General features: G+C 40.0%; 68 protein-coding genes and 1 pseudogene (1 of these 69 cut by a window edge). 49 read left to right on the top strand and 20 right to left on the bottom strand.

Annotated elements, in window-relative coordinates; genetic code table 11:
* The 3 genes in view from H7T99_RS05825 to H7T99_RS05815 are tightly spaced (at most 20 nt apart) and all read left to right on the top strand, a layout consistent with a single transcriptional unit that may run on beyond the window.
* Nucleotides 1-347, top strand: partial view of an ABC transporter ATP-binding protein gene (locus H7T99_RS05825; protein ID WP_037603945.1) — the end only. The gene continues 409 nt to the left of window position 1, outside the view; the window shows 347 of its 756 coding nt (coding positions 410-756); its start codon lies beyond the left edge, outside the window; it ends in the stop codon at nt 345-347.
* Between the two features lie 20 nt (nt 348-367).
* Nucleotides 368-1,384, top strand: coding sequence for an ABC transporter substrate-binding protein (locus H7T99_RS05820; protein WP_037603944.1), 1,017 nt, complete (start codon nt 368-370; stop codon nt 1,382-1,384).
* On the top strand, nt 1,365-2,054 hold the full coding sequence (locus H7T99_RS05815; protein ID WP_037603943.1) for an alpha/beta hydrolase-fold protein: 690 nt from the start codon (nt 1,365-1,367) through the stop codon (nt 2,052-2,054). Before H7T99_RS05820 ends, H7T99_RS05815 begins: the two co-directional genes overlap by 20 nt.
* A 291-nt stretch (nt 2,055-2,345) precedes the next feature.
* Here the strand turns inward: H7T99_RS05815 and H7T99_RS05810 are convergent, their stop codons facing one another.
* The 3 genes from H7T99_RS05810 to H7T99_RS05800 all read right to left on the bottom strand — a co-directional run bounded on the left by H7T99_RS05810 (nt 2,346) and on the right by H7T99_RS05800 (nt 4,771).
* A complete protein-coding gene (locus H7T99_RS05810) occupies nt 2,346-3,227 on the bottom strand; it encodes a diacylglycerol/lipid kinase family protein (RefSeq protein ID WP_037603942.1) in 882 nt (293 codons plus the stop codon).
* A 103-nt stretch (nt 3,228-3,330) separates the two neighbouring features.
* Complete coding sequence (locus H7T99_RS05805; RefSeq protein ID WP_037603941.1) at nt 3,331-4,356, bottom strand: DUF389 domain-containing protein; 1,026 nt, start codon at nt 4,354-4,356, stop codon at nt 3,331-3,333.
* A gap of 43 nt (nt 4,357-4,399) precedes the next feature.
* The gene (locus H7T99_RS05800) at nt 4,400-4,771 is read right to left on the bottom strand and encodes a hypothetical protein (protein WP_037604021.1); all 372 of its coding nucleotides are present in this window, start codon (nt 4,769-4,771) and stop codon (nt 4,400-4,402) included.
* A gap of 699 nt (nt 4,772-5,470) precedes the next feature.
* Between H7T99_RS05800 and H7T99_RS05795 the strand changes: the two genes are divergently transcribed.
* The 10 genes from H7T99_RS05795 to H7T99_RS05750 all read left to right on the top strand — a co-directional run bounded on the left by H7T99_RS05795 (nt 5,471) and on the right by H7T99_RS05750 (nt 13,179).
* On the top strand, nt 5,471-5,710 hold the full coding sequence (locus tag H7T99_RS05795) for a GlsB/YeaQ/YmgE family stress response membrane protein (RefSeq protein ID WP_037603940.1): 240 nt from the start codon (nt 5,471-5,473) through the stop codon (nt 5,708-5,710).
* 60 nt (nt 5,711-5,770) lie between these two features.
* Nucleotides 5,771-6,337: an alkaline shock response membrane anchor protein AmaP gene (gene amaP, locus H7T99_RS05790; RefSeq protein WP_004182832.1), complete on the top strand. Its 567-nt coding sequence runs from the start codon at nt 5,771-5,773 to the stop codon at nt 6,335-6,337.
* Between the two features lie 11 nt (nt 6,338-6,348).
* Nucleotides 6,349-6,519, top strand: a complete 171-nt coding sequence (locus tag H7T99_RS05785) for a DUF2273 domain-containing protein (protein WP_004182830.1) — start codon at nt 6,349-6,351, stop codon at nt 6,517-6,519.
* A gap of 14 nt (nt 6,520-6,533) precedes the next feature.
* Nucleotides 6,534-7,094 (top strand): Asp23/Gls24 family envelope stress response protein, encoded by a 561-nt coding sequence (locus H7T99_RS05780; RefSeq protein WP_004182828.1) that lies wholly within the window; start codon nt 6,534-6,536, stop codon nt 7,092-7,094.
* A 72-nt stretch (nt 7,095-7,166) separates the two neighbouring features.
* Complete coding sequence (locus tag H7T99_RS05775; RefSeq protein ID WP_004182827.1) at nt 7,167-7,370, top strand: CsbD family protein; 204 nt, start codon at nt 7,167-7,169, stop codon at nt 7,368-7,370.
* Between the two features lie 233 nt (nt 7,371-7,603).
* Nucleotides 7,604-7,807 carry a CsbD family protein gene (locus H7T99_RS05770; protein WP_004182825.1) on the top strand — a complete coding sequence of 68 codons (204 nt, stop codon included), beginning with the start codon at nt 7,604-7,606 and terminating at the stop codon, nt 7,805-7,807.
* Between the two features lie 565 nt (nt 7,808-8,372).
* Complete coding sequence (lpdA, locus tag H7T99_RS05765) at nt 8,373-9,713, top strand: dihydrolipoyl dehydrogenase (RefSeq protein WP_037603937.1); 1,341 nt, start codon at nt 8,373-8,375, stop codon at nt 9,711-9,713.
* 104 nt (nt 9,714-9,817) lie between these two features.
* Nucleotides 9,818-10,891 carry a thiamine pyrophosphate-dependent dehydrogenase E1 component subunit alpha gene (locus H7T99_RS05760; protein WP_014634179.1) on the top strand — a complete coding sequence of 358 codons (1,074 nt, stop codon included), beginning with the start codon at nt 9,818-9,820 and terminating at the stop codon, nt 10,889-10,891.
* Nucleotides 10,892-10,907: 16 nt separating this feature from the next.
* Nucleotides 10,908-11,939 carry an alpha-ketoacid dehydrogenase subunit beta gene (locus H7T99_RS05755; RefSeq protein ID WP_002890539.1) on the top strand — a complete coding sequence of 344 codons (1,032 nt, stop codon included), beginning with the start codon at nt 10,908-10,910 and terminating at the stop codon, nt 11,937-11,939.
* Between the two features lie 10 nt (nt 11,940-11,949).
* Nucleotides 11,950-13,179, top strand: coding sequence for a dihydrolipoamide acetyltransferase family protein (locus tag H7T99_RS05750; protein WP_037603935.1), 1,230 nt, complete (start codon nt 11,950-11,952; stop codon nt 13,177-13,179).
* A gap of 179 nt (nt 13,180-13,358) precedes the next feature.
* Here the strand turns inward: H7T99_RS05750 and H7T99_RS05745 are convergent, their stop codons facing one another.
* Nucleotides 13,359-13,952: a class I SAM-dependent methyltransferase gene (locus H7T99_RS05745; protein ID WP_037603933.1), complete on the bottom strand. Its 594-nt coding sequence runs from the start codon at nt 13,950-13,952 to the stop codon at nt 13,359-13,361.
* 155 nt (nt 13,953-14,107) lie between these two features.
* Between H7T99_RS05745 and H7T99_RS05740 the strand changes: the two genes are divergently transcribed.
* From H7T99_RS05740 to H7T99_RS05730, 3 genes are all read left to right on the top strand, one after another.
* Entirely contained in the window at nt 14,108-14,689 is a 582-nt protein-coding gene (locus tag H7T99_RS05740; RefSeq protein ID WP_037603931.1) for a TetR/AcrR family transcriptional regulator, read from the top strand.
* 107 nt (nt 14,690-14,796) lie between these two features.
* Nucleotides 14,797-15,108, top strand: coding sequence for a hypothetical protein (locus H7T99_RS05735; protein WP_037603930.1), 312 nt, complete (start codon nt 14,797-14,799; stop codon nt 15,106-15,108).
* 91 nt (nt 15,109-15,199) lie between these two features.
* Nucleotides 15,200-15,949 (top strand): type II CAAX prenyl endopeptidase Rce1 family protein, encoded by a 750-nt coding sequence (locus H7T99_RS05730; RefSeq protein ID WP_037603929.1) that lies wholly within the window; start codon nt 15,200-15,202, stop codon nt 15,947-15,949.
* A gap of 246 nt (nt 15,950-16,195) precedes the next feature.
* Here H7T99_RS05730 and H7T99_RS05725 read toward each other — a convergent pair whose 3' ends face one another.
* On the bottom strand, nt 16,196-16,393 hold the full coding sequence (locus tag H7T99_RS05725) for a hypothetical protein (protein WP_002886034.1): 198 nt from the start codon (nt 16,391-16,393) through the stop codon (nt 16,196-16,198).
* 99 nt (nt 16,394-16,492) lie between these two features.
* Nucleotides 16,493-16,912, bottom strand: coding sequence for an SP_0198 family lipoprotein (locus tag H7T99_RS05720; RefSeq protein WP_037603928.1), 420 nt, complete (start codon nt 16,910-16,912; stop codon nt 16,493-16,495).
* Between the two features lie 176 nt (nt 16,913-17,088).
* On the opposite strand from H7T99_RS05720, the gene H7T99_RS05715 reads away from it, so the two are divergent.
* The 8 genes from H7T99_RS05715 (at nt 17,089) to H7T99_RS05680 (ending at nt 22,599) form a co-directional block, all read left to right on the top strand.
* The gene (locus H7T99_RS05715; RefSeq protein WP_037603927.1) at nt 17,089-17,481 is read left to right on the top strand and encodes a YbgA family protein; all 393 of its coding nucleotides are present in this window, start codon (nt 17,089-17,091) and stop codon (nt 17,479-17,481) included.
* Nucleotides 17,478-17,840, top strand: a complete 363-nt coding sequence (locus H7T99_RS05710) for a TIGR02328 family protein (RefSeq protein ID WP_037603926.1) — start codon at nt 17,478-17,480, stop codon at nt 17,838-17,840. The genes H7T99_RS05715 and H7T99_RS05710 overlap by 4 nt, the downstream gene beginning before the upstream one ends.
* Nucleotides 17,841-17,852: 12 nt before the next feature.
* A complete protein-coding gene (locus tag H7T99_RS05705) occupies nt 17,853-18,230 on the top strand; it encodes a hypothetical protein (protein WP_002885898.1) in 378 nt (125 codons plus the stop codon).
* Nucleotides 18,231-18,234: 4 nt separating this feature from the next.
* Nucleotides 18,235-18,597 (top strand): hypothetical protein, encoded by a 363-nt coding sequence (locus tag H7T99_RS05700; protein WP_037603925.1) that lies wholly within the window; start codon nt 18,235-18,237, stop codon nt 18,595-18,597.
* Nucleotides 18,598-18,700: 103 nt separating this feature from the next.
* Nucleotides 18,701-19,312, top strand: a complete 612-nt coding sequence (locus H7T99_RS05695) for a CPBP family intramembrane glutamic endopeptidase (protein ID WP_037603924.1) — start codon at nt 18,701-18,703, stop codon at nt 19,310-19,312.
* Nucleotides 19,313-19,338: 26 nt separating this feature from the next.
* The gene (locus H7T99_RS05690) at nt 19,339-19,980 is read left to right on the top strand and encodes a GDSL-type esterase/lipase family protein (RefSeq protein WP_037603923.1); all 642 of its coding nucleotides are present in this window, start codon (nt 19,339-19,341) and stop codon (nt 19,978-19,980) included.
* 95 nt (nt 19,981-20,075) lie between these two features.
* Nucleotides 20,076-20,690 (top strand): hypothetical protein, encoded by a 615-nt coding sequence (locus tag H7T99_RS05685; protein ID WP_037603920.1) that lies wholly within the window; start codon nt 20,076-20,078, stop codon nt 20,688-20,690.
* 247 nt (nt 20,691-20,937) lie between these two features.
* On the top strand, nt 20,938-22,599 hold the full coding sequence (locus H7T99_RS05680) for a SulP family inorganic anion transporter (RefSeq protein ID WP_037603918.1): 1,662 nt from the start codon (nt 20,938-20,940) through the stop codon (nt 22,597-22,599).
* Between the two features lie 52 nt (nt 22,600-22,651).
* Here the strand turns inward: H7T99_RS05680 and H7T99_RS05675 are convergent, their stop codons facing one another.
* Genes H7T99_RS05675 through H7T99_RS10590 form a run of 3 tightly spaced genes read right to left on the bottom strand, consistent with a single transcriptional unit; the run spans nt 22,652 to nt 24,506 of the window.
* Nucleotides 22,652-23,467: a TIGR03943 family putative permease subunit gene (locus H7T99_RS05675; protein ID WP_003093491.1), complete on the bottom strand. Its 816-nt coding sequence runs from the start codon at nt 23,465-23,467 to the stop codon at nt 22,652-22,654.
* On the bottom strand, nt 23,467-24,369 hold the full coding sequence (locus tag H7T99_RS05670; protein ID WP_013990843.1) for a permease: 903 nt from the start codon (nt 24,367-24,369) through the stop codon (nt 23,467-23,469). Before H7T99_RS05670 ends, H7T99_RS05675 begins: the two co-directional genes overlap by 1 nt.
* Nucleotides 24,370-24,374: 5 nt before the next feature.
* Nucleotides 24,375-24,506, bottom strand: a complete 132-nt coding sequence (locus tag H7T99_RS10590; RefSeq protein ID WP_002885949.1) for an SPJ_0845 family protein — start codon at nt 24,504-24,506, stop codon at nt 24,375-24,377.
* 338 nt (nt 24,507-24,844) lie between these two features.
* Here H7T99_RS10590 and H7T99_RS05665 point away from each other — a divergent pair, with 338 nt between their 5' ends.
* The 7 genes from H7T99_RS05665 to H7T99_RS05635 all read left to right on the top strand — a co-directional run bounded on the left by H7T99_RS05665 (nt 24,845) and on the right by H7T99_RS05635 (nt 30,557).
* Nucleotides 24,845-26,977 carry a Tex family protein gene (locus H7T99_RS05665; RefSeq protein ID WP_037603916.1) on the top strand — a complete coding sequence of 711 codons (2,133 nt, stop codon included), beginning with the start codon at nt 24,845-24,847 and terminating at the stop codon, nt 26,975-26,977.
* On the top strand, nt 26,964-27,404 hold the full coding sequence (locus H7T99_RS05660) for a SprT family protein (RefSeq protein ID WP_037603914.1): 441 nt from the start codon (nt 26,964-26,966) through the stop codon (nt 27,402-27,404). The genes H7T99_RS05665 and H7T99_RS05660 overlap by 14 nt, the downstream gene beginning before the upstream one ends.
* Nucleotides 27,405-27,469: 65 nt before the next feature.
* On the top strand, nt 27,470-27,733 hold the full coding sequence (locus tag H7T99_RS05655; protein WP_201035960.1) for a PspC domain-containing protein: 264 nt from the start codon (nt 27,470-27,472) through the stop codon (nt 27,731-27,733).
* A 127-nt stretch (nt 27,734-27,860) separates the two neighbouring features.
* Nucleotides 27,861-28,790, top strand: a complete 930-nt coding sequence (gene hprK / locus H7T99_RS05650) for an HPr(Ser) kinase/phosphatase (RefSeq protein WP_037603912.1) — start codon at nt 27,861-27,863, stop codon at nt 28,788-28,790.
* The gene (gene lgt, locus H7T99_RS05645; RefSeq protein WP_037603910.1) at nt 28,790-29,581 is read left to right on the top strand and encodes a prolipoprotein diacylglyceryl transferase; all 792 of its coding nucleotides are present in this window, start codon (nt 28,790-28,792) and stop codon (nt 29,579-29,581) included. Before hprK ends, lgt begins: the two co-directional genes overlap by 1 nt.
* Nucleotides 29,582-29,705: 124 nt before the next feature.
* Nucleotides 29,706-30,104, top strand: a complete 399-nt coding sequence (locus H7T99_RS05640; RefSeq protein WP_002885965.1) for a DUF948 domain-containing protein — start codon at nt 29,706-29,708, stop codon at nt 30,102-30,104.
* A 12-nt stretch (nt 30,105-30,116) separates the two neighbouring features.
* The gene (locus H7T99_RS05635; protein WP_037603908.1) at nt 30,117-30,557 is read left to right on the top strand and encodes a YtxH domain-containing protein; all 441 of its coding nucleotides are present in this window, start codon (nt 30,117-30,119) and stop codon (nt 30,555-30,557) included.
* 52 nt (nt 30,558-30,609) lie between these two features.
* Here the strand turns inward: H7T99_RS05635 and H7T99_RS05630 are convergent, their stop codons facing one another.
* Nucleotides 30,610-30,906, bottom strand: coding sequence for a DUF3270 domain-containing protein (locus tag H7T99_RS05630; RefSeq protein ID WP_037603906.1), 297 nt, complete (start codon nt 30,904-30,906; stop codon nt 30,610-30,612).
* Nucleotides 30,907-31,144: 238 nt separating this feature from the next.
* Between H7T99_RS05630 and H7T99_RS05625 the strand changes: the two genes are divergently transcribed.
* The 3 genes from H7T99_RS05625 to H7T99_RS05615 all read left to right on the top strand — a co-directional run bounded on the left by H7T99_RS05625 (nt 31,145) and on the right by H7T99_RS05615 (nt 33,773).
* A complete protein-coding gene (locus tag H7T99_RS05625; protein WP_037603903.1) occupies nt 31,145-32,074 on the top strand; it encodes a peptidase U32 family protein in 930 nt (309 codons plus the stop codon).
* Between the two features lie 95 nt (nt 32,075-32,169).
* Nucleotides 32,170-33,456, top strand: coding sequence for a peptidase U32 family protein (locus H7T99_RS05620; protein WP_002885971.1), 1,287 nt, complete (start codon nt 32,170-32,172; stop codon nt 33,454-33,456).
* Nucleotides 33,456-33,773, top strand: coding sequence for a CHY zinc finger protein (locus H7T99_RS05615; RefSeq protein WP_014634209.1), 318 nt, complete (start codon nt 33,456-33,458; stop codon nt 33,771-33,773). The genes H7T99_RS05620 and H7T99_RS05615 overlap by 1 nt, the downstream gene beginning before the upstream one ends.
* 45 nt (nt 33,774-33,818) lie before the next feature.
* Here the strand turns inward: H7T99_RS05615 and H7T99_RS05610 are convergent, their stop codons facing one another.
* Nucleotides 33,819-34,358: a biotin transporter BioY gene (locus H7T99_RS05610; protein WP_014634210.1), complete on the bottom strand. Its 540-nt coding sequence runs from the start codon at nt 34,356-34,358 to the stop codon at nt 33,819-33,821.
* 95 nt (nt 34,359-34,453) lie between these two features.
* On the bottom strand, nt 34,454-34,738 hold the full coding sequence (locus tag H7T99_RS05605; protein ID WP_037603900.1) for a hypothetical protein: 285 nt from the start codon (nt 34,736-34,738) through the stop codon (nt 34,454-34,456).
* 124 nt (nt 34,739-34,862) lie between these two features.
* Between H7T99_RS05605 and H7T99_RS05600 the strand changes: the two genes are divergently transcribed.
* The gene (locus H7T99_RS05600) at nt 34,863-35,075 is read left to right on the top strand and encodes a YdbC family protein (protein ID WP_002886106.1); all 213 of its coding nucleotides are present in this window, start codon (nt 34,863-34,865) and stop codon (nt 35,073-35,075) included.
* A 36-nt stretch (nt 35,076-35,111) separates the two neighbouring features.
* Here H7T99_RS05600 and H7T99_RS05595 read toward each other — a convergent pair whose 3' ends face one another.
* Nucleotides 35,112-36,446: an Nramp family divalent metal transporter gene (locus H7T99_RS05595; RefSeq protein WP_037603898.1), complete on the bottom strand. Its 1,335-nt coding sequence runs from the start codon at nt 36,444-36,446 to the stop codon at nt 35,112-35,114.
* Nucleotides 36,447-36,643: 197 nt separating this feature from the next.
* On the opposite strand from H7T99_RS05595, the gene H7T99_RS05590 reads away from it, so the two are divergent.
* A complete protein-coding gene (locus H7T99_RS05590; protein ID WP_037603896.1) occupies nt 36,644-36,952 on the top strand; it encodes a hypothetical protein in 309 nt (102 codons plus the stop codon).
* 39 nt (nt 36,953-36,991) lie between these two features.
* Here H7T99_RS05590 and H7T99_RS05585 read toward each other — a convergent pair whose 3' ends face one another.
* Both H7T99_RS05585 and lysS read right to left on the bottom strand, forming a co-directional pair.
* Nucleotides 36,992-37,537: a hypothetical protein gene (locus H7T99_RS05585; protein ID WP_037603894.1), complete on the bottom strand. Its 546-nt coding sequence runs from the start codon at nt 37,535-37,537 to the stop codon at nt 36,992-36,994.
* Nucleotides 37,538-37,589: 52 nt separating this feature from the next.
* On the bottom strand, nt 37,590-39,080 hold the full coding sequence (gene lysS, locus H7T99_RS05580) for a lysine--tRNA ligase (RefSeq protein ID WP_037603892.1): 1,491 nt from the start codon (nt 39,078-39,080) through the stop codon (nt 37,590-37,592).
* Nucleotides 39,081-39,307: 227 nt separating this feature from the next.
* Here lysS and H7T99_RS05575 point away from each other — a divergent pair, with 227 nt between their 5' ends.
* The 4 genes from H7T99_RS05575 to H7T99_RS05560 all read left to right on the top strand — a co-directional run bounded on the left by H7T99_RS05575 (nt 39,308) and on the right by H7T99_RS05560 (nt 42,807).
* Complete coding sequence (locus H7T99_RS05575; RefSeq protein ID WP_037603890.1) at nt 39,308-40,615, top strand: LysM peptidoglycan-binding domain-containing protein; 1,308 nt, start codon at nt 39,308-39,310, stop codon at nt 40,613-40,615.
* Nucleotides 40,616-40,628: 13 nt separating this feature from the next.
* The gene (locus H7T99_RS05570) at nt 40,629-41,108 is read left to right on the top strand and encodes a hypothetical protein (RefSeq protein WP_002885961.1); all 480 of its coding nucleotides are present in this window, start codon (nt 40,629-40,631) and stop codon (nt 41,106-41,108) included.
* 319 nt (nt 41,109-41,427) lie between these two features.
* Nucleotides 41,428-42,330: an HAD family hydrolase gene (locus H7T99_RS05565; RefSeq protein WP_037600396.1), complete on the top strand. Its 903-nt coding sequence runs from the start codon at nt 41,428-41,430 to the stop codon at nt 42,328-42,330.
* 57 nt (nt 42,331-42,387) lie between these two features.
* Nucleotides 42,388-42,807: a hypothetical protein gene (locus tag H7T99_RS05560; RefSeq protein WP_037603869.1), complete on the top strand. Its 420-nt coding sequence runs from the start codon at nt 42,388-42,390 to the stop codon at nt 42,805-42,807.
* Nucleotides 42,808-42,906: 99 nt separating this feature from the next.
* Here H7T99_RS05560 and H7T99_RS05555 read toward each other — a convergent pair whose 3' ends face one another.
* The 4 genes from H7T99_RS05555 to H7T99_RS05540 form a co-directional block, all read right to left on the bottom strand.
* On the bottom strand, nt 42,907-43,545 hold the full coding sequence (locus tag H7T99_RS05555) for a histidine phosphatase family protein (protein ID WP_014634220.1): 639 nt from the start codon (nt 43,543-43,545) through the stop codon (nt 42,907-42,909).
* Between the two features lie 2 nt (nt 43,546-43,547).
* Nucleotides 43,548-44,021 carry an aminoacyl-tRNA deacylase gene (locus tag H7T99_RS05550; protein ID WP_014634221.1) on the bottom strand — a complete coding sequence of 158 codons (474 nt, stop codon included), beginning with the start codon at nt 44,019-44,021 and terminating at the stop codon, nt 43,548-43,550.
* Between the two features lie 112 nt (nt 44,022-44,133).
* Entirely contained in the window at nt 44,134-45,036 is a 903-nt protein-coding gene (locus H7T99_RS05545; protein ID WP_037600402.1) for a glycoside hydrolase family 25 protein, read from the bottom strand.
* A 190-nt stretch (nt 45,037-45,226) separates the two neighbouring features.
* On the bottom strand, nt 45,227-45,616 hold the full coding sequence (locus H7T99_RS05540) for a hypothetical protein (RefSeq protein WP_021144402.1): 390 nt from the start codon (nt 45,614-45,616) through the stop codon (nt 45,227-45,229).
* A 151-nt stretch (nt 45,617-45,767) separates the two neighbouring features.
* Here H7T99_RS05540 and H7T99_RS05535 point away from each other — a divergent pair, with 151 nt between their 5' ends.
* Entirely contained in the window at nt 45,768-46,610 is an 843-nt protein-coding gene (locus tag H7T99_RS05535) for a Cof-type HAD-IIB family hydrolase (RefSeq protein WP_037603860.1), read from the top strand.
* Nucleotides 46,611-46,647: 37 nt separating this feature from the next.
* Here the strand turns inward: H7T99_RS05535 and H7T99_RS05530 are convergent, their stop codons facing one another.
* Nucleotides 46,648-47,274 (bottom strand): Pr6Pr family membrane protein, encoded by a 627-nt coding sequence (locus H7T99_RS05530; RefSeq protein WP_002890606.1) that lies wholly within the window; start codon nt 47,272-47,274, stop codon nt 46,648-46,650.
* Between the two features lie 110 nt (nt 47,275-47,384).
* Here H7T99_RS05530 and H7T99_RS05525 point away from each other — a divergent pair, with 110 nt between their 5' ends.
* From H7T99_RS05525 to H7T99_RS05495, 8 genes and pseudogenes are all read left to right on the top strand, one after another.
* Nucleotides 47,385-48,542 carry an Mbeg1-like protein gene (locus H7T99_RS05525; protein ID WP_037603858.1) on the top strand — a complete coding sequence of 386 codons (1,158 nt, stop codon included), beginning with the start codon at nt 47,385-47,387 and terminating at the stop codon, nt 48,540-48,542.
* Nucleotides 48,543-48,573: 31 nt separating this feature from the next.
* Nucleotides 48,574-49,338: an SDR family NAD(P)-dependent oxidoreductase gene (locus H7T99_RS05520; protein WP_037603855.1), complete on the top strand. Its 765-nt coding sequence runs from the start codon at nt 48,574-48,576 to the stop codon at nt 49,336-49,338.
* 12 nt (nt 49,339-49,350) lie between these two features.
* Entirely contained in the window at nt 49,351-49,473 is a 123-nt protein-coding gene (locus H7T99_RS10585) for a hypothetical protein (protein WP_260313827.1), read from the top strand.
* Between the two features lie 126 nt (nt 49,474-49,599).
* Complete coding sequence (locus H7T99_RS05515; protein WP_037603853.1) at nt 49,600-52,590, top strand: type I restriction endonuclease subunit R; 2,991 nt, start codon at nt 49,600-49,602, stop codon at nt 52,588-52,590.
* A gap of 14 nt (nt 52,591-52,604) precedes the next feature.
* Nucleotides 52,605-52,787: a hypothetical protein gene (locus H7T99_RS05510; protein ID WP_037603851.1), complete on the top strand. Its 183-nt coding sequence runs from the start codon at nt 52,605-52,607 to the stop codon at nt 52,785-52,787.
* A gap of 17 nt (nt 52,788-52,804) precedes the next feature.
* Nucleotides 52,805-53,362, top strand: a complete 558-nt coding sequence (locus H7T99_RS05505; protein ID WP_037603849.1) for a hypothetical protein — start codon at nt 52,805-52,807, stop codon at nt 53,360-53,362.
* A complete protein-coding gene (locus H7T99_RS05500; RefSeq protein WP_037603848.1) occupies nt 53,359-53,595 on the top strand; it encodes an ABC-three component system middle component 6 in 237 nt (78 codons plus the stop codon). The genes H7T99_RS05505 and H7T99_RS05500 overlap by 4 nt, the downstream gene beginning before the upstream one ends.
* Nucleotides 53,585-54,616 (top strand): annotated as a pseudogene (locus H7T99_RS05495) (hypothetical protein); the annotation flags it as partial. The gene H7T99_RS05500 and the pseudogene H7T99_RS05495, both read left to right, overlap by 11 nt.

Genomic DNA, 54,616 nt, shown 5'->3' with positions numbered 1-54,616 from the left:
CGTCCTTATCAGGTGGCGAAAAACAAAGAGTTATCCTAGCGCGTGCTTTGGCTCAGGAACCCAAACTCCTTTTATTGGATGAGCCTACCAACCATTTGGATATTAAGTATCAGTTGGAGATGTTGGCCTTGGTCAAGGAACTCGGCATTAATGTTCTCGCAGTTCTCCACGATATTCAATTGGCCTGTCGTTTTTCAGATTATATTTACTTAATGAAAGGGGGTGAGATTGTTGCCCAAGGTGTCCCAAGGGATGCCGTAACCCCACAATCCTTGCAGGCGGTTTATGATGTTCAGAGTCGTATTACCTGGACGGATGACCAGCAGGCAATGATTCAGTATTTATAAGCCTAGGAAAGGAAGGCCTTATGAACAAGAAAACTTTTGGTATCGCATTAATCGCTGCAGCAGTCCTCACATTGACAGCATGCAGTTCTACATATAAAAACAGCACATCATCGTCATCAGCAGCAAAAGAAACGGTGAAAAAGACTAACTCAGAAACCCAGTATCCTTTGACCGTTAAAACTTATGACGATCAAGGAACTGAGCTAGATCAAGTTTTCAAAAAGGTACCAGAAAAGGTTATCACAAACAACCTTTCATCAACGGAAATCTTGATTGAGCTTGGTTTAAAAGACAAGATTGTCGGTATGCTTAACCCTGACAATGAAGTAACCGATAAATATAAGGAAGACATTGCCTCAATCCCACATGTCGGTGATAAGAAGACCATCTCTCAAGAAGTCATCTTGGCTTACGGACCTGATGCCCTTATTGGTCGTAACATGATGTTCTCAGACAAATCAATGGGAACCATCAGCACGTGGAACAACAACGACATTCCCGTCTATACGCAAAAAGCTTCTGTTTCAACAACCAAACAAGATTTGAATAATATCATCGAAGATGTTAAAAATATTGGTGACATTTTCAACGTTCAAGACAAGGCAGACAAGTATGCAGGACAACTCCAAAAGCGTATCGACGCCGTTAAAAAGAAAAACAAGTCTTCTGACAAAGACTTGAAGAAGGCTCTGATCATGTGTGCCTACAACGATGAGACCTTTGGAACTTACAAATCTGCCCTTCAAGAAAGTATGCTTAATCAGCTTGGCTATACCAATGTTGCGACAGGAACATCAGATTTGACTCTGGAAAATCTCGTGTCTATGGAACCAGAATTGATTATCTATGTAACTAGTGACCGTAATAAGGCCATGGACAAGGATGCTACAGACAAGATGGAAAAGAACGCTGTTCTTGAAAATGTACCAGCCGTTAAAAACAAGAAAATCATGACTATTTCTTATGATGAGCTTATGGATTACGGTCCATCTGTGATTGATTCTCTTGAGAAGGTTAATGACTTTGTTAATAAATAAAGACTTTGTCTGCCATGGCATTCGAGTGACGATTGCCCTTCCTGAGTCTTATGATGCTACTAAGACTTATCCAGCTGTTTTTCTGAACGATGGACAACTGGATTATCTGGGAAAACTAGCGGATTCTGTTATCCTGATAGGCCTTGAGCCCAAGAATCGCTTGGATGATTTTACACCTTGGTATGCTCAGGCTTTGAGACCTGGAAGTCCTGATTTTGGTGGCAAGCTAGCCAGCTATCATGACCATCTATTTGGCCATATTTTAAATAGCATCCAAGAGGAGTTTAGACTGGATGACAGTCGTATGGCTTACGGAGGCTACTCGCTGGGTGGACTGGCTGCTATTTCCAGTCTTTATAGCAGTGATAAGATGCCTTTTATCTTTTCCATTTGTGGATCCTTCTGGTATCCAGATTTTGTAGATTACTGCCAATCCCATCAGCTTCTTAATAAGTCTTGCTCGGTCTATTTACGTAACGGTTTGACCGAAGGGGCTAATCATAAGAATAGACTGGCCAAGGCTCCTAGCTTTGCCAAAGAAGTACATGAATGCATCAAAAAACAGTGCTTGTCCACTTATTCAGCATTTGACCCCTACGGTCATCATGATAATCTCCAAGAAAGATATGATGCTTTTTCGGACTGGTTGATTGAAGAGTGGAAACTCTGAAATGCTGCTATTGGTGATTGAGTAGGAAAGAGAGAAGAAAAGTAGTGAAGAAGATTCCGACGATGGAATCTCTTCACTACTTTTTGTTATGCTCGAAAACTACCATCACAGTTGATGCTTCCGAAAAGTTTTTAGACATGAATCAAAAAACGCCTTAACTCCGTATATTAAAAGTAATTTACTTACCTTTGACTTATATCCTAACTTCAAAAAGGACAAGACTATTATTGTTGCTGATGCAGTAACTTATATCATTTAAAACTTTTTGTTGGAGAAGTAGAAGGAAAAAAACTATACTTTGGTGCCTGAGAATACTTCGATATGGTTCCCTAGTATTTTTATATCTACTGGAAGATTATCCGATTTGTCTCCATCAACATCTGACTCTAACTCAACCTCTGAAGAAATCCTAATATTACGCGCTTTGATATATTCGATATTATCGTTACCTACTAGATCCCCTTTTAACAAATCTGGGATAGTCGATAATTTAGAAATGATGGATGCATCTTTTAAAATCAAGATATTTCCATATCCATCTGTATTTTCATCAAATAATTTTTTGTCTGCATAGTAATTAGATAGAAGAACTAAGACCTGACTAGCTTCACCTTCATAATTGCCATTTTCACTTTCAATACGAACATTAAATACATCGTCTTCTACAACGGACTTCATCGTATTGATTGCATATGCAAAGATACCGTACTTTGTTTTATCTTCAATATCAACGTTATGAATAGCTTCTGGTAAAGATCCAACACTAAAAATATAGCCAAAATAATTTTGATTAGCTTTTCCAACATCAATGGTTTTAGTAAAATTGAAGTCAAGTTCTTCAATCGCTTGATCAATACTTTGGTTGATTTCTAATAGCTTAGTGATTAAATTACCAGTTCCACCAGGAATAATCCCAAGTTTTGGGATGTGATTTTTTTCAGCAATCCCTGAAATAACCTCATTTACAGTACCGTCTCCACCAAAAACAATTACTGCATCATATTTTTCTTTAGAGGCTTTTTCAGCAAATTGAGTTGCATCTTTGGCTTTTTGCGTAATCTTAGTTTCAACATAATCAAAATACTCTTTAGCCTTATTCTCCAAGCTCTCTTTATAATCTAATGCTGTTTCTCCTCCAGAAGTTGGATTAATAATTATCATTACTTTTTTCATTGCTATTTTCTCCTATGGACTACTAGTGACAATACTTTTCAACGGTTTCTTATGCTTATCAAATTAATATCTCACATTACTTGTTGTTATTTGGGGATTCTTTTTACTTATCCTTTTCTATTTGTTGAAGATCATCATCGTTTTTATATTGAATGATGTAGTCGACTAATTCTTTTTCAGTTAATCTATCATTTGTTAATTGTGAAACCTGAATCGAGATATTTTTCAAACCATATTCATTTTGTTTGTTAATGATACCTTGTAACTCAGCTTCTGAAAGATATTTACCTGAAATGGTTAGCTTTAGTGTATTATTTTCTTTACTATATTTCTTTTTCAAAATAGTATGGTTTTCAAATTGATCAGATAGATAATTATTGATAGACTCATTGATTAGCGTATCTCTAACTAAGGTAGTTGCAGAAGCTAAACTTGGAATAATAAGAACAAGCGAGACTAGAATTAATATTTTTCGCATTTTAGAGGCTTTACGATTATGTTTAACATAAGGATTATTAACCATCATCACATTAGTGCCAATATATGTAGCAATCATAATAAAACTGCAGTTAATGGAGAACAAATATGACGCCCCTATCATATACTCAAGATTTCCTGTGGCAATAGAATACCCCACGGTACAAACAGGTGGCATAAGAGCAGTTGCAATGGCGACACCAGGAACAATGTTATTAGCTTCTTTCTTTCGTGCTCCAATAATGCCGGCTAATCCACCGACGAATGCTATTACAACGTCCCAAATTGTGGGCGAAGTTCTAGCAATAATTTCCGTACTTGCATAAGAAATGGGCGAAATTAAAAAATAAAGTGTAGAGGCTAAGAGGCTTACTGCAACTTGAATAAAAAGAACTTTAAACGATTTTTTGAGAAGTTTTGTATCTAATATTGCTAACGCAAAACCTACTCCAAGGATAGGTGTCATCAATGGAGAAATCAACATTGCCCCTATGATTGTTGGAATAGAATTCATATTCAAACCAATAGATGCAATCAATATCGCACACAATAAAGTGGTTAAGTCACTTTTTGATAAATCTAAATCCTCATAGATTTTGTCCCTAAATTCTATTAGAGAATAAAGTTTACCATCCTTCAAAACTTTTTCCATAACAGTACTCCCTCTTTGTTACTATAGTCAACTTTTGAAGAAGTTAATCGGTATCGTTTGATCTCTTTTGTAAGGAAAGGATTTCCTGAAGAAATAACTTTTTAGCTTCGTCCTCTGATGATGTTTCTAAATCGTCAATCATTATTTTTGCAACTTCTTTACGAGAGCTTGTTCCATATTCTTCTTTCAATTCATAATCAATTCTCTCCTCAAAATTGGTATAAGGATATTGACCAAGTAGTACATTTATACGTTGATCAAATTCATAATCAATCCACCACTTCTCAAACAATTCTTTGAAAGCTTGCAAATCTATTTCAGAATCCAATAGGGTTAATGCATCCATAAAACCTGTTTTATATCCATTAATTTCTGAGCATAAACCAACGACCTCATCCTTATTAATTTTGGCCAATTCCTGACGCATTTCAAGCAAATCCTTGTCTGCAAAGAGTCGTTCAAAGCCCTCAAGTTGTTTACTAAATTCGTCTAATTTAGTGTAATCCTGACGATTCAATGTTTCTCTAATATCCATAATTATCTCCTTTTTGAATTTTAAACTCCTACTGAAAATAACACAGTATCCTGTGTATGATTTAGGTTTTTTATTGGATGATACTTCATAAAGAAAAAGTGTGTAAGGGTTTACATATTTCAATTATACATTTTATTTCCACTTTCGTCACTCTCACTTCTTAGGGAGTTTTTTTAACGTTTTAATTGGCTAAAAATCTTATGGTCATACCAACATAATCAAATGTTTTATTGATGAATCATTCAATTATCAGAATGGTCTGATAGTAATAACCATGTATGTAGAGTATTTACAAAACTGTTCAAAAAACTACAAGAATCATAACATAAACATACTTGCAAATCTATGCAATCGTTTGCAAAACAATTGACAATTTTCATTCTATTTTTTTGTAAGCGCAAACATTTTTATTGACTTATCAATTTGATTAACTTATACTGTTATTAACAGGTATATACTAACATTAATCTTATGATTGTTAAGATTAATATAAAAAATGTTTTAGCTAAAATGTAACTCTTTAGATTGTTTGATTTCCAAACAACCTAACTTTCCTCAATTTAGAAAGGGGGAGACATTATGCTTTGGGCTATTATCGTAGGAGGCTTTATCGGTCTTATTGCAGGTGTAATCACTAAAAAGGGAGGCTCCATGGGAATAATCGCTAATATCTTTGCAGGTTTAGTCGGTTCATCTGTTGGACAATCACTTTTCGGTGCATGGGGACCTAGTCTAGCTGGAATGGCATTAGTTCCATCAATCTTAGGAGCAGTCATTGTTGTTGCAGTAGTATCATTTTTCCTAGGGAAAAAAGAATGAACTTGAATCTTTTGACAGGAATATATTAAAGTTCAAATTCTGTTGATGAAAGGATTCAATATGTCAAAAACCAAAAAAATACTTTACCTTATTTTATGTATTTTAATCTTGACAATTTTGATTCCTATTTTGCTAGATTATCATAAAGTCAGTGGCTTAGGACTTCATTTAGTTGATTGGAAACAAATTTCCTTTTTAGACTTTTATCTTTCAAGATATATTTTCTGGGGTGCTCTAGTACTTTCAGCTGTAGTGTTGTTTCTAATGCTTGTTATACTCTTTTATCCTAAACAATATTTAGAGATTCAATTACCTGATGTCGATGGTGAACTAAAATTAAAAAATTCAGCTATTGAAGGATTTGTTCGTTGTGTGGTTGCTAATCACAATTTTATAAAGGATCCTACTATTAAGGTAAACAGTCGTAAGAATAAATGTTTAGTTCACGTAGAAGGACAAATGCTTCCATCAGACAACATTATTAAACGAACTCAAATAATTAAAGATGAGATTGCTGATGGATTGACACAGTTTTTTGGAATGAATCATCGTGTAAAACTGTATATTTCTGTAAAAGAATACAAGCCAAAACCACCACGTAAAAAAACTGTTAGTCGTGTAAAGTAAGGAAGTAAAAAATGGAATGGTTTAAAAAATACCAATATCCATTTCTTTCCGGATTAGCGGGTGCTATCTTAGCTTGCTTCATCCTATCCTATGGTTTTTTTAAGACTTTGTTTGTCTTGATTTGCGCCATTCTAGGAGTTGGAATTGGATATTATATTCAACAAAAACAATTATTTAAATAGTAAAGGAGATTCATATGTCAAAAGTAGAAAAAAAAGTAGAAGAAGTAAAAGGCGAATTGACCTACGAAGATAAAGTCATTCAAAAAATTATTGGTCTTTCTTTAGAAAATATTCCAGGTTTGCTGGCTATTGATGGAGGCTTTTTCTCAAACCTAGCTGAAAAACTTGTCAATACTGATAACGTTGCAAGCGGAGTCAATGTTGAAGTTGGTAAAGAGCAAGTTGCTGTTGATTTGAACGTAATTGTCGAATATCAAAAGAATGTTCCTGAACTATACAAGAAAATCAAAGAGGTTGTTGTTTCAGAAATTTCTAAGATGACTGATTTGGAAGTGGTTGAAGTTAATGTAGATGTTGTTGATATCAAGACTAAAGAGCAACATGAAGCAGACTCAGTAAGCCTACAAGATCGAGTAACTGGAGTTGTTGAATCAACAAGTGAATTTACTTCCGATAAGTTTGAAAGCGCAAAACAGGGATTGAGTGATGGCTTCTCGGCTGCAAAGGAAAAAGTTAGTGAAGGCGTTGAAGCTGTCTCAGAAGCGACTGCTAAATCAGAACCAAGAGTTCACTAAATTCTTTTATGCCTAAAAAAGTTTAAAAACGTTCATTTTCAATAATCTAATTTTCCAATGGAGGGTAACACTATGTCAGTAGAAGAAAAACTTAACCAAGCTAAAGGCGCTATTAAAGAAGGTGTCGGAAAAGTAACTGGTGATGAAAAAACTGAAAAAGAAGGAGCTGCTGAAAAAGTAGTTTCAAAAGTTAAAGAAGTTGCCGAAGATGCCAAAGATGCTGTTGAAGGAGCAATCGAAGGCGTTAAAAATATGGTTAAAAAGGACGATAAATAGTTCTAAGATTAATTGATTTTTCACACAAAGTCTTAAAAACTACTGTATGAAAAAGATAGGGATGTCATATCCTACTCCTAATAACTCATTTATACTGATTACATTCAATTTATCTACAAATCAATATCTTTAAAAGATTACTCAAGTGGAAAATCAATCCTCTTTTGAACAATCTAAGTTCTTTACATATTCCTTTCAATATTTAAAACAATTCATTAATGTAGGTTGACACTATGTCAGTAGAAGAAAAACTTAACCAAGCTAAAGGCGCTATTAAAGAAGGTTTCGGAAAAGTAACTGGTGATAAAAAAACAGAAAAAGAGGGTGCTGCTGAAAAAGCAGTCTCAAAAGTGAAAGAAGTTGCCGAAGATGCCAAAGATGCTGTTGAAGGAGCTATCGAAGGTGTGAAAAATATGATTAAAAAGGACGATAAATAGTTCTAAAATCGATTGATTTTTCACTTAAAACATGGAAATTGCTCTACAAGAAATTTAAGGTTGTTTTACTCCTAACTACTCACTTTTAAAACAACACCAAAAACTATGACAAATCCTTAACATTACGATATTACTCAGGTGAAAAATCAGTTTTCTTTAGATTAATTAAAATTCCTTTTTAATTCTATATACATATTCTTTCTCATACATAGTAAAAGCACTCTAATTTCTATAGTTTTATCCAAGCTATAGACGCTAGAGTGTTTTTTATAACATTTTGAAGAATTATTTAATGATTGGGGAGATTTGTATTTATCTAGTGTATATAAAAATCAGCAAAGTATAAGTGCTGACGTCATCCCGAATAGGGAATGGCAAACGTTTGCATTACTTGTGAATATTTTCACTACAAAAACATCACATTTTCAGTGAATTACTTGATTTTCATAAGTATTAGTTTTATAAATAAAGTATAGAAAACGCTTTCAAAAACATCTCCGAGTTTTTGTCCTACTTGAAGTGGTTCGGCTAACAGCCGACTTCCATTCTAGAAAGGAGTATTGTTTTGAGTCAATGTGATATTCTCATTATAGGGGCAGGTCCTGGTGGTTATGTTGCTGCTGAAGAAGCTGCTCGTTTAGGTAAAAAGGTAACTGTCATTGAGAAAAACTCCATAGGTGGCACTTGTTTGAACGTTGGCTGTATCCCATCCAAAGCCTATCTTGAACATGCTCATTGGCTATTAGCTGCTAAAGAAGCCTCTCAGTATGGAGTAACAGTTTTAAATGATAATCTTGATTTTCAAAAACTTGTTGCTCGCAAAGATCAAGTCGTAGCAACACTACAGTCTGGTATTCAATCAAGTTTTAAACAATTAGGGATCACCTATATTGAAGGTGAGGCAGCTTATATTTCTGATAAAACCTTCCAAGTTAATGGTGAAAGAGTCTCAGGTAAGTCTGTTATTTTGGCGACAGGGAGTCATCCATTTATTCCTCCTATTCCTGGTATTAACGATGTTGACTACTTGACAACAGATAACTTTTTCAACTTAAAGGAACTTCCTCAACGTTTGGTTATCATTGGTGGAGGTATTATTTCCGTTGAGTTAGCTTTTGCCATGGCTCCACTTGGTGTGGATGTGACAGTGATAGAGGTTGCACCAACAATTTTAGCAACTGAAGATGACGAAGCACGTTCCATTATTAGAGAAAAGATGGAACAACTTGGAATTACCATTCTGGAGGGAGTTAGCATAGATAGGGTTAGAGAAAATGCTGTAATTTTAGCAGATGGTAAGTCCTACTCTTATGATAACTTACTTGTAGCAACAGGGCGTAAGCCAAATATTGAGTTAGCCCAAATGATGGGCTTGGAGCTGACCGAAAAAGGCTTTATTAAGGTAGATAGTTATTACGAGTCATCTCAATCAGGTGTTTATGCGATTGGGGATTTGATTCCTGGATATATGTTAGCTCATGTTGCTAGTAGCGAGGGAATCAAAGCTGTTCGAGCCATTTGTCGTCAGGCTGAGGAACCGGTTGATAATTCAAGTGTTCCACGGTCGCTCTTTACAACGCCAGAGATTGCTTCCTTTGGCTTGTCAGAAGAGGAGGCGGTACAACAAGGATATGATATATCAGTTGGTCAACTTCCTTATGTTTATAATGGTCGAGCCATTGCGTCTAATTCAGCAAAGGGTTTTGTTAAAATTGTCTCCGAAAAACGCTATCACCTACTATTAGGTGCCGTTATCGTTGGTCCACATGCAACTGATATTCTACAATCCTTGATTGTCTTGAAAGATGCTGAAGGAACACTTGATCAGCTTGATAAGACAATTTTTGCACATCCAACAATTTCTGAGTTGGTTCAGGAAGTTGCAAGACTGATTTTAAGGTCCTAAGGTCGATGGATAGGTTTAGCACAGCCATTCTCATTTTTTCAAATCTATATATCTGTCAATAATATTTGTTTTTTATAAAGCTCTCTATAGAAGGAGGAAACAATATGACACATTATCAAGAATTGCCACAAGCCCTAATGAAAGAAAAACATCAGGGACAAACCTTAACCAAGGAAGAAGTTAAGGTTCAAACTGCCCATGATCTTGGTGTGGAAAATGTTTCAAAAGAAGAGGCTAAATCCATGTATAAGACTATGTGGGATATTCGAAATTTTGAAGAAAATGCACGACATTTCTTTTCAATCGGTCAAATTCCAGGATTTGTTCACCTTTACTCAGGTGAGGAAGCTATTGCGACTGGGGTATGTGCTAACTTGACTGATAAAGACTACATTACTAGCACACATCGAGGACATGGACACTGTGTGGCTAAAGGTGGAGACCTTAAAAAAATGATGGCTGAAATCTTTGGTAAGTCTACTGGGCTTGGTAAAGGTAAAGGTGGCTCTATGCATATCGCTGACTTGGATAAAGGAATCCTTGGTGCTAATGGTATGGTAGGCGGAGGCTTTGGTCTTGCGACTGGGGCTGCTATGCGCAACAAATATCTAAAGACTGATGATGTTGCTGTATGTTTCTTTGGTGATGGTGCTGCCAATGAAGGTAATTTTCATGAGTGCTTAAACATGGCCTCTATTTGGAATCTACCTGTAGTATTTGTAAATGAAAACAACCTTTTTGCAGAATCAACACCACAATGGTATTCATCAGGTTCTCCAACAATTGCTGAACGTGCACAAGCTTACAATATGCCTGGAGTTCGTGTTAATGGTAAGGACTTATTTGCTGTTTATCAAGTGGCTAAAGAGGCCATTGAACGTGCGCGTCGTGGAGATGGTCCAACGTTAATTGAAGCTATTACTTATCGTAACCATGGCCATTTCGAAGGAGATGAGCAAAAATACAAAGCACCAGATGGAATCGAAAAAGAATGGGCAGATGTGGATGCCTTGGAAGTATTTCGTGACCTGGTAACTGAAAAGGGTATCCTTAGCCAAGATGAATTGGATGAGATTGTTGCCCAATCACAAAAAGATGTTGAAGATGCAATCCACTTTGCTCAAGAGAGCCCAATTCCAAAAGAAGAAGCTCTCTATGAAGACGTATTTGCAGACTGATTGAGGAGGATTCATAATGACTAGAGAAACATTATTTATGAAAGCCATCAATGAAGGGCTCGATCAAGCCATGGAAAGAGACGAGCGAGTTGTTCTCCTAGGAGAGGATATCTCAGGTGGTGTTAATGTTGAACACTTAGAAAATAATAACGAGGATGCCTGGGGCGGTGTCATGGGTATCACACGAGGATTGATGCCGAAATATGGCAGGGAACGTGTTATTGATACTCCGATTTCTGAGCACGGCTATTTATCAGCTTCGGTTGGGATGGCGCTTACGGGACTAAGGCCTGTACCAGAGTTGATGTTTAATGATTTTATTGGATTCTGTTTTGATGCCCTATTAGGACAGGCTTCTAAGATGCGTTACATGTTTGGAGGAAAAGCTAAAGTTCCCATGGTTGTGCGTACTATGCACGGGGCAGGTGCTTCAGCTGCTGCGCAACACTCTGGATCCTATTACGGTTTATTTGGATCGATCCCTGGTATTAAGGTGGTCGTTCCTGCTACTCCTTATGATGCCAAAGGATTACTCCTAGCATCAATAGAGGATGATAATGTAGTTATCTTTTCTGAAGACAAGACTTTATATGGATTAAAAGGGGAAGTGCCAGAAGAATACTATACTGTACCAATTGGTAAGGCTGCCGTTCGTAGAGAAGGTAAGGATTTAACAATTGTGACAATTGGTAAGATGTTGTATGTAGCCTATGAGGTCGCCGACCGCTTGGCAAAAGACAACATTTCTGTAGAAGTGATTGATCTTCGTACAGTTGCTCCATGGGATGAAGAAACAGTGTTAAATTCCGTGAAGAAAACTGGTCGTTTAATTATTGTGGATGAGGCCAACCCACATAACAATACTGCAACTGATATTGCATCTGTAGTTTCAGATAAAGCATTTGATTATCTTGATGGACCAGTGAAATGTGTTTGTGCACCAAATACTCCTGTTCCATTTGCGACAAACTTAGAACAAGCCTATATCCCGGATGCGGATAAGGTTTTGAAAGTAGCTGATGAATTGATTCAGGACTTGAAAGGATAGGAGGGCGCTTATGGCAACAGAAATTTTAATGCCCAAGCTCGGCCTAACCATGACTGAAGGACTCATTCAAAAGTGGTTGGTCCAAGTTGGTGATACAGTAACAAGTGGTCAGCCTTTATTGGAAATTAGTTCTGAAAAATTGACTAGTGAAGTCGAATCCCCTGCTTCTGGGGTTGTTCTAGACATTGTGCATGATGAAGGTGCTACAGTTAAATGTAAGGAAGTCGTTGGATGGGTTGGTCAGGAAGGAGAGGATGTAGGAACCCAAGAGGCTCCTGCACAAGAGGAAGCTCCAACTGAAGTCGCTAAAGATTCAACACCGTCTAGTCCTAAATCTACTACAGCACCTATAGCTCGTACTGGTGGGGAACGAATTTTCATTACACCGGTGGCTCGTAAGATGGCTGCTGAGAAAGGCTATGATATCTCCCTTATTAAAGGGACAGGTGGAAATGGTCGTATTACAAGACGTGATGTAGAAGCTTACCAACCAAGTCTTGTTGTTGATAAGGTCGTTGAACCTCTAACACAAGCTATGGCCACAGGACAATACGGTGAGGGACTCGAAGGCATGCGTAAGATTATTGCCGAACGTATGATGAACAGTCTTCATTCTTCTGCTCAAGTGACACTCCATCGTAAGGCTGATTTAACTGAGCTTTTGAAATTCCGTAAAGAACTTAAGGCCAAGGTACATACTCCACTTGAAAATGGTGAACTAGGTATCACAACTCTATTAACTAAAGCAGTAACCAAAGCTTTGAGAGATTTTCCAGCTTTGAATGCTTGGTATGGTGGCGGAATTCATAAGATTCACGAACGCATTCATATTGGTATGGCAACAGCTTTGGATGATGGTTTGGTTGTTCCTGTGATTCAAGACGCAGATCGTATGACTTTAGCAGATCTTGGTCAAAGCATTAAGACTTTGGCTAATCAAGCTCGAAAAGGTACACTTGCATCTGACCTATATAGTGGTTCTACTTTCTCAATTACGAACCTAGGGGGGCCAGGTGTAGAATACTTCACACCAATCCTTAATTCCCCAGAGGTGGCAATCCTTGGTGTAGGAGCAACTCAACAAGCTTTAGCATTTAATGAGGAGGGAGAGGTTGTTCAAAAAGACTATCTTCCATTGAGTCTGAGCTTCGACCATCAAGTCATCGATGGCCTTCCAGCTGCTGAATTTTTAGCAAGAGTTGTTTCTTATCTTGAAGATCCTTATCTCCTTATCTTCTAACAGAAGTATCCATTTGTAAGATGCAATTGTGGACGAATAGGACTTACTAGAGGTATAAAAGTAAAGTAATTGTTGATGTTCCGCAACCTAGTATGAAGAGAAGACTAAATTAGTCTTCTCTTTGTGTTTTGCTAGGGTTGAGACATTAGATTTGATTAAGGAGTTTTTTATTAAATTTCCTAATCACTCTTAGTGACAACATACACAACCCATTTGTAATTTTGCTTTTCTTCAATCTTTGAAAAGCCAATGCTTGTTAACAACTGCATCAATTCATGGCTTGTCCCATAATCTGTCATATGATATTTTATTTTTTCTTTTTCGGAAGCAATAATCAAAGTGGAAGGATTGGACATGACTCTATAGATTTCCTGAAAACTCTGTTTTAAATCCTCCCAGAAAATATGTGTCTGGATGGCAAATACCAAATCAAAATCATTATTTTGGTAGGGAAGGTTTGCTACATTACCAATCCTCAGCTTAACACTTCCGTTTTCTATAGCATCTGAATGAATTCGTCTAGCAGTTTGATAAGACTCCTTAGATATATCAATACCATGAATGTCAAGATTTTTATCTAACTCAAGAAGGTTCTTAATAGTGCTGCCTCCGCCATAGCCGATTTCTAAAATCCGACTATTGTTGGGGATAGTGGTTTGTTTGATTGCCCAAAGGCTGAGTTCCTTGAAATAGGACGACCAGATGTTGGTAATCAATCGACCGACAAGACCACTCGGTTCTCTAGATTGCTTTATAAGATATTGAATGAGCATGTTCCCTCCCATTTTTGAAAATAAAATTTGAAATATACATGATTAAAATTCAAACTTTATTATAGAGAAAGCTAGTAAGAATAGCAAGAAAAAATGAAATATATGCTCATTAATTTCAAACTTATGCTACAATTGGTAGTAACAGAGGTGTTCACATGAATCAATATCAAAAGACGACTGAGAAAAAGAAGCAAGCGATTATTCAAGCAGCCTTACAATTATTTAAAGAAAAAGGTTTTAAGGAAACGAGTATAAAATCTATTGCAGAGGTAGCAGAAGTATCACCAGTTTCTATCTACAATTATTTCGGGGGCAAAGATAATTTGGTAGCTCTCTGTGTTAATGACTTGTTTGAAGAAGTCACACAGCAAGCTGAGGACATTTTAAATAGTAATCTAGATTTTAAAACAAAATTAAACCAGGCTTTTTCCCTATGTCAGGAGAAAATGAGTCGGCAAATCTCGGACTATTTTCAAGATAAAATGGTGAAAGAACCTACTTTTTCAACTCTCTTAGCGAAAGCGATCACTGCAAAAAAACGTGATATCTATCGTGCTTATATTGAGCTAGGAAAAGAAGAGGGGGCTATTGCTGAAGACCTATCGACAGAGCTTATCTTAAATGTCATGGATGCTCTTAATAGTATGGGAAATCAGTTAGACAACAGTGACAATTTAGAGACAGAGGTTGAGCAAATTCATCAGATTTTTTTGTATGGTATTTTTGGAAAAAATTGAGCCTATCTTTTATGGTATTTTATGACTTGCCTCATTCATCTTAATCAGTTGTATATTCTCATACAAGGGTGTAAAATCTACTATACAAAGATAAAGAGGAGCAAGGTATGGAATTAAAAGATTTTACAGAACAAGAACAAAAGCAAATCGAAAAAGGTTTGAGTACAGCTGAGATTTCTGACAAGGAAGCGGCTAAGAAGTTGCTCGCTCTCGTACCTCAAGAATGGATTAAACGCATTCCTTTTTTTGTCAGAGGCCATGCGACGACCAAGACGGTGGAGCGTGTGGCTAAGCAATATCCTGCACTCTACGCAGTAGCCAAACGCCAAGGGGACCTTCCTGAAAAAGAAGGCCAAGAGTTGCGAAAAATCATGACAGGCATCTTTGAAGAAAAAATGAATAAACACAAGATTAAGTAAGATTTATAAAGATCGTGAACAATACCATCTTTGAGTCGATGCGGATTAAGGTGCGATCTATCTGATTTATTATCCTGTTTACGGAGGAAAAATGAGCAAATTTATTTCAAAACAATCAGTCGCTATCTGGTATGCACTGACTGCCCTCCTTGCTACCTTTCTAGTTGGGCAAGTTATCCTTTGGTTTTTCCCAGATAGGAGTAGTATGGGGGCTTCACTGCTGTTTATCCTAATGAACTGTATTCCCCTGATTATGGCGGCTGTCTTTTCTCTTGTGTTGAGGGAAGTTAAATCCTTGGGGGAATTTTTCAAAAAGGTCTTTCTTCAAAAAGAAAGTCCCCTGTCCTGGATCCTAGCTATCTTCATTCCAGTCATCTATTATGGGATTTCAATCCTGCTCATGAATGTTCGCTTTACTGGGAACTCCCTCTTGGCCTTCTTCCTATATTTCCCCTGGACCTTTTTATATGGCGGTCTGGAAGAAGTCGGTTGGCGTTGGTTTTTACAAGAACATCTTTACTTTAGTAAGCACTTTATAACTAAAATGATGGTTCTTTCCATTGTTTGGTTCCTCTGGCATATCCCTATCTATCAACTCCCTTGGATTACAGCAGGCTCGTCCAACTATCTCATCTTTTACCTGATGATTTTAGGTAATAGCTTTCTTTTGGGAGCTCTTAAAGAGTACTCGAAAGGAGCTGTTCCTTGTATCCTTGCCCATATGCTAATTGATAGTCTGGCTGTTCTCATGCTGGTTCAGAGTTCACTCACTCAGATTGTCCTTCTTGTTATTTTCGAAATTCTAGTAGCCTTTTGGCTGGTGGCCATGAGAAAATCATAGAAATAGACTTCAAGCTCTCACCTGATTTAGGTGAGAGCTTTTCTTTCCTATCTGTTGACATAATGATATAGTGTCATTTTTAGGAGGTGACTCGTTTGGCTTCATCATCTAAAGACTAAAAAAGAAGGCCAAGAGTTGCGTGAAATCATGACAGCCATCTTTGAAGAAAAAATGAACAAACACAAGATTAAGTAATGTTGTATGAAAAGAGGTATAAGTCCGCAAACTTACACCTCTTTCTTATCTTTACTTCTTATTTGATTTGGATAGGCTGATGGCAACCATTGTCGCACACAGGAAAAATGCAGCTAGTAACCCTTTTGTAGTAGTCGTCATGAAAGGTTTATCAAAGACATAATAGTTATAGACAGCAAATCCCAGTCCAATAAGAGTTACAATAATCGACACAACAAATAGCGTCACCCATAATCTTCTTTGAGTCATCGTCAACCTCCTCTTTGTATCCGTTTTCTTTCTGCCTATAGTATAACATAAAAAACCTTAGCTAAATTCCATAGAGCGGTTCGGCTAAGGTTTTTCATTTTATTTCGTCAAGATAACCGTATCATTTGGATCGTGGTCATCATCTTCAATAGTCAGTTGATTACCATCGAGTTTATAGTGTTTGGTGTCGTCACCGATTGTTAGACTTTGATTGTCAGAGTTAACTGTCACAGGCTTGCTTTCCTTCTCGCCATCTGCCTCGTCCTCTTCCCAAGTTCCAGTATTTCCAGAGATGGTAAGAGTAATGTGATCATTTTCGTCAGTCCCTTTATAGGTGCCATCTAGCCCTTCAGTTTGTTTAGAGGCTTCAGAGCTTTGTGAAGATGAAACCTTACTTGAACTTTGTTGGGTGCTAGAAGAGCTTTCAGGTGTTTGAGCTTTCTGGTTTGAGCAGGCTGCTAAAAGACCAAGAACTGCCATAGAGGCAAGAGAAAGTGTGAGTTTTTTGGACAATGTCATAGGCTTGTCTCCTTTCTTTGACACCTTAAGTATAGCAAACGCTTACAGGCAAACCAAGCAAAAAACTTTTTTTGAAAATGCTTGAAAATCACTCTTTCGGATTCTTAAAAGCATAATCTATTATCCCTATTTAAACTATGCTATACTGATAAAAAAGCAATCAAGGAAGGTTCCTAATGACAACTACCAATCCACGTCGCCAGTGCGAGCGACTTTGGGCAGCCAATAAGTATCTGGTGCTCAGCCATTCAAACAAGATTTACTTGGAAATCCGTAACTATCTCAAGAATGAAGAGGTTAGTTTGGATCAGGTTCAAGCCTATATTGATCAAGCACTTGACCTTCCTGAAAATCCTGGTCAGGTCGTCAATGCCTTCCAACATATCTGGGGATATTTTAAGAAAAAGGCGACTGCCAGCGAAAAGGAAATGTTTATGGCCCAACTAGATAGCTATGCAGCAGGTCAAATTCCTCAGCATGGTTTGGTGGAATCCGTCAAAGAGCTCCTCAGCAAGTATCCTAATCGTTATCTGGAGGAGTCAACCTTAATTAATGGGGGGTCAAAATGAGACTGTGGCATCAAGACTTGATTGCAAAACTACCCCGTCAGCAATTATTAGGACAACACCGAGAATGTTGTGCCCTTCGTGGCAAGGGATGGCAACGCAAACACGCTACGGTTAACTATGTTTTTGACTATTCTCCATATCGCCTGTTTAAATACCATGAACTTATTATGCAAGAAATGACGAAACGTGGCTATCGTGTCAGCCCTGAGTGGTTAGACAAGGAGTATCGAGGTAAGCAGATGCCAGCCTACGACAAGCTTGAAGCGGAGACATTACCAGCCATCATTTATCCTGAGCATGATACCGCCTATTTACAGGAATGTCTGGACAATCTCAAGCAAAAAGGAATCATCATCTAAAGGAGGAAAACGATGCATTTATTTAAGTGGCTAGCACCTAAAAAGAAAGTAGAAGAAGGCCTTGTCATGCGTATATCGACAGCGGATCAGGTGGACTATGCGACGATTACAGCCCCAAGTGACAGTGATATCTGGGATGCCTTGGTGCAACTCCCAGCATCCTACGATAGTCTCTATCTTACCTATGGCGATAAAAAGTCAACGAGCTTTATCTTCGTTGAGTACGAGGATGACCAGTATCGTTTGGAACACGACACACCTGAGCTAGGGTTAGAATTGACCAATGTCGCGCGTGTATCCCAACAAGTTGCCAGAGATATCCTTATTCGCTTTTCAAAAGAGCACACAGTGATTTTGGACGACCATTGGAAACAAGAGAAAGTCAGGTAGTCCTATGGCACACCTTACCCCAGAAACCAGACGAAAATGGCGAAAAGCTTTGTGCTTAATTATCGAAATCATTTGTCTGGCTCATTTCGCTATCATTGTCCCTCGTGACCGATTCTTTACGCCTGAAAAATGGGCCCAAACACCAGCTCCCATGAGACACAAACTCATGTGGAGTTTTCACCGTCAGTATCAGCTTGAGGGCATGACGAGAGAAGAAGTGGAGAAGCTCTTGGGCAAGGGTGACGACCTTAAAGGAAGTGTTGAGTACAAGCTGAAGGACGATTGGATTGGTGGCTGGCGAGTTTACCATATTGACTATAATCAGGACCGTGTGATTCGTGCCAAAGAAACCTGGCAAGATTGGTGAGAATGAGCTTTCTCTTCCCCTAAAAGTAGTATAATGAAAATATAGAGGTATACGCTTTCAAAAGGTAAAAACTGTCTTTTGACTAGAAGAGGAGGATAAACTCATGACCCTATTTATATCTAAACTGATGAACGGTATTATGGAACTGCTCATAGTCTCTATCATTCCTTTTATCACTTGGTTAATTTGGAGCAGGAAAAAGGTCGGTTTCTTTGACTGGATTGGGTTGAAGAAAGTTGAAAGTCAGCAGAAGAGGCGATTACTACTGACCATTTTAGGTATTAGTCTACTTTTTCTTCTTTTTTCAATTGTCGTCCTCAGTTGGTTCGACTCTAGCCAAACGGCCACAGCAGCTTTTTCTGGAAAGGGAATGGGAGCCCTTCCTGCTATCATGGCCTATGCTATCTTAGGGACTGCCTTGCCAGAAGAAATCTTCTTTAGAGGTTTTCTTTTGAAAAGGATGCAAGGAAAACTAGGATTCCTAGGGGCCAATCTGGTTCAGTCTCTCTTATTTGGCCTCATCCATGCACTTATATTTATCCAATTAACTGGTTACCTAAAAGCTATGGCTATCATGGTCTTTATCAGTCTCATCGCTTACGTTTTTGGTGCTATCAATGAGAAAAAAGCAAGTGGCTCTATCCTTCCAAGTGTCTTTATCCATGCCTTGGCCAATACGGTTGTAGGGCTTCTCTTTGCCTTCTCCTTCATTTAGATAAAATTATATAGAAGAAAGTTATCATGGATGAATTAAAAGAAATCAAACTTAAAAATTATCAGTATTTAAATGAGGTTGCCATCAAGGGGGAGACGCTCTTCACGGGATCATCTCTCATGGAGCTTTTTCCCATTTGTGAAATCGCTAGGAGTAGAGGTGTCGACGACATCATCTACAATCGAGGCATCAGCGGCCTGAATACGGATGAGTTTCTTCAGCATATCCATCCCCTACTTTTGGATCTGCAACCGAGCAAGGTGTTTATCAATATCGGTACCAATGACATGACCGAGGAGCCTTATGGAGACCAATGGTTCCAACATCTGACAGCAAATATCAGACAGATTTTGGAGCAAACACAAGCTGTCTTGCCTCATACAAAGATTTACCTCATGGCTTTCTACCCAGCCAATCTTCATCTGCCTTGGCAGACCAAGGCTTCAATCCAGTGGATGAAACTGCGGACACCTGAAAATCTTGACCTTTGCAATCAGGCACTCGAGGAAATCGCCCAAGCCTATGGCTGCCACTTTATTAATTGTAATGCTGGGCTGGTCAATGATAGGAAAGAGCAGAAGGCTGAGCACACCTATGACGGTGTCCACCTTTATGCCAATGCTTACTTAAAAGTCTATGAGGCTCTTGAACCCTACCTCTTGAATTAAGAAAATATGAGAGAATTTCCAGTTCTTACTCGCTTTTTTCCCTTGATTACAGTACAATAGACGTCAAAAGTGAAAAATTGAAATGAGGTATCCCTATGTGGAAATGGTTTAAACGACTCATTGTCCTCGTCATTGTGGTCTTTTTTGCAGTGGCGGCTCTGCTCATTCCGGACAAGATCGACAGTCAGGACCAATTAAAAAATGTATCAACACAAACATCCCTTGCCGATTTAGCCCAGGCGGGTATTGGTGGGGCGTCCCTTTCATCAGGTGGAGTTTCAACCGAGATTAATCTTGATAGCAACCAGTTTCGTCAAATCCTAAAAGCAAGCATGGCTGATTCTAATGACGAGACCTTGCAAAACAGTACTGTAGAGTTGAATGATTCTTATCTGACAGCTAAGGTACCGGTGTCTCTTGGACCTATCGAATCAACATTCAGCCTTGATTTCACGGTCAGCACTAACAAGGAAGTCATTCTACTAGACTTGGCAGGTGCCCACCTGGGTCGCCTCCCTGTACCTAAATCACTGGTTCTGCCTTATCTCAAGAAGAGTATTGCCCAGTCAAGCAGTGGTGTTCGCATGGTTAACAACCAAATTCAGCTCAAGCTTCCTGAAATCGGCTACGAAATTGAGCAAGCCACTGTGACCAATAGCAAGATGAAGGTCAAGCTTAACATTCCGATTTCCTTGCCAACCAGTTGGTAATGTAAGAGAAATCTATCAATCCATGATAAGTTAAAACAAGTCCATAGTCTGGACTTGTTTTTTGATGCCTTCACTTCTAAACTAAGAAAGTTAAAAAATTCTTGAAATAATACGTTTACATCTCCCAATCCCCTAGAAAATGGGGGTTTCCTGTGCTATCATAAGACTGTAAAAATGACAAGCGTCTGACACTCATTGAAAAAAGAGTTAAGTCAAAGAGTTTTAGGATAATAGTTAGGAGGAAAAAATGGACGCTTTAAAATATATCACACCCAAATTTTTCACCACCATCAAGGATTATTCCAAGGGACAGTTCATCAAGGACCTGATTGCAGGAGTTATCGTGGCTATCATTGCCCTGCCCTTGTCGATTGCCCTAGCGATTGCCTCTGGTGTTAATCCCGAACAAGGTCTTTACACAGCAGTGGTTGCAGGCTTTTTTATTTCCTTTTTAGGAGGTAGCCGAGTTCAGATCGGTGGACCTACCGCAGCCTTCGTTGTCATCATCTATGGCATCATCGCCCAGTATGGCATGGCGGGTCTGACTGTTGCCACGCTCATGGCGGGACTCATGCTTATTATCATGGGGCTCCTGCGTTTTGGCGACCTGATTAAATTCATTCCCAAAACCATCACACTGGGCTTTACCTTGGGGATTGCCGTTGGGATTGTGTCTGGACAGATTAAGGATTTTCTAGGCCTTGAGATGAAGTCCGTGCCAGCTGAGTTTCTGGAAAAGATGATTGCCTATGGAGAGTATCTTTCGAGTATTAGTTGGGCGACCCTAGCTATCGGTATTTTGGCCCTGCTCATTCAAATCTTTTGGCCACGCCTTTCTCAGAAAATTCCGGGTTCTCTGGTTGCTATCTTTGTGACCACAGCTATCGTTGCTTTTGGTCATCTCCCCGTCAAAACCATTGGTGACCTTTACACCATCAAGGCGGGACTTCCAAGTTTCACGGTTCCTGACCTATCATTTTCTTTGATTCGTCAAATGATTTCGCCAGCCTTCACCATTGCCATACTAGCAGCTATCGAATCGCTCCTTTCTTGTGTGGTTTCAGATGGCATGATTGGTGGTAATCACCGTTCTAATGCAGAATTGGTCGGCCAAGGTGTTGGGAATATCATGTCAGCCTTCTTTGGTGGGATTCCGGCAACGGGAGCTATTGCCCGTACCGCAGCCAACGTCAAAAATGGTGGCCGAACACCAGTAGCAGGTATGGTTCATGCCTTCACCTTGCTTCTGATTTTACTCTTCCTCATGCCTTACGCCTCATTGATTCCCATGACCTGTCTAGCCTCAATCCTTATGATTGTCGGGTATAACATGAGCGGTTGGCGTACAGTTGGTCGTATGATCAAACGTGCCCCTAAGAGTGATGTGGCGGTTCTGCTAGTGACCTTTGTCTTAACCGTTTTCTTTGACCTAGTAGTTGCCATCGAATTTGGTATGGTCCTAGCAGCCTTCCTTTTTCTCAAACGCATGTCTGACGTGGCTCAAATCCGTCAGTGGGTGGACAAGGAGAATCTGGATGATCCAGTTTTGTCCGAAGATAGCGACTTGAAACAAGTTCCAAAAAATACTGTCGTCTATGAAGTTTTTGGTGCCCTCTTCTTTGGTGCAGCCAATAACTTCTTGAATGTGATTAATGATGAAACTAAGAATGTTCTCATCCTACGCATGCGAAACGTTCCAGCCATGGATATCTCAGGCCTAGATGCCCTTGAGGAAACTCTGGCCATTTGTCAAAAACGTGGCATGACCTTGCTTCTTTCTCACGTCAATCCACAACCCTACCGAGTGCTTGAAAAATCAGGCTTTATCCTAACTATTGGACCAGACCATATCTGCGAGTCGACCGATCAAGCCCTTGAAAAAGCAGCAGCACTAGCACAAGAAACCTAGACAAATGTTTTTAATACAAGAAGAAAAAGCCAGTTCAACTGAACTTGGCTTTTTAAAATACACGATATACATAAGGATTGTCAGGCTGTCCGACCTCTTTGACCTCAGTCAAATTAAGGATAGGCAGGCTCTGTTTGAGATTTTGATAATAATCCACAGTGATGGTACCAGTGACTTTCACCCAAGTATTGTCCTTGAAGGTTTGGTCACTTCCTGTCGTTGCCAGTCCGTAAACACCTGAATCGGCGATACAGTGGATAATTCCGAAACGGAAGATGAACTGATAACCCTTGGTTTGTGGGTCATTGTAGACAAAACCGGTATAGGTGACCTTCTTGCCCACAAAATCGTTAGGATAGAGGTAGATGAGCTCCATGACTTCCATGTAATTTTCCGTGGTAATCTGGATGGTCTCACGTCCCTTGTACTTGGCGAGCTCTCTGGTCATTTCCTTCTCATAAGCTGAGGAGGTGAAGTAGGAGCTGGTGTCCGGCTTCAAGTACTGAATAGTCGTTCCCTCTTGGTCGGCCTGATTAGGATCGCTCCCTGCCGCCAGTGGGAAATGATAGCCCTTAGCTGATACGGTATTGGCATCCAAGGTTACTGTTGGAACCAAGAGCCCCGTGAGGACTGGAAAGGCCAAGAGAACGATGCTGGCTACCTTGGCTACTCGACCTGACAAATGCGAGTGAACCTTCATCTGCTTCATCCAAACGATGAGTTGAACCACAGCAAGGATAAAGGAAAGCACCATGGAAATGTAGGCCAAGTAGGAGTAGTGGATGTTAATGTACTGGTTGAGCTTGCCAGAAACTTGCAAGTACATGACGAGCTCAAAGTACCCAGATAAGATGAGAAAACGTAACATTAAATCACCCCCAATAACAGACAGTAAATGATTGTCACCAGACTTGCGGTTCCTACGAAGAGACCAACAAAGCGTGTTTTAAATTGGTGTTTCATCATAATCAAGTTCTTGATATCAACCATAGGACCAATGATGAGAAAGGCAACCGTTGGTGCCACTCCGAAACTAGAGAGCAGCGAAGCCCCGATAAAGGCATCGGCCTCTGAACAAAGGGAGAGGATGAAGGCCAGGAGCATCATGATCAGGATGGCTGTCACTGAATTATGACCGATGGTCGTGAGGATACGGGTCGGTAGGTAGGTCTGCATACTTGCTGCCACCAAGCTTCCGAAAATCAAGTAACGCCCAGTGTCAAAGAACTCGTCAACCGCATGAACCAGGGCTTGAAAGACTTTCTTACCAGCTGACAAACCACTATAGTCGTGAACATGACTAGCCTTACGATTGTCCTTGAGAATCTGGTCATCCACCACAAAGCCCAGCAAGATTCCCAAAATCATGGCAATCAAGAAAGCCCCGACGAAACGTAAAAGCACGTAGTACCAAGAGTTCCCAAAGGCCGTGTATGTCGCAAAGAGAACAACTGGATTAATGATAGGGGCAGTTGCCATGAAAGGAATAGCCGTGTAGCTAGGCACTTTTTTCTCTAAAAAGCGCGTGATAATAGGAACAATCCCACACTCACAAGAAGGGAAAATAAAACCAATCAGGGTTCCAAAGAGGATAGCCAGGACCTTGTTTTTAGGAAGGAAGTTTTGGACCTTTTCAGGAGTCACAAAGACCTCGATAAAGCCAGATAGGATACTTCCCAGTAAAACAAAGGGCAGGGCTTCGATAATAATCGATAGAAAAACTGCCAGAAGCTGCAAAACGCTATCTGGTAGTTGATGAAAAATAGCCATAAAAATTATTTCTTCTTATCTTCTTGAAGACGTTTGTCCTTCTTAGGATCAGTTCCCGCCTTTTCAAAATCAGGGATAGCCGCAAAAGATGCCATCATGCTTTCAAGTTCATTTGTTTTTTTCTGAATAACTGCCATAAAAAGCCTCCGAGTTAATTAAGATACTAAGGGCGTTATTTCTGACAGAAAATTAGGGCATCAGACGAAGAAGCTCTACTTCTAGGAAGATGCATCTATTTTCCGAAAGAAATAGCCCGAGTTCAGTTACAAAAGATACTAAGGGCGTTATTTCTGACAGAAAAGAGGGCATCAGACGAAGAAGCTCTGCTTCTAGGAGGATGCATCTATTTTCCGAAAGAAATAGCCCCTAACAATAGGTTTACTTTTCTATTATACTACCTCTTGCTTAAAAATTCTCGCTTCAGCTACAAGGTTTTCTGACCAAGCAAATCTCCTCTCGTGGTATAATAGAACTTATGGAAAATCGTAATTTAGAGACATTGGCTCAGGAATTGGGCCTAAAAAAACAACAAGTTGAAACTGTTTTGGAATTGACTGCAGAAGGCAATACCATCCCCTTTATCGCCCGTTACCGTAAGGAAAAAACAGGCAATCTGGATGAAACGCAAATCAAGGCCATCATTGATATGGACAAGTCCTTGACTGCTCTTCAAGACCGTAAGGAAACAGTTCTTGCCAAGATTGAGGCTCAGGGCAAATTGACTGATCAACTCAAGGCAGCCATTGAAGCAGCTGAAAAGTTGGCAGACGTGGAAGAACTCTACCTTCCCTATAAGGAAAAACGCCGCACCAAGGCGACGGTTGCCCGTGAAGCAGGTCTTTTCCCCTTGGCTCGTCTTATCTTGCAAAATAGTCCTAACCTCAAGGCTGAAGCTGAAAAGCTGACATCTGAAGCCTTTCCAACAGCTGACAAGGCTCTTGCGGGTGCTGTGGATATTTTGGTTGAGGCCTTTTCTGAGGACAATAGCTTGCGCTCTTGGACCTACAACGAAATCTGGAACAATAGTGACATCACTTCAACCCTTAAGGATCAATCACTGGATGAAAAAGAAACTTTCAAAATCTACTATGATTTTGAGGATAAGGTTTCTAAACTTCAAGGTTACCGTACCTTAGCCCTTAACCGTGGGGAAAAACTAGGCGTTATTAAAGTAGCCTTTAAACACAATCTTGAGAAAATGCACCGTTTCTACAGTGCCCGTTTCAAACAAAAAAATGACTATATTGAGGAAGTCATCAACCAATCTCTCAAGAAGAAAATCATTCCAGCTATGGAGCGACGTATCCGTAGCGAGTTGACTGAAGCGGCAGAAGATGGTGCAATTCAACTTTTCTCTCAAAACCTTCGAAGCCTTCTTTTAGTTTCACCACTTAAAGGTAAGATGGTACTCGGTTTTGACCCAGCCTTTCGTACAGGGGCTAAGTTGGCCGTAGTTAACCAAACTGGTAAGCTCATTACAACGCAAGTGATCTATCCAGTGGCTCCAGCCAGTCAGGCTAAGATTGCCCAAGCTAAGAAAGACTTGGCTGACCTCATTAAAAAGCATGCCATTGAGATTATCGCTATTGGTAATGGAACAGCCAGTCGTGAAAGTGAAGCTTTTGTGGCAGAAGTCCTCAAGGATTTTCCAGAGACTTCTTATGTTATTGTCAATGAAAGTGGTGCCTCTGTCTACTCTGCATCAGAGTTGGCTCGACATGAGTTCCCAGACTTGACGGTCGAAAAACGCTCTGCCATTTCCATTGCCCGTCGTCTTCAAGACCCATTGGCTGAGTTGGTTAAGATTGACCCTAAATCAATCGGAGTAGGCCAATACCAGCATGATGTTAGTCAGAAGAAACTCTCTGAAAATCTTGATTTCGTCGTCGATACCGTGGTTAACCAAGTTGGTGTTAATGTCAATACGGCAAGTAGTACCCTCTTGTCACACGTGTCAGGACTCAACAAGACTATCTCTGAAAATATCGTCGCCTACCGTGAGGAGAATGGTGAGATTGCATCACGTGCTGAAATCAAAAAAGTCCCACGTCTTGGTGCTAAAGCCTTCGAACAAGCTGCAGGTTTCCTTCGTATTCCAAATGCCAAGAATATCTTGGATAATACAGGGGTCCACCCAGAGTCTTACCCAGCGGTAAAAGCCCTCTTCAAGAAGTTGGCTATCACAGACTTGGACGACTCTGCCAAGGCAAAATTGAAGGCCCTTAATCTTAAAGAAACAGCAGAAGAGCTGGGACTTGGACAGGAAACCCTCAAAGATATCATTGCTGACCTTTTGAAACCAGGTCGTGACCTCCGTGATGATTTTGAAGCACCTGTGCTTCGCCAGGATGTTCTTGAACTCAAAGATTTGTCAGTAGGACAAAAACTTGAAGGAACGGTCCGTAACGTTGTGGACTTTGGTGCCTTTGTGGATATCGGTGTCCATGAGGATGGTCTTATCCACATCTCAGAGATGAGTAAGAGCTTCGTTAACCACCCAAGTCAGGTTGTCTCTGTTGGGGACTTGGTTACCGTGTGGGTATCAAAAGTTGACTTAGAGCATGAAAAACTTAATCTCTCCTTGGTGAATCCGCGTGAATCTAACTGATTATGTTAAGACTGTTTCTATAGAAGATTTTGGTTGGGAATTTAAGCATCAAGCCTTGTGGAACAAGCGTCTCCGAACCACTGGAGGTCGGTTCTTTCCCAAGGATGGTCATTTAGATTTTAACCCAAAACTCTATGAGGAACATGGTCTTGAAACCTTTCGAAAAATCGTCCGCCACGAACTCTGTCATTATCACCTCTATTTTCAGGGCAAGGGCTACAAGCATGCGGATAGAGATTTCAAGGACTTACTAGCTAAGGTCGATGGCCTTAGATACGCTCCAAAGATGCAAGGCCAGGAAGAGAATTACTACCTCTATCAGTGCCAATCCTGTGGTCGTATCTACCGTCGTAAACGTCGTGTCAATACACAGAAATTTGGTTGCGGTCTGTGCCAAGGCAAACTCATTTTTCTAAATCAGTCCTAGGGCTGATTTTTTTAGTCTAAAAAAATCATATAATTAAATCAAAGAAATGATGGGAGAAGAAGACCATGTCAAATCGTTTTTATAAGACACGAAAAAATAGACTCGTCGCCGGTGTTGTTGCAGGTTTGGCAGATAAGTTTGGCTGGGACCTAGCTCTGGCTCGTATCTTGGCTATCATTCTCATGGTTTCAACGCAGTTTGGAATCTTCCTATACTTGGTTTTAGCCTTTCTCCTTCCTTACAAAGAAGATATTTATCCCGAAATCAAACTCAAGGATGGACGCAAACGTAAAAATGCTGAAACTGTTGAAGATGAGTGGAATTGGTAAGTAATTGTTAATAGACATTAACCTATGATTGGCCTTAGTGCTAGTCATAGGTCTTTTTTGCTTTGAGAGCCGCATTGAAAACCTTTTTATGATACAATGAAACTAGTAAATAATCGGAGGAAATAATATGACAGTAACCGTTAAAATGTTGGTTGACAGGCTTAAACTCAAGGTTGTCTATGGGAATAAGGAGCTTTTGGCAAAACCGATAACAACTGCTGATATCTCTCGTCCTGGTTTAGAAATGACAGGTTATTTTGACTATTATTCACCGGAACGACTGCAGTTGGTTGGGATGAAGGAGTGGTCCTACCTTAAAACCATGACTGAAAATAACCGTTATTCTGTTTTTACTAATATGTTTAAAGAAGAAACTCCAGCTGTTATCGTGGCGCGTGGTCTTAATATTCCGGAAGAGATGCTTCGAGCTGCTAAGGAAAATGGCGTAGCAGTTCTTCAAGGACGAAACGGCACATCGTCACTTTCAGGGGACATGTCTTGGTATCTTAACTCACAATTAGCTGAACGAACTAGTGTCCATGGTGTTTTGGTAGATATCTACGGGATGGGTGTTCTTATCCAAGGAGACTCTGGAATCGGTAAGAGTGAGACAGCGCTCGAGTTGGTGAAACGTGGGCACCGTCTAGTCGCTGATGACCGTGTGGATATCTATGCTAAAGATGAGGAAACTCTCTGGGGAGAACCTGCAGAAATTCTTCGCCATCTTCTTGAAATCCGTGGGGTTGGTATCATTGACGTTATGAGTCTTTATGGAGCCAGTGCTGTCCGTAATTCATCTCAAGTTCAGTTGGCCATCTATCTAGAAAATTTTGAAGACGGTAAGGTCTTTGATCGTCTTGGAAATGGGAACGAAGAAGTTGAATTGCAAGGCGTTAAGATTCCACGTGTCCGCATTCCTGTTAAGACAGGCCGTAACGTATCAGTCGTTATCGAAGCTGCAGCAATGAACTACCGTGCTAAGCAAATGGGATTTGATGCAACCAAAACCTTTGAGGAACGTTTGACTAACCTCATTAGTAAGAATGGTGAAGACTAATGTTAGCTACTATTGACCCTATTGCTCTAAGACTTGGCCCCATTAGTATTCATTGGTATGCCATCTGTATCGTATCTGGTCTCTTACTTGCCGTTTACCTGGCTCAGCGTTGGGCTCCCGAAAAGGGAATCGACCCTGAAAACATCCTAGATTTTATTCTTCTTGCCTTTCCTATAGCCATTGTTGGTGCTAGGCTCTATTATGTGATTTTCCAGTGGGCTTACTACAGTCAAAATCCTTCTGAAATTTTTGCAATTTGGAATGGTGGGATTGCCATTTATGGTGGCTTGATTGCTGGAGCAGCTGTCCTCTATTGGTTTTCTAAACGTCATGCCATTGCTGTCTTGGATTTTCTAGATATCGCAGCACCGGGCGTAATGATTGCTCAAAGTATCGGTCGCTGGGGAAACTTTATTAACCAGGAGGCCTACGGAAGAGCAGTTAGTCATCTGAATTATGTTCCAGAATTTATTCGCCAGCAGATGTATATTGATGGTAGTTATCGTGTACCGACCTTTCTTTACGAAAGTCTCTGGAACTTGGTCGGATTTATCATTATCCTAGGACTAAGACGCTTTAATAAGAAACTACGCCAAGGAGATGTGACCTCATTTTACCTTATCTGGTATGGTCTTGGACGCTTCGTCATTGAAGGCATGCGTACGGATAGCCTCATGTTTGCTGGCTTGCGTGTCTCTCAATGGGTCAGCATCGTCATTATCATCTTAGGTGCTACCTTGCTCTATTTACGAAAGCAACGCCCAGAGGCAGATTATAAAATGAAAAACTAGTCATATAGCTCAGACTTTGTTATAATATAATGAAAATTATCATAACAAAGGTCACTGGAAACTGGAGGTTCTACTTCAGTTTTCTTGTAGCGACCTTTTAAAAAGGTCAAAGGAGTCCTAAACTATGGCAGAAATTGCATTTCTTATTATCGCAATCGCACTTGCTGCGTTCCTCATTGCATTAATCCCTACTCTACTTCGTACCCGTCATGTGGTTAAAGAAGTTGAAGAAACAGTTGCTGTGCTTCGTACAGATATTAATGTAACCCTTCATCAAACAAATGAAATCTTGGCTAAGGCAAACGTCTTGGTTGAAGATGTTAATGAAAAAGTTCAAACCATCGATCCTCTCTTCGTAGCAGTAGCTGAGCTTTCAGAAAGTGTTTCTGACTTGAATACTGAAGCTCGTTACCTCGGTGCTAAAGCAAGTGCAGCAGGAGCAAGTGTCGGTAAGGCAGGTTCAGCCTTTGCTATCGGTAAGGTTGCCTCAAAACTTTTTGGTAAAAAAGACAAGAAAAAATAAGGAGATCTTTTCATGAGTAAATTTTTAAATACCCTAATCATTGGTGCAGCTTCTGGAGCTGCAGCAGCATACTTCTTTACAACTGAAAAAGGTAAAGCTGTTAAAGCACGTATTGATGAAGAAATCGCTTCATTCAAAGAAGATCCTAAAGCTTATCAAAATCAAGTGGTGGAAAAAGCTAACGACTACAAAGATTTGGCAGTCGATACTTTCCAAGACTATAAAACAAAATTTGAAAATGGCGACATCACTGCGGATGATTTGACAAAAGCTGTCCAAGAAAAAACAGCTCAAGTTGCTGACTTTGCAAAAGAGAGCTTTGAACTTATCAAAGAGAAAACTGCTCAAGTAACTCCTGAGCAAGCAGATGTTGAAGCAGAAACAAAAGCTATCGTTGATGATATCGTCATTGATATCAAAGATATCTCTGAAGAAGCAGCAGAAGCAAAATAAAAAGAAAGCCCATGAGGCTTTTTTTAGTACGAAAAAAACGTTGACCAAACAGTCAACGTTTTTGTGCTTTATAATACTCGATTAGGACATAAATGCCTATCTGACCAATGACGCTGATGGTAATTGCCCAGAAGAAGGCCCAGAAGGTAGCCACCTGTGCTACCAAGAAAAGGAAGGCAACTAGGACTGTTGAAACACAGAAGCTTGAGATACGTCCAAAGAAAATCATATCTTGTAGCTTAATACTATTACTATTTAAAGTTTGATAATCTTGGTAATTCGTCGTTTGAAGACGCTCAGTCTCGAAATCTTCGATGTGATCAAATTGACGGTGTAAGTTGTCAGCCATGTCTGCCTCCTTTCTATATAAAATATCTAAATCACTTTTTCGTGTAGGTTAAAATACTTAGTCAGTATTTCACTATTTAGAATCTCATTAATAATACCATAAAAAATTTATATTGCAAAGTTTTTTTTGATTTTTGTGAAAATTATAGTATTTAAAAACTAATTTAAAATATTGAGATACATAGTTTTGAACCTAAAAATTCTAAAAAAATCAAATCATTTGTGCTATAATGTGAGTTATGGAAAAAATTGTAATTACAGCGACTGCTGAGAGCTACGAGCAAGCACGTGAGCTCCTAGAACTTGGCGTAGATCGTATTTATATCGGCGAAAAAGCCTTTGGCCTTCGTTTGCCTAAGCCTTTTTCATTCGCAGAAATGCGAAAGATTGCAGAGCTGGTACATGAGTCAGGCAAGGAATTGACTGTTGCCGTTAATGCCCTCATGCACCAAGGTATGATGGATGCTCTTCCAGACTATCTTGATTTTCTTGAAGAAATCAAGGCAGATTATATCACGGTTGGTGATGCAGGAGTTTTCTACATCTGTAACCGTGACAAACGTCCCTTCAAAATGATTTATGATGCTTCAACTATGGTAACCTCTAGCCGTCAGATTAATTTCTGGGGCAAACAGGCAGGAGCATCTGAAGCGGTTTTGGCTCGTGAGATTCCATCTGCGGAACTATTCATCATGGCTGAAAATCTTCAGATTCCAGCTGAGGTTTTGGTTTATGGTGCAAGTATCATTCACCACTCAAAACGTCCACTTCTTCAAAACTATTACAACTTTATCAAAACGGATGAAGCTGTTACCAAAGAACGTGACCTCTTCCTTTCTGAGCCAGGAGATCCAGATTCTCACTACTCAGTTTATGAAGATATGCACGGGACACATATCTTTGCCAACAATGACTTGGATATGATGACTAAACTTTCAGAACTCGTTGAACATGGTTTTGACCACTGGAAGTTGGACGGCGTTTATTGCCCAGGTGAAAACTTTGTAAAAATCACTGAGTATTTTGTGAAGGCTCGTGACCTCATCGAGGCTGGCGAATTTTCACAAGACCAAGCCTTCCTCTTTGATGAGGCTATTCATAAATTACACCCAGCCAACCGTGGTTTGGACACAGGTTTCTACGACTATGAACCTGACCGTGTAAAATAAAAATACTTCCTCCTTCGTTTGAGAGTTTTCCATTTTCAGGGAACGAAGGAGTTGTTCAAAACTTAAAATCGACAATCTTGCAAATTGGAGAAATTATGACTACAACTAAAAAACGCCCAGAGGTACTTGTACCTGCTGGAACTTTGGAAAAATTGAAAGTCGCTGTAAATTACGGCGCAGATGCTGTTTTCGTTGGTGGACAAGCCTATGGTTTGCGTAGCCGTGCCGGAAACTTTACCATGGATGAGCTTCGAGAAGGTATCGAATATGCTCACGCTCGTGGTGTTGATGTGCACGTTGCTTCAAACATGGTTACCCATGAAGGAAATGAAAAAGGTGCTGGTGAGTGGTTCCGTGAATTGCGTGACATGGGACTCGATGCTGTTATCGTATCTGACCCAGCCTTGATTGAAATCTGTTCAACCTACGCACCAGGACTTAACATCCACTTGTCTACACAAGCATCTGCGACAAACGTTGAAACCTTCCATTTTTGGAAAGAGTATGGTTTGACCCGTGTCGTTTTGGCACGTGAGGTTACCATGGAAGAGTTGGCTGAAATCCGTAAGCGTACGGATCTTGAAATTGAGGCCTTTGTCCATGGCGCTATGTGTATCTCATACTCAGGTCGCTGTACCCTTTCTAACCACATGTCAGACCGTGATGCCAACCGTGGTGGTTGTTCACAGTCTTGTCGTTGGAAATATGACCTTTACGACATGCCATTCGGCCAAGAACGTAAGAGTATCAAAGGTGAAGTTCCTGAAGAATACTCTATGTCAGCCGTTGACATGTGTATGATTGAAAATATCCCTGACCTTATCGATAATGGCGTTGATAGCCTTAAAATCGAAGGTCGTATGAAATCTGTCCACTATGTCTCAACAGTTGCCAACTGTTACAAGGCTGCTTGTGACGCTTACATGGAAAGTGCAGAAGCCTTTTATGCCATCAAAGATGATTTGATTAACGAACTCTGGAAAGTTGCCCAGCGTGAATTGGCAACAGGTTTCTACTACAAGACACCAACAGAAAACGAACAACTCTTTGGAGCTCGTCGTAAGATTCCACAATACAAATTCGTTGGTGAAGTCGTAGACTTTGATCCAGCAACTATGACAGCTACTATCCGTCAACGTAACGTTATCCTCGAAGGTGACCACGTTGAATTCTACGGACCAGGCTTCCGTCATTTCGAGTGTGATATCAAAGACCTTCACGATGCCAATGGTAACAAGATTGACCGTGCACCAAACCCAATGGAACTTCTTACAATTACCGTGCCACAAGAAGTTAAACCTGGTGACATGATTCGTTCAACTAAAGAAGGTTTGATTAACCTCTACCAAAAAGACGGTTCAAGCAAAACTGTTCGTGCCTAATGACAAGTCAAATCAATGGGCTCCTGGTAGATGATCAGAGTAGGTGTCAACACTACCATTCTCCACTAGATATAGTTGCCCTAAAATGCTTCGAGTGCCAGAAGTATTATGCCTGTTATCAGTGTCATGATTGCTTAGAGAAACATAGCTTTCGAGCTTATCCTTGTCAATTGAAGCAGGACAAGGTCCTTATCTGTGGCGTTTGTAGGCATGAGATGACAATTGAGGAGTATCAAGATGTAGAAGCTTGTCCCAATTGTCACAGTGCCTTCAACCCAGCTTGTTCAAAGCACTATGATATTTATTTTGAAAAATAAAAAGATTGAAGATTCTGTTCACATGAACAAAGTCTTCAATCTTTTTTAGTTAAAGTAACTATGATTTTTAAGAGCTTTTAAGACTGGCTTAGTCACCAAAGCGACGATGAGACCTTTTAAGAGGTCAGGAATAATAAAGGGTGTCAAGCCAACAGCTACAGCTGCAGACCATCCCATTTTTCCGAGAAAGTGCAGGCTGAGGATACCACCAACAAAGACAAGTGCATCTCCCAAAACAAAAGCCACAAAGATTTTCCAGATAGGAGTCTCAGCATGAGTTAGTTTTGAAGTGACAAAGGCGAAAAATGGATAGGCCAACAAATAGCCAGCTGAAGGTCCAAAGAAGGATTGGAGCCCACCGCCTCCACCTGCAAAAACTGGTAGACCAATGGCGCCTAGAATCAGGTAGAGGGTAGCAGCAAGTGTCGCCTCTCTTGGCTTAAGGATAGCAGCAACAAGTCCGACAGCAAAAGTTTGCAGAGTAATGGGAACTGCACCGATAGGAATAACAATTTGAGCTAGGGCAGCAATGATGGCAGCACCAAAAGCTGGAAGAATAAGTGACAGTGTACGATTTTGTGTCATTTTTAGTTAACCTTTCGTAAATAAATAGTTAACTTATTATAGCAAGTGGTTTCAAAAAAGTCAACCTAATAATAAAACGAGGTTAACTGATAAACTTAACCTCGTTGTGATATGATTTTTAGACGTTTGATTTCATCAAGTTCAATCATGCTGATGATCTTATCCTGCTCGATAAAGATGGCTTGTCGCTCCCTGTCATAACGGTTGATGTAGCCCTTATAGGTCTTCTGATTGGATGTCAGCATGACCATTTGATTATGATCAATAGCATGATAGATATCGTTAATAAGTTGATTCTGCATTAGGTGGACAGGTTTGCTGTGACCTATTTCCACAAACTGATGAAGCTGATGCTTTACGGCTTCTAAAAAGTTTATCATGGTCATTTCCCTCGTTTCTTGATAAAATAATTATAGCATGAAAGGTGAATTTTTGTGGATAACTTCATTCTAAAACAGACAATTTTCACAGAAAAAAACGAATAAAGCTAGTGGAGGTAAGCAAATGGCAGAATTTTCATTTGAAATTGAAGAAAAACTCTTGGTCTTGTCTGAGAATGACAAGGGTTGGACTAAGGAACTCAATCGTGTGAGTTTCAATGGCGCACCAGCTAAGTATGACATCCGTACATGGAGTCCAGACCATACCAAGATGGGCAAGGGGATTACCCTCAGCAACGAAGAATTCCAAGTTCTCGTTGACGCCTTCAAAAACTAAAACAAGGTCAGCATGGCGCTGGCCTTATTTTTTTGTTTAAAACGTATCAAAGATAAGTTTGAGATTGAGAATGGTTAGGACAATAGCGATGGCATAACCAAGGAAGGTATTCCACTTGGCATTGACGTGTTTTCCCATGAGTGATTTCTTAGAAGTGTAGTAAATCAAAGGGAAGATAGAGAATGGCAAGGCAATTGAAAGGAATACTTGTGAATAAACCAAGAGTTGATCCAGGGTCTTTTCTTGATCGCCGTAGAGAATGGCTACAACGATAACAGGAAGCAGTGCAAAGAGACGTGTGAACAAACGAATAACCCACTGAGGTAACCTCATGTGGAGGAAGCCTTCCATGACAATTTGACCAGTTAGGGTACCAGTAATGGTAGAGTTTTGACCACTAGCCAAGAGTGCCAAGGCAAAGAGGGTTGAAAGTGTTGAACTAGCAACCGCACCAGCAATCTTAGAGTCCTGAAGGGCATTGTACATTTGTGAGAAAGCTGAAATATCAGAAGCGTGGCCAAAGAAGAGAGCTGCACCCAAAATCAAGAGGAGGGAGTTAACCACAAAGGCCAAAGTCAACTGAATGTTGGAGTCCCAGGTCATGAAACGGACAGCCTTTGTCACATCTTTACCATCAGAATAGTCAACCTTACGAGTCTGTGACAAGGATGAGTGCAAGTAGAGGTTATGTGGCATAACGGTTGCACCCACAATCCCAAGTGCCAAAGTCAACTGGTTGGTGTGCCCAGCAGCATGTGGCTCAAAGAGCGCTGGCGTAGGGAGATAACCCTCGAGGATTCCCGTAATACTAGGCTCAGACAAGGCTACCAGGTAGACAAAGATAACCAAGATGGTCAAAATCAAGGTTGAAACAATAGCCTCGATTTTCTTGAATCCCAGCTTCATGATGAGTAGGAGTAGGAAGACATCTAGGACTGTCACCAGAATGGCAACCATAATTGGAATACCAAAGAGCAGGTTCAGTGCGATGGCAGAACCAAGCACCTCAGCCAAATCCGTCGCCATTAAGGCAAGCTCCAGAATCACCCAAAGCGTGTATCGCAACCATTTGGGCGAGTGGTAGGCAGTCGCTTGGGCCAGGTCCATTTGGGTCACAATCCCTAATTTCCCGGCCATTTGTTGCAACTGCATAGCTATTAAAGATGAAATTAAGATGACAAAAAGAAGACTGTACTTGTAGGTCGCCCCACCGACGACACTGGTAATCCAGTTCCCTGGATCCATGTAACCCACGGCCACAAGAGCCCCAGGTCCCAAGAAAGCCTTAAGATTTTGCCAAAAGCGATTATTATTTGGTGTATCTATGGATTGGTTTACCTCAGAAAGGGAAACCTTTTTTGAATATGTCATAAACACCTCTTTCTAAGTCTTATCTGAATGGAAGCATCACCATTACCACTCAGCCAGACAACCTAATTATAACACTATGAGAAAGATGTGCAAGGTTTTGACTTATCTTACATTGGTGTCATAGAGGACTTTTCAGAATTGCCTTTTTATACTAAACTATATGAGTAGATTATTTCATAAATGAGGGAGAAAAATAATTGAAAACATTTCAACTAACAGCTAAGAAAAAGATTACCCTGGCACTCCTAGTTGTCATTGCGCTTGCTTTGCTTATCTTTATCATTAACGTGCAGATGAATCAGCCTGATAACCTACCTGCCAATTACATGGAGCGCCTTAAAAATCCTGGAATGACGGGCGATTACATCGGCCTTTGGAAGTCTCGCTGGCATGAAGAAAACAAAGCCTGGCTTTATCCTGCGAAACAATACGCTATCTATGCAGTAGTAGCACTAGCTTGTCTATCAGCTTGGGTCGCAGCTTCAAAAGCAAAATTTTGGAAATAAGAAAATGCTTCTCTCGATTGAGGGAAGCGTTTTTAAATATTATCCGATGTAAGTCTTATATTGACTGAATATCTCGTCAATATCATCTTCAACCGAGTGATAGATTTCCCAACTAAATTCAGTTCTAGCAATATCATCAACCAGAACTGTATAACAGAAATCCATATAATCTTCATAAAAATCAGAGATGAAGGGGAGGAGTGTGTCACTAATATCAGATGAATAGAGTTTTTCATCAAGATGTTTAAAGAGATAGTCTGTACCCATAATCGTTTCATTCTTGAGTTTTTGTGCATCCTCAAGGTTAAATCCATCGCTTTTAGGATTCAGAAAATCATGTTTTGCTAGCCAGGCGACGAAGATACTGAGATGAAAAGCAGCTCTTTTACTAATCTCTAGCATATCTGATTTGCTTAGTTTTTCTGACGGGATATTATTTTCTTCACAATAGAATACAAGTGCATGATCGAAAAAATAATCTGCGCGGTCTATGGGAAAGTCTAATTGACTTTCTTCGATCTTTGTCTCAGGCTGTTCAACTACAGTTGATTTTTTCTTAAAAAGGGACTTCAGTTTTCTAATCACGTTTATACCTCATATAAAAATATCCCATTATTCAAATAATGGGATATGATTATTATTTCATCGTTGGGAACAACAAGACATCACGGATAGTTGTTGTATCAGTGAGGAGCATGCAGAGACGGTCGATACCGATTCCGAGTCCCCCTGTTGGTGGCATACCGTATTCGAGGGCTTCAACGTAGTCGTAGTCGATGCCTGTTGCTTCGTCGTCCCCGAGTTCTTTAGCAGCAGCTTGTGCTTCGAAACGTGACAATTGATCGATTGGGTCGTTCAATTCGGTGAAGGCATTTCCGTACTCTTTAGTCATGATGAAGAGTTCGAAACGGTCAGTGAAGCGAGGGTCTTCTGGGTTTTTCTTAGCCAATGGAGACACAGCAACTGGGTGACCGTAAACGAATGTTGGTTGAATCAATGTTTCTTCAACGAATTCTTCGAAGAAGGCGTTGATGATGTGACCAACTTCAGTGTAGTGTTTTTCAACTGGAACATTCTTTTCTGCAGCAATAGCTTTGGCTTCATCCAAAGTCATGTCTTGCCAGAAGTCAACGCCAGTGATTTCCTTGATAGCGTCAACCATGTGGATGCGTTTGAATGGTTCGTTGATCTTGATTTCAGTTCCTTGGTAGTTGATAGGTCCGTCACCTTTAACAGCTTTAGCAGCGTGTTGGATGATACCTTCAGTCAAGTTCATGATATCGTGGAAGTCAGCGTAAGCTTGGTAAACTTCAATAGATGTGAACTCAGGGTTGTGAGTAGCATCCATACCTTCGTTACGGAAGATACGTCCGATTTCGTAAACGCGTTCCATACCACCAACGATGAGACGTTTGAGGTGGAGTTCAGTCGCGATACGAAGCACCATGTCGATGTTTTGAGCATTGTGGTGAGTGATGAAAGGTTTAGCAGCAGCACCACCAGCTTCGTTGTGAAGAACAGGTGTTTCTACTTCAAGGAAACCTTGAGCATCAAGGTAGCGACGGATTTCAGAAATGATTTTTGAACGTGTGACAAAGCGGTCAAAACTGTCACGGTTAGAAATCAAATCGAGGTAACGTTTACGGTAGATTGTTTCAACGTCTGAAAGTCCGTGGAATTTCTCAGGCAATGGACGAAGGGCTTTAGACAAGTGAGTGATATGAGTAGCCTTGATAGAAAGTTCTCCCATATCTGTTCGCATAACTTCACCTTCGACACCGAGGAAGTCACCAAGGTCAGCTTTCTTGAAGATTTCGTAGTTTTCTTCACCGACAGCATCTTTACGCACGTAGATTTGGATTTGACCATCGCGGTCTTGGATGTGGGCGAAGCCAACTTTACCTTTACCACGTTTAGTCATCAAACGACCTGCGATAGTAGCAGTTTCGTTGATTTCGTGCAATTCTTCTTTTGTTTTGTCAGCGTATTTTTCTTTTAATTGACCAGATGTAGCTGTGCGTTCGAATCGCTTACCAAAAGGATCGATTCCTTGTTCAGCCAAGGCCGCCATTTTTTCACGACGGACAATCTGTTGATCGTTCAATTCTTCCATGTGTTGATTTGACATGTTAGTCCTCCATAAAATAGTCGTAATTATTGTATCATAAATCACCTTCTAAAGATAGGACAAATGATTAAATGTCAGATAAATAAAGCTAGGATTTGTCTATTTTTAGTACAAATTGTAAACTAGCATTAACCTTTGATTAGAAAGTTATAGAATTTATTGACAAATATAATAAAAAGGGTGTACAATAGCAAAGTAAGTTTCGTATGATATAAGGAGGAAATACGATGAAAAAGAAAAATTATGTTAGTAAAGCCGTGATGCTTGGCGCTTTACTAGCACCTATTGGGATGCCTACGGTATCTGTGTTAGCAGATAGCTTTTATCAAAATCAAACGAGTGCTCACGCTGCTGATATTACAAACTGGATTGCCAGCACACCTGAACAAATTACAAATAATTTGACAACTCAGAATATCAATCCACAGCAGTTAGATGGCCAACAGTACGTGATTCAATGGGGAGATACCTTGTGGGGAATCTCTCAAGCGACTGGAATTTCTATTGAAAAATTAGCCTACGATAACAATATTCAGAACATTGATCTTATCTTCGCAGGTGATGTCCTCATCTTGAAACGTGATGGTGATGTCCCAGCAGGTTACCATGTGACTGGTAATGGTTACCGTTGTGCACATTCTAAGATTGTTATCAACAACTACTACGGTGATAACAACCGAGTGATTATCAATAATAGCACTTTTGTCTCTGATGACCATTCTAAGAATACAGTGATTTACGCTCCAGATAATTCTGACAATAGCGTTTCATTCTCAAATAATACGACTAACAATAATAACGATAAAGACAAAGATACTAAAGAGTCTAAAGATGGCAAGGATTCATCTTCGACATCATCAGAATCTAAAGATGCTTCATCAAGTTCAACAAGTGGATCATCATCATCTTCATCAAGCTCAACAGCAAGCAGTAGTGAAAGTAAGGCAAGTACAGAAAGTTCTAAGGAAAAAGAACTGACTGATGATGCTTTCCAAGACAAGGTTCAAAGTGAATTCAAACAAGTCTATCAACAAAACCACTCAGGTAGTCCTGCATGGACTTTCTTCTCACATGCAGATGATAAGACTGGTGTAAATGCTACAGCTAAGAAGGACACTGAAAGCAAAGCTCTTTACCTTCAAGGTGAAACGCCTAAGGCTCAAGACATTGTAGATGGACCTAAAGATGGTGCCAAAACGGAAGCCAATGCCAAAGCCCTCGCTCAAAAGATTTTTGATGCTCTTAACAGTGATAGTAAGCTGTCAGATCTTATCAAGGCAAAATATGCTCAAATTCAGGTAAGTTATAAGGGCGATAAGTGGGCTTTCAACGTTGATGTTTACAAAGAAAAAGAAAGTTCATCATCAAGCACTGAAAAATCATCTGAATCTAAGGCGTCATCAAGTGATGATTCTCAAACAGAAACACGCATGAGTTCAAGTTCATCAAGCCTTGAACGCTCTTCATCAAGTTCTTCAAGCCACACTGAAACAGACTCAGAGGCAACTTTCTCTGACCTAACTGGTGACGAATAGAGAGGGGCAAGACATGTCAAAGAGAAATATCATTATTAGTGTTGTTCTTGCTTGTCTCTTGGTTACGGGAGCTGGATTTGGTGCTTTCTATTACTGGGGAACACACCATTTAGATAGTGTTGTACCTGGTAAGGTTTACCAATACTCAAGTACTCTAAACGGTGAGGTTAATAATCGTGTGATGTATGTAGCCTTCCAAGAGGGTGGTAATAAGGCGCTTGTGAGTCAGGATCGTACGACAGTGGTTAATGCTGCTAAGAGTCAGACTGATTTTGACAAGGCCTATAATGACCAAACAGCTAAGTGGGAATACAGTGTGACAAAAACTACTTTGACTCTTGGTAAAAAAGAGGATGATCAATTGTCACAATGGCAGTACAACAAGGTCTTTGCTTATGGTGACCACTTCACTTCAAAGGATTTCTATTACCAGATTGCTAAAGGTGGTCAGGGTGAAGTCAAACAAAAAATGACCTTTAAAGAAATTAAATAAGCGTCTAAATATGACAAGATGCATTAGGTTTGGGACAAATTGTTCCAAACCTTTTTCTATCTTCAAAACGCGAATAATCTTTCCTTAAGTGGGGTCGAAAATTGAAAAGAAAGGGCAAAAACGGTATAATAAGACTGTTTGGGCAATTGCATTCTGAAAAAAAACAGACGAGTAAGATTGCCCCAAGACAGTTGACTTAAAGCTTACTTTGGCAAGACTGAAGATTAAATTAAGAGCTGACTCATGTAGTAGTTTAGTTGTTAGTTTCCTAATTTATCTAAGTCTCTGACAAGAGAATGATATAAGAAAGAACGGACAGATGATTACTTCTATTGTTTTTGACGTTGACGATACTATTTATGACCAACAGGCACCTTATCGTATTGCCATGGAAAAATGTTTCCCTGACTTTGATATGAGCCACATGAATCAAGCCTACATTCGTTTCCGCCACTATTCTGATGTTGGTTTTCCACGTGTAATGGCCGGTGAGTGGACAACTGAGTATTTCCGTTTTTGGCGCTGTAAAGAGACCCTTTTGGAGTTTGGCTACCGTGAAATTGATGAAGAAACGGGTAACCATTTCCAAGAGGTTTACGAGCATGAGTTGGAGAATATCACCATGCTTGATGAGATGCGCATGACACTTGATTTTCTCAAGGAAAAAAATGTTCCTATGGGTATTATTACCAATGGACCAACAGAGCACCAACTTAAGAAAGTCAAGAAGTTGGGACTTTATGATTATGTGGACCCTAAGCGTGTCATCGTCAGTCAAGCGACAGGTTTCCAAAAGCCTGAGAAGGAAATCTTCAACCTTGCAGCTGAGCAATTTGATATGAATCCATCGACGACGCTCTACGTTGGAGATTCTTATGACAATGATGTCATGGGTGCCTTCAATGGTGGCTGGCATTCTATGTGGTTTAACCACCGTGGACGTAGCCTCAAACCAGGTACTAAGCCAGTCTTCGACTTGGAAATCGACAATTTTGAGCAACTCTTTGGAGCGGTAAAAGTCCTTTTCGACCTTCCAAATAACAAATATATCTTTGATATCAATGATAATGAAAATCCAGTCCTTCAACTAGGTATCAATAATGGTCTTATGATGGCGGCTGAACGTCTTCTTGAGAGCAATATGAGTATTGATAAAGTGGTTATCCTTCTTCGTTTGAATGCGAACCAGGAAAAAATCCTTCGTATGAAATATGGAAGATAATAGAGCGGCCTCGTATGGCCGTTTTATTGTCTAGAACGTGAGATAAGGAGTTTGAAAATGGTAGAAATCAACAACTTAAAACATGATATTGAAGCACTAAGTGCTGAACGTGATGCTTTGAGAAAAGAGGTAGAAGCACTCGAAGCCAAACGTGACGATCTCTTCGAAGGTGTTAGAGATGCAGAGCAGATGAAGGGCGTTGCTTGGGATTCCTATTATGCATTAGTGGACCACCTTAATGCTGAGGAAAAGCAAAGAGGGTTTGCTAACAACTATTGGGAACATGTCCATAGAACTGCCAAAATAGACGTGGAATTTATCTTGAGTCGTGGTCTTCGTTTTAAGCGTTTATTGTCTGAAGGACAGTATGATCTTGTCTCACAGGAACTAGACGATTTTGAAAATGAACTAGAGGACTTGGCCCGAGACTTTGGTGTCGAATTAAATCGTTTGCCAGATGAACCGAAGTGGAAATAATGGAAGTGAAGCTCTTAAAGTAATAGATTTAAGGGCTTTTTGACTGCAAAAAAGCGACCCTTGTTCAGGATCGCTTGTCTTATGAAGTCAGTCGATGATTTAGCTGATCTTGTTTTGTTCATCCATATAAGATGTATCATTCCAACATTTGAGAGTGAAGTGCTCGAAATCATTGGTTTCGAGAATAGTGACAGAAGCATTGTCAAGACCTCCTGCCTTACGAAGAAGACCCGGTTCAAAACCAAGGAGGGTACGGATAGAAGCTGTTAGGTTAGCTCCGTGACCAACAATGAGGACATTTTTAGCATCACTATCTTTAAGTGTTTTGACAAATTCGGCCACACGTTTGGTTGTCTGGTAAACAGATTCAGCTTGGAAGTCATTAGCACGGAAGTTGGCTAGGTTATGACGGAAGGCATCCATTTCTTTTGGATAGATGGCCTGAACGAGTGAAATTTTTTGTCCTTCCAGTTTGCCAAGCTGCCATTCACGCAAAGCTTTAGTGTAGGTAACTTTAGCTTTAGGTTTTTGAGACTCCATGATGAGCTCTGTAGTTTTTTTAGCACGTGGTAGGTCACTTGAGAAGACCAAGTCAAAATGAGTGTCACTAAGATAGTGACCTAGCTCACGTACTTGTTCAACAGATTCTTTAAGCAAAGGCGAGTCTCCCTTGGCGCCTTGAAGTCGGCCTTCCAAGTTCCACTCAGTTTTACCGTGACGTACAAAATACAGTTTCATGATTACTCCTTAATATCAGCAAATTCAGCATTAACAAAATCAGCAAGTTCTTGACTATTGATACGGATAGAGCGCCCAATTTCTCCCGCTGAGACAATAAGGAAACCAGCTTCTTGGGCAGACTGATCGATGTAAATAGGGAAATTGTGTTTTTGGCGAATTCCCACTGGGTTGTTGGCTCCGTGAACATAGCCAGTCGTTTTTTGGAGATCCTTTTGTGGAATCATTTGAACTTTCTTGTTCCCTGAAATTTTAGCTAATTTCTTTTCAGACAGGTGCTCGGTGATAGGGACGATGCCGATGACTGGTCCTGTCTTATCTCCCTTAAGGGCGAGGGTTTTATAAATGCTCTCACGTGCCACATCTTCTGGAAGCTCTCCTTCTAAACCATTGAAGGATAAGCTATCATGGTCAATTTTAGCTTTATCAAGAATTTGGTCAACCAAGGTTTTCTTGACTTTGCCTTTCTTAGCCATTGTCATATCTCCTTTTAAAGTTATACATTTCTACCATCCATTATAACACATTCGTCCGAACACGCCTAAACCAATTTGACAAGAAGAAAACCAGTGCCTTAGACACTGGTTTTTACTGACTACTAGATGAACTTGTCGAAGTAGTCTTCTTATTTTTAGTTGGTTTTTGCTTAATCTTACCAAAGAGTTTTTCAAAGGTTTTACGTTTGTTTTTCTCTGGATTGATTTGGTTAAGATCTAGGATGTTGTCGAAACCTGGAAGGCTTCCTTGAGACGTATACTGGTGAAGGTCATAGTCGATTTCAGTGTTTGGTAAAGCCTCGTAATAACCAGAATCGGTACCGTAGGCTGGAATCCAAACAGCGTCGAAGTTTTTAGTTGAAACTTCTTGCTCGAGCATGAAATAAGCACCAATATAGAGACCAACATTTTCAGCTCCAAGTCGTTTGAGCTCAGCGAGAAAGGCTTGGACACCTTGCTCCATGTTAGACATGGTTTCCTCTTCGACGTCAATCCAGTAATAAGTCGGTTTGTATGGAGAAGCATTTTTGTAGAAAATACGAGCTTCTTCCTTCATCTCCTTGACAGAAGTACCTTGAGCGTAGGAATAGACGGCAACTGGAACGTCACGTTTTTTGAGTTCTTTAATATGTGTTTTAAAAGATTTGTCGACCCCATTCGAACTAGCGGCATTGCTATCCTTACTAATCAGTGATCCACCGAAGACGCGGACGATAGCACCAGAAATATGATTTGACAAGACATCGTAATCGATATCCTGAGGTAGTTGCCACCCTGAAAGGTCGATAATGGGATTGAGTATCAGCTCCTCGTCGGAACTGCTAGATGTACTACTGGTTGTTGTTTTTGGTGTAGTAGCATAAGGAATAGCAGATTTCACGTTTTGAAGATGCGCCTGTTGTTTGGACGTATTGTGAATATTTGCAATAACTAATGCTAATCCTAAAAGAGCTAGAACCACGTAAACAACGATCGGTTTTATTCTTTTTCTCATTACTCCCATTCTACCTTAAATAGCGCAAAAATGCAAAATAGAATGTTTATAAATTCTGTGAGAGATATTAAAGTGACTGATTTCCAAAAAGCCTTTGTAGTGCTGACTTAGGCACATTTTATGAATAAAGGTGTTTTGAGCTATCCTTGAATTAAGTGAATTTTTCATTTATTAAAGCAAGAAATTTAGCTTAAAAGTCAGTTTCCTCCTTGAAACTAGCGCCACTAGTGGCATCAGACCAGGCGACAAGAGCTTGAGCAGAGTTATCCAGATAGGTCTTGAGAGGTTGCTTCAAATCATAAATGGTTTCCCAAAATCCTAGTACCTTTCCTTCGTTGTCGATAGCAGCTTGGTAGGTTTGGATGAGGACTTGATCAAAACTGTCTGTTGGAATCTGATAACTTCTTTCTTTGGTAGGAGAGGCTAGCACTTCAGACATGATCCAATCAGGCAGATTTTCAGACTCACGGGGGAAGAAACTACCGTCAGCGCCACCATTGTCATAGAGAAAGTTTCCTTGGGCATCATAGGCTGCTAATTTATAGGGCAGGTGATTCAGTAGTGTTTTTAAATCATTCATACTTTCATCATAGCTTCTTTCATGCAAAATGGCAATGCATTGGATTGGAGACAATACTATCGTAGGATAGTATCAGTTTGTCCAAGGATAGTAGTATCTCCTGTAGCAGTATCAGGGTATAATAAAGTAAAAGAAGACTCGAGGTGAAAACATGTCAAAACTTATTTTTTTAGATGTTGATGGGACCTTGGTGGATTATCATAACCGCATTCCAGAATCAGCAATCAAGGCTATTCGTCAGGCCCGTGAAAAGGGCAATCTGGTCTATGTTTGTACTGGTCGTAGTAAGGCAGAAATGCAGCCAGAATTATGGGAAATTGGCTTGGATAGGATGATTGGTGGTAATGGCTCTTATGTAGAGCATCATGGCCAAGTCCTCATGCATGAGCTGATTTCTAAGGAAGATGCGGCTAAGATTGTGGATTGGTTGACCCAACGTCATCTAGCTTTTTATCTTGAGAGTAATAACGGTCTCTTTGCCAGTCCTGATTTTCGGGAGCGGGCACGTGAGACGCTTAAGACTTACGCTATTCAAAAGGGGCAATCTGTAGCGTCTGTTGAGGGGAAAGAACCAGAAGATTTTCTTCATGGCCTTCAGTATGGTAGAGAACTCTACCGTGATGACCTAAACAAGGTCAGTTTCGTTTTAGAATCCTATCAGGACCATTTAGATTCAAAAGAAGCTTTTCCACAGCTTGAAGCCCATACTTGGGGAGGTCGAGGTGAAACAGCCTTGTTTGGTGATCTAGGTGTTAAGGATATTAACAAGGCCAATGCCATCGATGTCCTTTTGGAACATTTGGGGGCTGAGCGTTCGGAGACCATTGCTTTTGGTGATGCCAAGATTGATATCCCTATGTTGGAATACTGTGAGATTGGTGTTGCCATGGGAAATGGTGGTCCAGAAATCTTGGCTATGGCAGACCTAGTCACAGACGATGTTGAAGCTGATGGCTTGTACAAAGCTTTTGATAAATTGGGCTTGTTGCAATAGAAAAAACTGAGTTCCTTTTTGGAGCCCAGTTTGTATTTTATGCTGGTTTACGACCGATAAATTTTTTCAAGAGATATAAGAGATAGCCAACAGCGATATACCCAGCACTGATGACCAGGACGTTTACCAAGACCTTGTTCCAACCAAATTTATTAACATTGATAAAGAAGTAGGCGAAGGGGCTATCTTTGGCACCTGGAATTGGGAGTTTTAGCACCAAGCCATTTAGAAGGGCAAAGGCAAAGTAAGACAGAGGGACCACGGACCAGTAAATTGGCTCACGTAGACGGTAGGCTTTCTTAGCATCGAAAATAAGGGTATCAAGCACCAACCCCCAAGGGACAATATAGTGGACCAAGAAGTTGCGGAGGGTCCAGAATTTCTCAGGTTCTGTAATAGGAGCCAAGAGGATGTGATAGATGACTCCAGTGATGAGGATGGCCATGGTTACGCCACCCTTGTAACGCAAGAGTTTTGTGTTAGTCGTCGCATCCCCTTTTTTGAAGTCATAGATGATAAAGAAAATCAAACTAGAAAAGACGAGGATATTGGACAAAACGGTGTAGTAGAGCAACATGCCCCAACCATCGTCATGGATTTGGATAGAGACTCCTACCAGTCCACAAAGAGCTAGTAAGATACGGTAAAATCGTGAAATAGTCATAAGTTTCCTTTTCTTAATAAATAATCCTTCTTATCATATCACATTTTTCACTAACAATTTTTTGAAAATTCTAGTAAAATCAAAGTAAGAAAGACTTCAAGGAGATTACTATGTCCAATCTAATCGATTATCTTGAAAAGGTTAAGGATATGCCTTTTGACCAAGAACCACTTAATATCTTGGATAAAGTTTGCATCAATGAAATTGGCTACCTGACTTATGAAAAATACCTCACAGCAAGTGATTTACAGAAAACCTTCAATTTACATGACTATGCCGAGGGTAAAGAGCTAAATCCTGAGTATACCTTCATGGTGACTAAGGAACGGGTAGATTTGGCTGAAGCCATGGTCAGGTCGAAGCGTTTCGCTAGACTTAATCTAAGTGACTACTGTAGTGTCTTGGACAAGGAAGTCGAAAAGCAGTTTGCAGCCATGATTTTTAGCCTGCCTGAACTGGACTACCAGCAGATTGTTTTTCGTGGGACAGATGATAGCGTCATTGGCTGGAAGGAGGATTTTCAGCTGACCTACAGTAGGGAAATTCCAGCCCATCGATCAGCTATTGCCTTTTTGTCTGAGCACTTGCCAAAACTCAGTGGCCATATCGCTGTTTCTGGACATTCCAAGGGTGGTAATCTTGCCCTCTATTCGGCTGTTCAAGGCTCAACTGCTCTACGCGAGCAAATAGCAGAGCTCTTGCTCCTAGATTCACCAGGCTTGATGAAGCCCCTCTTAGAGAAGCCTTCTTACCAAGAGTTAAAAGCCAGGATGACAGTTATTAGACCTCAAGATTCTGTTGTGGGGGTTATGCTCTATTGGGATAGGCCTGCCCAGCTAGTCGCAGCAGAAGGCATTGGATTTGCTCAACATAACGCCTTGACTTGGGAGGTTGATTTAGTGGCAAATGATTTTGTTTATGAGGACCAGCCAACAGAGTTGAGTCAACGTTTGGAAGAAACCTTCCAAGAGTGGATTGAGACCTTGCCCAATCAAGAACTCAAGCAAGTTTGCGATTTGGTTTTTGATACCATCCTTGATTCAGGTATTGAAAGCCTCGATGATATTGGCATCCAAGCCTTGCCACAGATAGGTCAGATGCTGCAAGAATTTGGCAATCTCTCGGACAAACAAAAGAAGGTCTTACAAGACGGTTTCAACCAATTACTCTGGATATTTTGGAAGTCAGGAAATAAAAAATCTACCCTGCCCAAGCTTGAACTTCCTGATTTTATCAAGAAGTTGGGTGAATTGACAAATAACGATTAGGGGCAGCTGGACTATAGGAGTGGAGGATATCATGCCTAAAAACGTACTTATTACAGGAGCAACATCAGGAATTGGCGAAGCAACGGCGCGTGCCTTTGCTAAAGAGGGAGAAAATCTCATCCTAACAGGTCGCCGTGTGGAGCGTCTTCAAGCCTTGAAAGAAGAGCTCCAATCGACCTATCCAGACCAAAAAGTTTGGACTTTTGCACTGGATGTTACCGATATGGACATGGTCAAGGATGTTTGCCAAGCCATTCTCAAAAGTGTGGGGCAAGTCCATGTTTTAGTCAATAATGCAGGCCTGGCACTAGGCCTAACAGCCTATCAAGATTATGAAGAGTGGGATCTACTGACCATGCTCGACACCAATGTCAAGGGCTTGATGATGGTGACACGTCAGATTTTGCCAAGTATGGTTGCTGCTAATGAGGGCCATATCATCAATATGGGCTCTACGGCGGGCATCTATGCCTATGCAGGTGCAGCTGTGTATTCAGCTACAAAGGCCGCAGTGAAAACTTTCAGCGATGGTTTGCGTATTGATACCATTGCCACAGATATCAAGGTGACAACCATTCAGCCCGGTATCGTTGAGACCGACTTTTCACAAGTTCGCTTTCACGGTGACAAGGACAAGGCAGCCAAGGTTTATCAAGGTTTGGAAGCCCTCCAAGCCCAAGATATTGCGGATGCTGTCCTCTATGTCACCAAGCAACCACGACGTGTCCAGATTTCAGAAATGACCATTATGGCTAATCAACAAGCCACAGGGTTTACGATTCATAGGGGGAAGTAAAAAGAGAAACTTATGAAGAATCAAACTAATCCAGCCATTGGCAGTAGCTGGGAAGACTTGCAATCAAAACTCTTTAGCAAGGAAGAAATTGAAGCCAGTCACCAAAGAGTGGAAAAACTCATTCAGAAAAAATGAGTAAATAGATAATAAAAACATGACCTTCGGGACGTGTTTTTTTTGTTTGAATTTTCCCAAAACTATGAAAGAAACCCTGAAAATGCTATAATGTAAGGGATTATGACAATGTTGAAAGGATAAGCCATGCCAGCAGTAACTCCAGAACTTGAGATAGAACGTCAATTAATCGAGCAATTAACCTCTGGTGAGAGCCAGTGGACCTATCGCCCAGACTTAAAAAATGAAGGTCAATTATGGGACAACTTTTTTGAGAAGTTAGCGCAAAATAACGTTGCCCTACTTGCTGACCATCCCTTGACCGAGCAGGAGAAGCGCCAAATCAAGAACCAGCTTAACTTCGTTAACTATTATGAAGCTGCTAAGTGGTTGGCTGGTGAAAATGGTATTGCCAAAGTCGAGGTACAGCGTGAAGATGCTAGCCTTGGGACTATCCGACTCTCTGTCATCTGGCGTGACAATATTGCTGCTGGAAAATCAAGTTACGAAGTGGTCAATCAAGTTGAACGTGACAAGGCCTATCCTCAAGATCAAGACCGTCGTTTAGATACAACCCTGATGATTAATGGCCTTCCTCTTATCCATATCGAGCTCAAGAGTCCTCGTGTGGCTTTTTTGGATGCCTTTCATCAAATCAAAAAGTATGACCGTGAAGGAAAGTTACGTGGCATCTATTCTGCCCTTCAGATGTTTGTTGTGACTAATAAGGTTGATACACGTTATATTGCAGCTGCACGAGAGGATAAGCTTAATAAACAATTCTTGACATCTTGGGTGGATAAAGATAATAAACCCATGACCAGTCTCATGGACTTTGCCCACGAGGTTCTGTCTATTCCACGTGCTCATCAGATGGTGATGCAGTACTCCGTTATTGATGATAGTAAGAAAGCCCTCATCCTCTTACGTCCTTATCAAATCCATGCCATCGAGTCTGTTCAGGATGCCTCTCGCCGTCAGGAATCTGGCTATATCTGGCATACCACGGGTTCTGGTAAGACCCTGACCTCCTACAAGGTGGCTCGCAACCTCTTGCAGATTCCAGCTATCCAAAAGACCATCTTTGTCGTCGACCGTAGGGACCTTGACCAGCAGACGACGTCGTCCTTTCTTTCCTACGCTGCTAATGATGTCATTGACATCGACGAAACGGACAATACTCATGATTTGGTTAAGCGTTTGGCAGGAAATGATAAGCGAGTGATTGTGACGACTATCCAGAAAATCACAACCATGATGCGCAAGTTTGGAGAAGGTAAATACCAAAAGGATTCGGAAAAAATCAAGGACCTCCGTGTGGCTTTCGTTGTGGATGAGTGTCACCGTGCGGTCACACCTCAGACCCAAAAAGATATCAAGGGCTTTTTCCACAATTCGCTCTGGTATGGCTTTACTGGTACACCGATTTTCAAGGAAAATAAACGAAAGCAATTAGGTGATTTGGCACAAACCACCCACCAACAATATGGCGAACGCCTACACGAGTATACGGTCAAAGAAGCCATCCATGACGGAGCAGTTCTGGGATTCAAGGTGGATTATCGAAATACCATTATTTCGCCGATTCCTGAAAAAGATCTTCCTGACTCTGTCTATGAAGATAAAGAACACATGCTAGAAGTCTTGGATGCTATCCTAAACAAAAGTTATCAACAGTTGGGCTTTCCAAATGGTGTGGGCAAGACCTACGAGGCTATCTTAACCGTTAAGTCCATTCCACAAGCTCAGGCTTATTACAATCTGCTCAAGAGTATCAAGGCAGGACACGAACGTGTCAAGGTGTCAGAGCGAGTTAAGCGCGTGCTACTTGACTTTCCAAAGATGACGGTCACTTACTCAGTGTCGGAAAATGAAGAAGAGTCTATCGACTACCAAGACCACATGAAACAGGTCATGGATGACTACAATCAGGAGTTCGGTACCCATTTTAATATGGCTGATTTGCGTGGTTTTAACACGGATATCAATAATCGTTTAGCCAGAAAGTTAGACAAATACATTCCTCGTAATGAGCAGTTGGATTTGGTTATCGTCGTTGACCGTCTTTTGACCGGTTTTGATGCCCCATGTCTATCCACACTCTTTATCGACCGTAAACCTATGCGTCCACAGGATTTGATTCAAGCCTTTAGCCGCACCAACCGTATCTTTGACAGTAAAAAGCGTTATGGCCATATCATCACCTTCCAAAGACCAGAGGCTTTTAAAGAGGCTGTGGATAACGCCCTTAAACTCTACTCAAATGGTGGTGAAAATGATGTCATCGCCCCAGATTGGGAAGAGGAAAAAGCCAACCTCATCCAAGCCTGGATAGACTTTCAAGTAAAAGTGGAAGATGTGGAAAACTATGTCATCACGATTGAGCAGGCCACTAGCCCACAACTCCGTCGCATTGCCAAGGCTTACCAAACCTTTGACAAGTATCTGGCATCTATCCGTGTCTATAGTGAATACGATGAAGCGGCTATCTATGCGGAGACAGGCCTATCAGATGAAAAGCTCGAAACCTATCTAGGAATCTATCAAAATATCCTAGCAGAGCTCAAAAGCCGAGCCGAAGACGATGGTGATCATAATCTCTTTGATATCCACTACGAACTGGAATCCGTCCAAGTCGATGAGATTAACTATGCTTACATCCTGACACTGATTCAAAGTATGATTCAGCAGGAAGAGGATAGTCCACAGGCCCTCAGTGACAGGGATATCGAAACGGTTGATAACTACATCCAGAGCCTGGAACGCACCAATCCTAAACTAGCCGAAATCATCCAAAACCTGTGGAAAGAAGTCCAAGCCAATCCTAAAGATTACCAAGGACAATCTATCACTGGTGTCTTAGACACTATGATTGAAGCCATTATTGACGACCATCTCAAACGCTTTGCTAGAAAATGGTATGTCGGACTCGATGAACTTCGTTACTATGTCCAACACTATCGCAAGGGTGCTAAGAAGCAATCTGGAGAAAGCCAGCTCACCAAGAGCCAACGCTACAAAGACTACAAAGCAGAAACAGCTGATGCCCTCAACCCGCTCAGCTACAAAAAACACATCAAAGAAGCCTACACCAAACTCATCGAAGAGGTCATTGAACCATTGAGAGTGGGGAGGTAGGAGGAGGAAATATTATGGAAACAATCAACACAATTTTAGGTATTATTGCTTCAATTTTTGCAATAATTTCAACTATTATTTCTATAAAAAATTATAATGAAATTAAGGTTATTAAAAATAACCAAATAGAAAATAGAATGTATGTTAATGGAAACGAAAATAATCAAGTTATTGGAAATCAAAATAGCATTAAATAAAAGTAGGTATATTTGTTGTGGAAATTAGAGGTAATAAAAATAATCAGGTAGCTGGAAATAGTAATATAATAAATAATTCTACTAATATTTATGTTGAGGGTTCAAAAACTTTACCACAAACAAAGATGTATAAATTTTTGGAAATTTTTAAAAATCAAGAATTTGAAAATAATACAGATTTTCCATTGGATTTACCTGAGGAGATTGGTAAAAAAATGGAATATAACTGTTCGAAAATATATATAGAGATATTTCGAGATTTATCTGAAGATTATTACAATCTAGACCAAATACTAAAGAATGATTTTGTTGAAAGTGAGAAAGTTATTAAGCAAGTTCGAATTGAGTTTATTACTAATTATGGAGAAGAACCTGATGAAATACATGAATCATTTGGAGATAACGTTTTAAACGAAATAAAATCTAGACTAGCGAAAAAGATATACGATGATCCAAGATACAAAGCAACTCCATTTGATTATGAGGATGTAGAGCAATTTGTAATTGCTCTATTGCAGTGTTGTGTTGCCGATTGTAAAATTTTATATAAACCAAGTATGAAAGATCAAAAATGATTTTATTAGATAAAAATAGTTCACCACATAATACTGTATTTTATTTATCTTCAATAATTTATGGCGTTATGATTGATAAAAATAGAATAGATAGTATACAGTTATATAACGAAGTTAATCAAAAATTGAGTGAAAAGGTTAATTTTACAACCTTTATATTAGCGATAGATTTTTTATTCTTACTAGACATGTTAGATGTAAGTGCTGAGGGAGATATATATAGTGTATATTAAAAGATTGTTTATAAAGAGTTTAAAAACAGAGAGTCTCGTTAGGGAAATTAACTTTCGCAATGGAGTTAATTTTATTGTTGATTCCAGTAATGGATTAAGTCATAATCAAGTCGGAAAAACTACCTTATTGAAGCTAATTGATATAATTTTTGGTGCGAGAGATAGATCAGCTTTATATGATGACAAGGATTTAAAGACTAGAAATGATAAGTTGAAAGCATTTATCGAGAATAATATGATTGCTGCAACAATTGAGTTAGTTGATAATATTGATTTTCCAAAAGAAGTCTATTATCTGACTGTTGAATTATTTGATGGAGGAAAAAGAAAAATTGGAGACACTATATTAAGCTTAAAGAATTATAATAGAGAATTAAATTTGATATTATTTGATAATCAGGCAAATATTCCAACATTTCGTCAGAATATTCAACCGTTTATAAGAGTTTCATTAAATCATGACAATGATCAATTTTTAAAATTTTTGGATCATGGCACCATTAATCAGTATCGAGCAATCTATAATTACCTATTTAATATATCTAATCCTGCATTTGATAAGGAACGAGATAAATTAAAAAAAGAATTAAATATTGTGAAGAAAGCTCAAAAGAAATATATGGAAATCAATGGATTTGATAATTTGAAAACAGCTGAAGAAAACATGCAAAAGCTTTCAAATTATATTAATGAAGTTGAATTGAAAATAGATAATATTGTGAGTAAAGACTATTTTGAAAAAAACATTAAATATATTTTGAAAAATCGAAATGAGTACCAGGCTATAATAGCTCAAATTTATGATTTAGAATATAGAATAGATCGTAACAATGAAATAATTGAGAACCTGAGGACTACTTTTACCAAGCATTTTGATGATGGCCTGTCAAAAGATTTTTTTAATGAAATAAACAATATAGTACCTAAATTAAATAAGACTTTTGGTGAGCTTATTGATTTTAATAACAAATTATTACAGAATAAGATTAATTATTTTAAAGATATTGGAGAAATATTACAT

The organism is Streptococcus sp. 17.1 (assembly GCF_016648655.1).
Classification (GTDB): domain Bacteria; phylum Bacillota; class Bacilli; order Lactobacillales; family Streptococcaceae; genus Streptococcus; species Streptococcus salivarius_E.
The sequence above is the reverse complement of the archived record's forward strand: the minus strand, read 5'-3'. Positions and strand labels throughout refer to the sequence as shown.

Coding starts and splice junctions, on each gene's coding strand:
- H7T99_RS05820 (WP_037603944.1), top strand. CDS start 368: ATGAACAAGAAAACTTTTGGTATCGCATTAATCGCTGCAGCAGTCCTC.
- H7T99_RS05815 (WP_037603943.1), top strand. CDS start 1,365: ATGACTTTGTTAATAAATAAAGACTTTGTCTGCCATGGCATTCGAGTG.
- H7T99_RS05810 (WP_037603942.1), bottom strand. CDS start 3,227: ATGAAAAAAGTAATGATAATTATTAATCCAACTTCTGGAGGAGAAACA.
- H7T99_RS05805 (WP_037603941.1), bottom strand. CDS start 4,356: ATGGAAAAAGTTTTGAAGGATGGTAAACTTTATTCTCTAATAGAATTT.
- H7T99_RS05795 (WP_037603940.1), top strand. CDS start 5,471: ATGCTTTGGGCTATTATCGTAGGAGGCTTTATCGGTCTTATTGCAGGT.
- amaP (WP_004182832.1), top strand. CDS start 5,771: ATGTCAAAAACCAAAAAAATACTTTACCTTATTTTATGTATTTTAATC.
- H7T99_RS05785 (WP_004182830.1), top strand. CDS start 6,349: ATGGAATGGTTTAAAAAATACCAATATCCATTTCTTTCCGGATTAGCG.
- H7T99_RS05780 (WP_004182828.1), top strand. CDS start 6,534: ATGTCAAAAGTAGAAAAAAAAGTAGAAGAAGTAAAAGGCGAATTGACC.
- H7T99_RS05775 (WP_004182827.1), top strand. CDS start 7,167: ATGTCAGTAGAAGAAAAACTTAACCAAGCTAAAGGCGCTATTAAAGAA.
- H7T99_RS05770 (WP_004182825.1), top strand. CDS start 7,604: ATGTCAGTAGAAGAAAAACTTAACCAAGCTAAAGGCGCTATTAAAGAA.
- H7T99_RS05760 (WP_014634179.1), top strand. CDS start 9,818: ATGACACATTATCAAGAATTGCCACAAGCCCTAATGAAAGAAAAACAT.
- H7T99_RS05755 (WP_002890539.1), top strand. CDS start 10,908: ATGACTAGAGAAACATTATTTATGAAAGCCATCAATGAAGGGCTCGAT.
- H7T99_RS05750 (WP_037603935.1), top strand. CDS start 11,950: ATGGCAACAGAAATTTTAATGCCCAAGCTCGGCCTAACCATGACTGAA.
- H7T99_RS05745 (WP_037603933.1), bottom strand. CDS start 13,952: ATGCTCATTCAATATCTTATAAAGCAATCTAGAGAACCGAGTGGTCTT.
- H7T99_RS05740 (WP_037603931.1), top strand. CDS start 14,108: ATGAATCAATATCAAAAGACGACTGAGAAAAAGAAGCAAGCGATTATT.
- H7T99_RS05735 (WP_037603930.1), top strand. CDS start 14,797: ATGGAATTAAAAGATTTTACAGAACAAGAACAAAAGCAAATCGAAAAA.
- H7T99_RS05730 (WP_037603929.1), top strand. CDS start 15,200: ATGAGCAAATTTATTTCAAAACAATCAGTCGCTATCTGGTATGCACTG.
- H7T99_RS05725 (WP_002886034.1), bottom strand. CDS start 16,393: ATGACTCAAAGAAGATTATGGGTGACGCTATTTGTTGTGTCGATTATT.
- H7T99_RS05720 (WP_037603928.1), bottom strand. CDS start 16,912: ATGACATTGTCCAAAAAACTCACACTTTCTCTTGCCTCTATGGCAGTT.
- H7T99_RS05715 (WP_037603927.1), top strand. CDS start 17,089: ATGACAACTACCAATCCACGTCGCCAGTGCGAGCGACTTTGGGCAGCC.
- H7T99_RS05710 (WP_037603926.1), top strand. CDS start 17,478: ATGAGACTGTGGCATCAAGACTTGATTGCAAAACTACCCCGTCAGCAA.
- H7T99_RS05705 (WP_002885898.1), top strand. CDS start 17,853: ATGCATTTATTTAAGTGGCTAGCACCTAAAAAGAAAGTAGAAGAAGGC.
- H7T99_RS05700 (WP_037603925.1), top strand. CDS start 18,235: ATGGCACACCTTACCCCAGAAACCAGACGAAAATGGCGAAAAGCTTTG.
- H7T99_RS05695 (WP_037603924.1), top strand. CDS start 18,701: ATGACCCTATTTATATCTAAACTGATGAACGGTATTATGGAACTGCTC.
- H7T99_RS05690 (WP_037603923.1), top strand. CDS start 19,339: ATGGATGAATTAAAAGAAATCAAACTTAAAAATTATCAGTATTTAAAT.
- H7T99_RS05685 (WP_037603920.1), top strand. CDS start 20,076: ATGTGGAAATGGTTTAAACGACTCATTGTCCTCGTCATTGTGGTCTTT.
- H7T99_RS05680 (WP_037603918.1), top strand. CDS start 20,938: ATGGACGCTTTAAAATATATCACACCCAAATTTTTCACCACCATCAAG.
- H7T99_RS05675 (WP_003093491.1), bottom strand. CDS start 23,467: ATGTTACGTTTTCTCATCTTATCTGGGTACTTTGAGCTCGTCATGTAC.
- H7T99_RS05670 (WP_013990843.1), bottom strand. CDS start 24,369: ATGGCTATTTTTCATCAACTACCAGATAGCGTTTTGCAGCTTCTGGCA.
- H7T99_RS10590 (WP_002885949.1), bottom strand. CDS start 24,506: ATGGCAGTTATTCAGAAAAAAACAAATGAACTTGAAAGCATGATGGCA.
- H7T99_RS05665 (WP_037603916.1), top strand. CDS start 24,845: ATGGAAAATCGTAATTTAGAGACATTGGCTCAGGAATTGGGCCTAAAA.
- H7T99_RS05655 (WP_201035960.1), top strand. CDS start 27,470: ATGTCAAATCGTTTTTATAAGACACGAAAAAATAGACTCGTCGCCGGT.
- hprK (WP_037603912.1), top strand. CDS start 27,861: ATGACAGTAACCGTTAAAATGTTGGTTGACAGGCTTAAACTCAAGGTT.
- lgt (WP_037603910.1), top strand. CDS start 28,790: ATGTTAGCTACTATTGACCCTATTGCTCTAAGACTTGGCCCCATTAGT.
- H7T99_RS05640 (WP_002885965.1), top strand. CDS start 29,706: ATGGCAGAAATTGCATTTCTTATTATCGCAATCGCACTTGCTGCGTTC.
- H7T99_RS05635 (WP_037603908.1), top strand. CDS start 30,117: ATGAGTAAATTTTTAAATACCCTAATCATTGGTGCAGCTTCTGGAGCT.
- H7T99_RS05630 (WP_037603906.1), bottom strand. CDS start 30,906: ATGGCTGACAACTTACACCGTCAATTTGATCACATCGAAGATTTCGAG.
- H7T99_RS05625 (WP_037603903.1), top strand. CDS start 31,145: ATGGAAAAAATTGTAATTACAGCGACTGCTGAGAGCTACGAGCAAGCA.
- H7T99_RS05620 (WP_002885971.1), top strand. CDS start 32,170: ATGACTACAACTAAAAAACGCCCAGAGGTACTTGTACCTGCTGGAACT.
- H7T99_RS05615 (WP_014634209.1), top strand. CDS start 33,456: ATGACAAGTCAAATCAATGGGCTCCTGGTAGATGATCAGAGTAGGTGT.
- H7T99_RS05610 (WP_014634210.1), bottom strand. CDS start 34,358: ATGACACAAAATCGTACACTGTCACTTATTCTTCCAGCTTTTGGTGCT.
- H7T99_RS05605 (WP_037603900.1), bottom strand. CDS start 34,738: ATGATAAACTTTTTAGAAGCCGTAAAGCATCAGCTTCATCAGTTTGTG.
- H7T99_RS05600 (WP_002886106.1), top strand. CDS start 34,863: ATGGCAGAATTTTCATTTGAAATTGAAGAAAAACTCTTGGTCTTGTCT.
- H7T99_RS05595 (WP_037603898.1), bottom strand. CDS start 36,446: ATGACATATTCAAAAAAGGTTTCCCTTTCTGAGGTAAACCAATCCATA.
- lysS (WP_037603892.1), bottom strand. CDS start 39,080: ATGTCAAATCAACACATGGAAGAATTGAACGATCAACAGATTGTCCGT.
- H7T99_RS05575 (WP_037603890.1), top strand. CDS start 39,308: ATGAAAAAGAAAAATTATGTTAGTAAAGCCGTGATGCTTGGCGCTTTA.
- H7T99_RS05570 (WP_002885961.1), top strand. CDS start 40,629: ATGTCAAAGAGAAATATCATTATTAGTGTTGTTCTTGCTTGTCTCTTG.
- H7T99_RS05565 (WP_037600396.1), top strand. CDS start 41,428: ATGATTACTTCTATTGTTTTTGACGTTGACGATACTATTTATGACCAA.
- H7T99_RS05560 (WP_037603869.1), top strand. CDS start 42,388: ATGGTAGAAATCAACAACTTAAAACATGATATTGAAGCACTAAGTGCT.
- H7T99_RS05555 (WP_014634220.1), bottom strand. CDS start 43,545: ATGAAACTGTATTTTGTACGTCACGGTAAAACTGAGTGGAACTTGGAA.
- H7T99_RS05550 (WP_014634221.1), bottom strand. CDS start 44,021: ATGGCTAAGAAAGGCAAAGTCAAGAAAACCTTGGTTGACCAAATTCTT.
- H7T99_RS05545 (WP_037600402.1), bottom strand. CDS start 45,036: ATGAGAAAAAGAATAAAACCGATCGTTGTTTACGTGGTTCTAGCTCTT.
- H7T99_RS05540 (WP_021144402.1), bottom strand. CDS start 45,616: ATGAATGATTTAAAAACACTACTGAATCACCTGCCCTATAAATTAGCA.
- H7T99_RS05535 (WP_037603860.1), top strand. CDS start 45,768: ATGTCAAAACTTATTTTTTTAGATGTTGATGGGACCTTGGTGGATTAT.
- H7T99_RS05530 (WP_002890606.1), bottom strand. CDS start 47,274: ATGACTATTTCACGATTTTACCGTATCTTACTAGCTCTTTGTGGACTG.
- H7T99_RS05525 (WP_037603858.1), top strand. CDS start 47,385: ATGTCCAATCTAATCGATTATCTTGAAAAGGTTAAGGATATGCCTTTT.
- H7T99_RS05520 (WP_037603855.1), top strand. CDS start 48,574: ATGCCTAAAAACGTACTTATTACAGGAGCAACATCAGGAATTGGCGAA.
- H7T99_RS10585 (WP_260313827.1), top strand. CDS start 49,351: ATGAAGAATCAAACTAATCCAGCCATTGGCAGTAGCTGGGAAGACTTG.
- H7T99_RS05515 (WP_037603853.1), top strand. CDS start 49,600: ATGCCAGCAGTAACTCCAGAACTTGAGATAGAACGTCAATTAATCGAG.
- H7T99_RS05510 (WP_037603851.1), top strand. CDS start 52,605: ATGGAAACAATCAACACAATTTTAGGTATTATTGCTTCAATTTTTGCA.
- H7T99_RS05500 (WP_037603848.1), top strand. CDS start 53,359: ATGATTTTATTAGATAAAAATAGTTCACCACATAATACTGTATTTTAT.